This is a genomic window from Umezawaea sp., assembly GCF_057122925.1.
Window position 1 is genome coordinate 1 of the sequence record NZ_DBNGPQ010000158.1, and the last position, 57,314, is coordinate 57,314.

Genomic DNA, 57,314 nt, shown 5'->3' on the forward strand with positions numbered 1-57,314 from the left:
CGCAGCCGGTGGACGTCAGCCATCGGCCACCTCCAGGACGCCGTCCCGCACCGCCCGCTCGATGCTGTCGCGCAGCGCCAGGCAGGTCGCGATGAGCGCCGTGTCGCGCCCGGCGGCGGCGAACTCGGGGCAGCTCAGCGCGGCGTCCGACGTCCACTGCACGCTCGTGTGCCGGAGGCTGTGCTTCTTCACCAGCACTCGGTTGCCGCAGGCGAGGCACTCGACCGGGCGCAGACCGCCCTCCAGGAACTCGCGGCGCTCGGACACTAGGCGCCGTCCCCGCGGGCGATGTTGGCCGCGACTTCCCTCTCCCACACCTCGACGGCCCTGCTGGTGTCGACCTCGAACTCGAAGCGGCGCACCATGTCGTCGGTGACGTCCTCCACGTCGACGTAGAACTGGTCGTACCAGCGGCGCAGCTGGTAGACCGGCCCGTCCTCCTCGCACAGCAGGGGGTTGTCGATCCGCGACTTGTTCCGCCAGATCTCCACGTCCTGCAAGAAGCCCGCGCCGATGCCGCGCGCGAACTTGTGGGCGATCTTGTCGGCGTGCTCGTCGGTCAGGCCGGGCAGCTTCTTGACGATCGCCCCCCACTGGAGCAGGAACGAGTTCGCCGTCACCGGGTAGTGGCAGTTGATCAGGACCGTCTCGATGATCGTGCCCTGGTAGTCGTTCCACAGGTGGTCGATCATGTAGGACGGGCCGAAGTACGACGCCTCCGAGCGGACCACGGTGTCACCGGTGTAGTTCGTCCCGGCGCCCGTGACGTCAGGGCGCCCCCGCGTCGTCAGGTACTGCGTCGCCACGTGCCCTTCGAGCACGTTCTTGAAGTACGTGGGGAACGCGAAGTGGATGTAGAAGAAGTGCGCCATGTCCACGACGTTGTCGATGACCTCGCGGCAGTTGGCGCCCTCGATCAGCACCGAGTCCCAGGTCCAGTTGCTCCACTCGTCGCTGTAGGCGGCGTCGACGCGGGGGATCACGACGTCCTCCGGCGGCGGGTTGCCCTGCGGGTCGTTCCACACGAAGAGCTGCTTGTTCTGCTCCAGCGTGGTCCACGCCCTGGTCCGCGCGCGCAGCGGAACCCGCTTGGCGTAGGGGATGCCGACGCACCGGCCGCTGCCCGCCCAGCGCCAGTCGTGGAACGGGCAGGCGATGGCGTCGCCCTTCACGGTGCCCTGGCTGAGGTCGCCGCCCATGTGCCGGCAGTACGCGTCGAGCACGTTGAGCGCGCCGTCCTCGCCCTGGAACACCACGAGCTTGGTGCCGAACGCCTCCACGGCGTGCGGCTCGCCGTCGCGGAACCGCTCGGCGAGCCCCAGGCAGTGCCAGCCGCGCGCGAACCTCGTCGGCGGGGCCCCGGCGTCGATCGTCCGAACCGCGTCCTCTGTCATCGGGTCCCTCCACGGTGGTCGTCGGTGGTCGCCGCTGCGGCGATGTCCAGCGCTGCCAGGTAGCCGAAGGTCATCGCCGGACCGAGCGTGGCACCCGGCCCCGCGTAGGTGTGGCCCATCACCGAGGCGCTGGTGTTGCCCGCCGCGTACAGGCCGGGGATCGCCGTGCCGTCCTCGCGGAGCACCCGCGCGCGGGTGTCGGTGCGCAGGCCGCCCTTGGTGCCGAGGTCACCCGGCACGATCCGCACCGCGTGGAACGGCGGTCTCCGCAGCGGCGCCAAGCACGGGTTGGGGCGGTTGCGCGGGTCGCCGTAGTACCGGTCGTACGCGCTGTCGCCGCGGTGGAAGTCCTCGTCGCGCCCGGTGTCGGCCATCTCGTTGAACCGCAGCACGGTCTCCGCCAGCGCGTCGGCGGGCACGTCGATCAGCCGGGCCAGCTCCCGCACGGTGTCCGCGCGGTGCACCACGCCCGCCTCGTACCAGTGGCCGGGGAACGGCTGGCGCGGCGTGCGGCCCGCGAACGGGTAGCGGTCGCGGTAGCGCTGGTCCGCCACGAGCCACGTGGGCATGTTCCCCTCGTACATGGCGTTCACCGCGTCGACGTAGGGCGCCGCCTCGTTGACGAACCGCCGCCCGGCGCCGTTGACCAGCAGGCAGCCGGGCAGGGTGCGCTCGGACAGGCAGAAGTAGGGACCGCGGGGCAGCGGGACCGACGGTCCCCACCAGGCGTCGTCCATCAGCCCGACCGCGCCACCGGCCCGGACGCCCGCCTCGATGCCGTCGCCGGTGTTCTCCACGGCGCCCGAGGTCCACTCCGTGCCGATCGGCTCCCGCTGGTGCTCCTTGCGCATCCGCTCGTTGTGCTCGAACCCGCCCGCGGCCAGCAGCACCCCGTGCCGGGCGCGGACCAGTTCCCCGCCGCCGACCCTGACCCCCGTCACCCGGCCGTCCTCGGAGTGCAGGTCGACCAGCGGGGTGTTCAGCCGCACCGGCACGTCCGCGGTGAGCAGGCCGGCCCGCAGCCCGGCGGCGAGCGCCTGGCCCAGGGTGAGCAGCGTGCCGCGGCGGAACCGGCGGGTGAACACCCTGGCGGCGGTCAGCACCCCGCGCGGGTGGCGGGCGGCGAGCGTGAGCCACCGGTAGTCGGCGGCGGTCACCACGATCCCGGCGGGGGAGGGCAGGTAGGGGGCGTTGAGGTTGGCCCGTTCGGCGCCGAGCACGTCGGCGTCGAACGGCTTCGGCTCGATCGACCGGCCGAGCGGTCGCCCGCCCGGCGCCTCGGGGTAGTAGTCGGAGTAGCCGCGGACCCACTGGAACCTCAGCGGCGTGTGCTCGCGGACGAACGCCAGCATCTCCGGCCCGCGGTCGAGGTAGGTCCGCAGCAGGTCCTCCGGCACGTCGTCGCCGACGATGTGCCGGAGGTAGGCGGTCGCCCGCTCCGGGGTGTCGCTCGGGTCCGCCGCGCGCAGCACGGCGTTGTTCGGGATCCACAGGCCCCCGCCGGACCGCGCGGTCGACCCGCCGAAGCGCGGGGCCTTCTCCAGCACCACGGCGCGCAGGCCCCGGTGCGCGGCGCACAGCGCGGCCGTCATCCCCGCCGCGCCGCTGCCCACGACGACGACGTCGAACTCGGTGTCCTGGTCCACGGTGCCTCCACGGAGAGTCAGACTAGAACAGGTTATAGTTTCGCGGCGTCTTGGCGCTATGGTGGAACAGAGCGAACTGAGCCGCCGATCGAGAACGTGTTCCGGGGAGGGTGCGTGGACGTCAGCGCGGACGTGGTGGTCGTGGGCTTCGGCGCCGCGGGCGCCTGCGCCGCGATCGAGGCGGCCGGGGCGGGTGTGTCGGTCGTCGTGCTGGACCGGTTCGCCGGCGGCGGCGCGACGGCGTTGTCCGGCGGCGTGGTCTACGCCGGCGGCGGCACCCGGCAGCAGGTCGAGGCCGGGGTGCCCGACACCCCCGAGGGCATGTTCGACTACCTGCGCCACGAGGTGGGCGAAGCGGTGTCCGGCGAGACCCTCTGGCGGTTCTGCCGGGGCAGCGCGGACATGCTGACGTGGCTGGAGGCGCGGGGCGTGCCGTTCGACGCGAGCCTCTGCCCGTTCAAGACCTCCTACCCCACGAACGACTACTACCTCTACTACTCGGGCAGCGAGCAGGCGCGGCGCGACGTCGCCCCGCCAGCCCCGCGAGGCCACCGGACCAAGGGCAGGGGCACGTCCGGCGCGGTGTTCTTCGCCCGGCTGGCCGACTGCGCCCGCCGGTCCGGCGTGCGGGTGCTGCCGCAGACCGCCGCGCGGGAACTGGTCACCGACGGCGGCCGGGTCACCGGCGTCCGCTGCCGAGGGCTGTCCGGCGCGCCCCGGATCGCGCACCGGGTCCTGTCGCGGTTCGCCGTGAAGCCGGGCCTGTACTACCCGCCGCTCGGCCGCTCGCTGCACCGGCTGGCCGCCGCGCTGGAACGCCGCCACGGCCGGGATCTGCTGGTCCGCGCGCGCCGGGGCGTCGTCATCGCCGCGGGCGGGTTCGTGTTCGACCGCGAGTTGATGGACGAGCACGCCCCGGCGTACCGGAGAGGCCTGCCGCTGGGCACCCCCGGCGACGACGGCAGCGGCATCCGGCTCGGCACGTCCGTCGGCGGGACCACCGCCCGGATGGACCGGGTGACGGCGTGGCGGTTCATCACCCCGCCCAGCGCGCTGCGCAAGGGCGTCCTGGTCGGCCCGGACGGGCGGCGCGTGTGCGACGAGTCGCTCTACGGCGCGGCCGTCGGCGAGGCGATCATCACCGGCCACGGCGGCCGGGCGTGGCTGCTCGTCGACGACGGGGTCCTCGACGAGGCGCGCAGGCAGGTGCCGTGGCAGACGCTGTGGTTCCAGCGGTTGCAGGCCCGCTACCTGCTCTCGCGCGGACTCGTCACCGGGCTCACGCTCGACGAGGTCGCGGAGGCGGCCGGGATCGACGCGGCCGGGCTCCGGGCGACCGCCAAGGCCTACGGCGACGTGCCGGACGCCCTCGGCAAGGCCCCCGAACTGGTGCGCCCGCTGGTGCCGCCGTACTCGCTGATCGACGTCTCGATCCGGTCCCGCGTCGGGTACCCGTGCCCCGTGCTCACCCTCGGCGGGCTGGTGGTGGACGAGCGCACCGGCCGCGTGACCGGGGTGGAGGGCCTGTACGCGGCGGGCCGGTCGGCGGTCGGCGTGTGCTCCGAGTCCTACGTCAGCGGGCTCTCGCTCGCCGACTGCGTCTTCTCCGGCCGCCGGGCCGGGCTCCACGCGGCGGGGGAGGCCCCGTGCTGACGACCGACCAGAGGACCGCCGCGGCGGAACTGCTGCGGCAGGCCGAGCACGACCGCGTGCCGGTCAAGCCGCTGGCGCAGCTCTACCCCGACCTCGACGTGGTCGACGCCTACGAGATCCAGCTGGTCAACATCCGCCGCCGGGTCGACCGGGGCGCGGTGGTGGTCGGGCACAAGGTCGGCCTGTCGTCGCTCGCGATGCAGCGGATGATGGGCGTGGACGAGCCGGACTACGGCCACCTGCTCGACGACATGCGGCTGCACGAGGGCACGCCCGCGCGGGCGGCGGACTACTGCTACCCCCGCGTCGAGGTGGAGGTGGCGTTCCTGCTCGGCGCCGACCTGCCCGGCGAGGGCTGCACCGAGCAGGACGTGCTGGCCGCGACCGAGGCGGTCGCGCCGTCGATCGAGCTGATCGACAGCCGGATCGTCGACTGGCGCATCGGCCTGGTCGACACCATCGCCGACAACGCCTCGTCGGCGGGCTTCGTGCTCGGCGCCGACCGGGTCCCGCCGTCCGAGGTGGACCTCCGCACGATCGACGCCCGGCTGCGCAAGGGCGGAGAGGTGCTCGTCGAGGGCCGCAGCGACGCCGTGCTCGGCAACCCGGTGGTCGCCGTCGCCTGGCTCGCGGCCAAGGTCGCGGGCTTCGGCGTGCGGCTCAGGGCGGGCGACGTCGTGCTGCCCGGCTCCTGCACGCGCGCCGTCGACGTGCACGCGGGCGACTCCTTCCACGCCGAGTTCGACGGGCTCGGCACCGTCTCGCTGTCCTTCGGGTGAGCGTCCTGTCCGGTGAGGGGAACGACATGGGTTCGGCGAAGGCGACCGCGGCGATCGTCGGGTCGGGGAACATCGGCACCGACCTGCTGCACAAGCTCCTGCGCTCGCGGCGGATCGAGCCGCGCTGGATGGTGGGCGTCGACCCCGGGAGCGAGGGCCTGCGCCGCGCGGGGGAGCTGGGCCTGGAGGCCTCCGCGGAGGGCGTGGACTGGCTGCTGCGCCAGGACGAGCGTCCCGACGTCGTGTTCGAGGCGACGTCGGCCGCCGTGCACCGGGCGAACGCGCCGCGCTACGCCGAGGCGGGCATCCGGGCGGTCGACCTGACCCCCGCGGCGGTCGGGCCGCACGTCGTCCCGCAGGTCAACCTGCGCGCGCACCTGGACGCGCCGAACGTCAACCTGATCACCTGCGGCGGCCAGGCCACGATCCCGATCGTGCACGCGGTGTCCAGGGTCGTCCCCGTCGCCTACGCCGAGGTCGTCGCCAGCGTGGCCTCGGTGTCCGCCGGGCCCGGCACCAGGGCGAACATCGACGAGTTCACCCGCACCACCGGCCGGGGCATCGAGGAGGTCGGCGGGGCGACCAAGGGCAAGGCGATCATCGTGCTCAACCCCGCCGACCCGCCGATGATCATGCGCGACACGGTCTTCTGCGCCGTCCCGGCGGACGCCGACGAGGCCGCGGTCGCCGAGTCGATCACCCGGATGGTGGCGGACGTGGCGACCTACGTGCCCGGCTACCGGCTGCTGAACGAACCGCAGTTCGACCGGGTGCGGGCGGGGACCGGCGAGGTCCACCGCGTGTCGGTCTTCCTGGAGGTGGAGGGCGCGGGCGACTTCCTCCCGCCGTACTCGGGGAACCTCGACATCATGACCGCCGCCGCGACCAGGGTCGGCGAGGAACTCGTGCAGGCGCTCGCGACCGTCTCGGGAGGACAGTGATGCTGCGGTTGACCGACACGTCGTTGCGGGACGGCTCGCACCACAAGCGGCACCGGTTCACCACCGAGGAGGTCCGCTCGGTGGTGGCCGCGCTGGACGCGGCGGGCGTCCCGGTGATCGAGGTCGCGCACGGCGACGGCCTCGGCGGGTCCTCGTTCACCTACGGCTTCAGCCTCACCCCCGAGCAGGAGCTGATCGCCACGGCGGCGCGCACCGCGAAGCGGGCGAGGATCGCCGTGCTGATGCTGCCGGGCGTCGGCGTGAAGGACGACATCCTGGTCGCCAGGGACAACGGGGCCTCGATCTGCCGCATCGCCACCCACTGCACGGAGGCCGACATCTCGGTGCAGCACTTCGGCCTGGCCCGTGACCGGGGGCTGGAGACCGTGGGGTTCCTGATGATGGCGCACTCGCAGCCGCCGGAGGCGCTCGCCAAGCAGGCCAGGATCATGGCCGACGCCGGGTGCCAGTGCGTGTACGTGGTGGACTCCGCGGGCGCGCTGGTGCTCGAACAGGTCGCCGACCGGGTGTCGGCGCTGGTCGCGGAACTGGGCGACGACGCCCAGGTCGGCTTCCACGGCCACGAGAACCTCGGGCTGGGCGTCGCCAACTCGGTGATCGCGGCCCGCGCGGGCGCGGCGCAGATCGACGGCAGCGTCCGCCGGTTCGGGGCGGGGGCGGGCAACACGCCGCTGGAGGCGTTCGTCGGGGTGTGCGACAAGCTCGGGATCGCCACCGGTGTCGACTTCTTCGCGATCGTGGACGCGGCCGAGGACGTGGTGCGGCCCGCGATGCCCGAGGAGTGCCTGCTCGACCGCATGGCGCTGGTGATGGGGTACGCGGGCGTGTACTCCAGCTTCCTCAAGCACGCGTTCGTCCAGGCGGAGCGCTACCGGGTGTCCGGCGCGCAGATCCTCGTGCGCGCGGGCGAGCGCAAGCTCGTCGGCGGGCAGGAGGACCAGCTGATCGACATCGCGCTGGAGCTGCGGCGCGAGCAGGTGTGACGTTCGTCGACAGAAACGAGAACGTGTTCTAGTCTGGCTCGTGCCGGAGAACGGGAGTTGCGATGAGCGACCAGGTCGGCCACGAGGTCCTGGCCAAGGTGCGGGAGCTGCTGCCCGTCCTGCGCGACCGGGCGCAGGAGGCCGAAGACCTCCGCCGGGTGCCCGAGGAGTCCGTGAAGTCGTTGCAGGAGATCGGCTTCTTCAAGCTGCTGCAACCCGTTCGCCACGGCGGGGCCGAGGCGCACCCGCTCACCTTCTACACCGCCGTCAAGCTGATCGCGAGCGCCTGCGGCTCGACGGGCTGGGTCGCCTCGGTCCTCGGCGTGCACCCGTGGCACGTCGGCCTGTTCGCAGACCGGGCGCAGCAGGACGTCTGGGCCGACGACCGCGACACCCGCATCTCCTCGTCCTACGCGCCGGTGGGCCGGGCGACCCCGGTCGACGGCGGGTTCCGGTTCACCGGCCGGTGGAGCTTCTCCTCCGGCTGCGACCACGCGACGTGGGTGCTGCTCGGCGGGCTGGTGATGGGCGAGGACGGCAAACCGGTCGACTTCCGCACGTTCCTGCTGCCGATCGCCGACTACCGGATCGACGACGTCTGGGACACCGTGGGGCTGCGCGGCACCGGCAGCAACGACATCGTCGTCGAGGACGTGTTCGTGCCCGAGCACCGCACGCTGAGCATGGGCCACACCGCGAAGTGCGTGTGCCCCGGCCAGGAGGTGAACACCGGCCCGCTGTTCCGGATGCCGTACGGCACCGTGCACCCGTACGCGATCACCGCGCCGATGATCGGGATGGCGCTGGGCGCGTACGAGGCCCACGTCGGCGCCACCCGCGACCGCATCCGCGCCTCCTACCTCGGTGAGAAGTCCTCGGAGGACCCGTTCGCCCAGGTGCGGATCGCCAGCGCCGCCAACGACATCGACGCCGCGTGGCTCCAGCTTGAGCGCAACGTCACCGAGGAGATGGCGCTGGCCGAGACCCGCACCAGGATCCCGGTGGAACTGCGGCTGCGGGCGAGGCGGGACCAGGTGTGCGGCAGCGCGCGGGCCGTCGCCGCGATCGACCGGCTCTTCGAGAGCGCGGGAGGCAAGGCCATCGGCACCGGTCAGCGGATCCCGAGGTTCTGGCGCGACGCCCACGCCGCCAGGGTGCACGCGGCCAACGACCCGGAGCGCGCGCTCGTCCTGTACGGCAAGGGCGAACTCGGCATCCCCGTCCGCGACGGGCTCTTCTGAGGTGGGGGACGACGTGACAGCGCTCGGTTTCGAGGCCACCAGCCGCTACGCGGACGTGGGCGGCCTGCGGCTGCACTACCACGAGGCGGGCTCCGAGCACGGCACGACCGTGGTGCTGCTGCACGGCGGCGGACCCGGCGCGTCGGCGTGGAGCAACTTCCGCCGCACGATCCCGGTGTTCGCCAAGACCTTCCGGGTGCTCGCGGTCGACCAGCCGGGGTTCGGCCTCTCGGACAAGCCGACCGAGCACGACCAGTACTTCACCCACAGCGCGCGGGCGCTGCGCGGCCTGGTCGACGCGCTCGGCGTGGACAGGGCGCACCTGCTCGGCAACTCGCTCGGCGGGGGAGCGGCGGTGCGGTTCGCGCTGGACCACCCGGACCGGGCGGGGCGGCTGGTCCTCATGGGACCGGGTGGGCTGAGCGTGAACGTGTTCTCACCCGACCCGACCGAGGGGGTGCGCGAGCTCGGCCGGTTCGGCGCGAAGCCGGGGCCCAGCAGGGAGAAGCTGGAGGCGTTCCTGCGCACGATGGTCTACGACCGGTCGCTCATCACCGAGGAGCTGATCGAGGAGCGCTACGCGTCGGCGAGCACCCCGGAGTCGTTGCGCGCCATGGCCGCGATGGGCGCCTCGTTCAGCCGTCCCGACTCCTTCGAGCAGGGGATGCTGTGGCGGGAGGCCTACCGGCTGCGCCAGCGGGTGCTGCTGGTGTGGGGCCGGGAGGACAGGGTCAACCCGCTCGACGGGGCGCTGCTGGCGCTGAAGCTCATCCCGCGCGCCCAGCTGCACGTGTTCGGCCGGTGCGGCCACTGGGCCCAGATCGAGAAGTTCGACGAGTTCAACCGGCTCGCGATCGACTTCCTCACGGACGGGGAGTGACAGGCATGGGAATCCGTTCGCTCGGCTACCTCCGCATCGAGGCCACCGACATGGACCGGTGGCGCGAGTTCGGGCTCAAGGTGCTCGGCATGGTGGAGGGGAAGGGCGCCGACCCGGCCGCGCTGTACCTGAGGATGGACGACTTCCCGGCCCGGCTGGTGGTCTTCCCCGGCGAGCACGACCGGCTGGCCCAGTCCGGCTGGGAGGTCGCGAACGAGGCCGAGCTGGTCGAGGTCGGCGAGCGGCTGGCCGCCGCCGGGGTGACGGTGAAGGAGGGTGACGACGCCGACCTGGCCGACCGCCGCGTGACCGGCCTGATCCGGTTCGACGACCCGTCGGGCAACACCCTGGAGGTCTTCCACGGGGCTGCGCTCCAGCACCGCAGGGTCGTCAGCCCGTACGGCCACCGCTTCGTGACCGAGGAGCAGGGGCTCGGGCACGTCGTGCTCTCGACCCACGACGACGCGGCGGCGCTCGCGTTCTACCGCGACGTGCTCGGCTTCCGGCTGCGCGACTCGATGCGCCTGCCGCCGCGGTTCGTCGGCCGCCCGGCCGACGGGCCGCCCGCGTGGCTGCGGTTCTTCGGCTGCAACTCCCGCCACCACAGCCTCGCGTTCCTGCCGATGCCGACACCGAGCGGGATCGTGCACCTGATGGTCGAGGTGGCCGAGACCGACGACGTCGGTCTGGCGCTCGACCGCGCGCTGCGCAGGAAGGTGCCGCTGTCGGCGACGCTGGGCAGGCACGTGAACGACCTGATGCTGTCGTTCTACATGAAGTCGCCCGGCGGCTTCGACATCGAGTTCGGCACCGAGGGCAGGCAGGTGTCCGACGAGGACTGGATCGCGCGGGAGAGCACGGCGGTCAGCCTGTGGGGCCACGACTTCGGCGTCGGTGCGCGGGGGTGACCGTCCGCAGCGGGTTCGACGCGGCCCGGTTCCGCACCGTGCTGGGCCACTTCTGCACCGGCGTCACGGTCGTGACCGGTGTGGACGGTGAGCGCCCCGTGGGGTTCGCCTGCCAGGCGTTCGCCGCGCTGTCCCTAGACCCGCCGCTGGTCCTGTTCTGCCCGGCCAGGTCCTCGCGGAGCTGGCCGGTCATCGAACGGGCGGGCCACTTCTGCGTGAACGTGCTGGCCGAGGGCCAGCGGGCGGTGTCGACCGTGTTCGGCACCGCGGGAGCGGACAAGTTCGACGCCGTGGGCTGGACCCCGTCCTCGACCGGCGCCCCCGTGCTGGACGGGGCGCTGACCTGGGTCGACTGCACGGTGGAGGCCGTGCACGAGGCGGGTGACCACCACGTCGTCGTGGGCCGCGTCGTCGACCTCGGCGAGCACCGCGACGAACGCCCGCTGCTGTTCTTCCGGGGCCGCTACGCCGCCACCAGCACCAGCCCGCCGGACGACCGGGGCTGGACGGGCGAGGTGCTCGACGACCTCCTCACCTGGCCCCGCCAGTCGGACTGGATCTAGCGGCGCGAGAACACCCGCGGTGCCAGCCGGGCCACGTGCTCGGCCGGGTCGCCGAACAGCCGCGCGCTCCCGTGGGCCCGCTTGAAGTACAGGTGCGCGTCGTGCTCCCACGTGATCGCGATGCCGCCGTGCAGCTGGATCATCTCGGCCGCCACCCGGCACACCGCCTCGGAGCAGTGCACCTTGGCGACGGCCGCCGACACCGGGTCGTCGGCGGCGGCCTCCGCCGCCGACCGCGCGGTCTCCACGAGGACGTGCAGGTCGGCCATCCGGTGCTTGAGGGCCTGGAAGCTCCCGATCGGCCTGCCGAACTGGACGCGCGTGCGGGTGTGCTCCACCGTCAGCTCCAGTGCGCGCGCGGCGGTGCCGACCTGTTCCGCGCAGAGCGCCGCGCAGGCCACGTCGCGGACGCGCGGCAGCGCCGCCGGGCCGAGGCGGCGGCCGACGGCGCCGGTCAGCGCGACCGTGGCGAGGCGGCGGGTCGGGTCCACCGCGGGCACGGCGGTGCGCTCGACCCCGGCGCCCGCCGGGTCGACCTCCCACAGCGTGATCCCGTCGGACCCGCGCGCCGCCACGAGCAGCACGTCCGCCAGGTCGCCGTCGAGCACGTGGTGCGCCGTGCCGTCCAGCGTGTCCGACGCCGTCACGGCCACGGCGTCGGGGTCCCACCGGCCGTCGGCGCCCGTCCAGGCGAGCGCGGCGATCGTGGTCCCCGCCGCGATCCCCGGCAGCAGCCGCCCGCACGCCTCGTCGTCGCCGCACGCCAGCAACGCCCGCGCGGCCACCACCGCCGACCCGAGCAGCGGCGCGGGGGTCAGCGTGCGCCCCAGCTCCTCCAGCACGACGTGCGACTCCGCCTGCCCGGCGCCGAGCCCGCCGTAGACCTCGGGAACGGCCAGCCCCGCGACCCCGACCTCCCCGCACAGCCTCGCCCACAGGGCGGCGTCGTACCCGCGCGGCGACGCCATCGCCGCGCGCACGTCGGAGTGCTTGGCCAGCAGGCCGCGCACGGAGTCGCGCAGCGCGCGCAGCTCGGCGGTCACAGCGCCTCCAGGACGCGGTCGCGGTGCGTGGACGGGGTGCCCCAGGCTCCGACCAGCGCGCGGGTCTTCGCCAGCCACCGGGACAGGTCGTGCTCGGCGGTGTAGCCGATGGCGCCGTGCACCTGGAGGGCGGTGCGCGCGGCCCGGTAGGCGGCGTCGCCCGCGGCGACCTTGGCCGCCGACACGTCCCGGCCGGTGAGGGTGACCGCCGCGCCGTGCACCAGCGGCCGGGCCAGCTCCAGGCCGATCAGGACGTCCGCGAGCTGGTGCTTGACCGCCTGGAACCCGCCGATCGGCCTGCCGAACTGGGTGCGCTGCCGGGCGTGCGCGGTCGCCATCTCCAGCATCGCCCGCCCGAGCCCGAGGAGCTGGGCGGCGCACGCCAGCACGCCGAGGTCGAACGCCCGCGCCGCCCGCGCGGTCGTGCCGAGCACCGGTCCGCCGACGAGGTCGACCAGCCGCCGCGTCGGGTCCACCGAGGTCAGCTCCGCGACGGCCTCGGCCGACCGCAGCGCCTCGCCGTCGAGCAGGAAGTACAGCTCGGCCTCGTGCGCGTGCGGGACGTGCGGCGGGATCGCCACCGACGCGGTGAGCTTCCCGGTCGCCAGCTCCGGCAGCCAGCGGTCCTCGCCGACGTCGGCCAGCAGCGTCGGCACCACGACGACCGACTCCACCAGCGGGCCGGGCACGGCGTGGTGGCCGAGTTCCTCGAACGCGACCACGAGGTCCACCGCGTCGGCCGCCACCCCGCCGAGCCGCTCCGGCACGGCCAGCGCCGTGACGCCCAGCTCGGGCAGGTCGAGGCGGCCCGCCGCCAGCGATCCGTGCAGGGACGCGCCGAACTCGACCTGCTCGGTGGACAGCGCGAACCTCATCGGTCACCCCTCGGCAGGCCCAGCAGCCGTTCCGCCACCACGTCGCGCTGGATCTCGTTGGTCCCGGCGTAGATCGGGCCCGCCAGCGAGAACAGGTAGCCGTCCAGCCACTCGCCCCCCACCTCGCCGCGCGGGCCGAGCAGGTCCAGCGCCGTCTCGTGCAGCGCCACGTCCAGCTCCGACCAGAACACCTTGGTGACGCTGGACTCCGGGCCGAGCGCACCGCCCTCCGCGAGCCGGGTCACGGTGCCGAACGTGTGCAGCCGGTAGGCCTGCGCGCCGATCCAGGCGTCGACCACCCGGTCCCGCAGCGCCCGGTCGGGAGCGGTCCGCCACAGGCCGACGAGCCTGCGCGCCGCCGCCAGGAACCGGCCGGGGCTGCGCAGCGACAGGCCCCGCTCGCTGCTCGCGGTGCTCATGGCCACCCGCCACCCGTCGCCGACCTCGCCGAGCACGTCGCGGTCCGGCACGAACACGTCGTCGAGGAAGATCTCCGCGAACCCGGGCTCGCCGTCGAGCTGCGCGATCGGCCGCACGGTCACGCCGTCCGCCCGCAGGTCGAACAGCAGGTAGGTCAGCCCGCGGTGGCGCGGCGCGTCCCGGTCGGTCCGGAACAGCCCGAACCCCCTGTCGGCGAACGCCGCCCGTGAGCTCCAGGTCTTCTGCCCCCGCAGCAGCCAGCCGCCGTCGGTGCGCACGGCGCGGCTGCGGATCGCCGCGAGGTCGCTGCCCGCCTCCGGCTCCGACCACGCCTGCGCCCACACCTCGTCCGCCCGCGCCATCGGGGGCAGCAGCCGCGCGCACTGCTCGGGCGTCCCGTGGGTGAACAGCGTCGGCGCGAGCAGGAAGATCCCGTTCTGGCCGACCCGGCCGGGCGCCCCCGCGGCGTGGTACTCCTCCTCGAACACCACCCACCGCAGCAGCGACGCGCCCCGACCGCCGAACTCCTCCGGCCACGACACGACGGACAGCCGCGCGTCGGCCAGCTCGCGCTCCCACTCGCGGTGCTGCGCGAACCCGGCCTCGGTGTCCATCGAGGACAGCCGCCGCACGTGCTCCGCGAGCCACGCGCGCACCTCCTCGCGGAACTCCAGCGTCCCGTCGTCCAGGTCGAGGTCCACCGCTCAGCTCCCCGCCCTCTTCATGGCGCGGGCGTCCATGCCCGCCAACGAGTCCGCCCCGACCTCGGCGTTGTGGGCGTGGGCGAAGTGGTGGAGCCCGAACACCGAGTCCATGCCCGCGCGCATCCCCATCAGGTCCTCGGACTGGTTGACCGCGCGCTTGGCCAGCGCCAGCCCGAACCGCGGCATCGTGGCGATCCGCTCGGCCAGCCGGTGCGTCTCCGCCTCCAGGTCGGCGCGCGGCACCACCCGGCTGACCATGCCCCACTCCCGCGCGCGGTGGGCGTCGAACCGGTCGCCGGTGAACAGCACCTCCTTGGCCGCGCGCGGCCCGAGCACCCACGGGTGCGCGAAGTACTCGACGCCGGGGATCCCCATGCGCACCACGGGATCGGCGAAGAACGCGTCCTCGGACGCCACGACCAGGTCGCACACCCACGCCAGCATCAGCCCGCCCGCGACGCACGCGCCCTGCACCATCGCGATGGTGGGCTTCGGGATCTCCCGCCACCGGCGGCACATCCCGAGGTACACCTCCATCTCCCTGGCGTAGCGCAGGTCCCCGCCCCGCTTGCCCACGTGGTCCCACCACAGCACGGACTTCCGCTCGAACGAGGTGTCCACGTCCCGCCCCGGCGAGCCGATGTCGTGCCCCGCCGAGAAGTGCTCGCCCGCACCGGCCAGCACGACCACCGACACCTCGTCGTCGTCGACGGCGCGGGTGAACGCGGCGTCGAGCGCGTAGGTCATCGCGGAGTTCTGCGCGTTGCGGTACTCCGGCCGGTTCATGGTCACGACGGCGACGGCGCCGCGCCGCTCGTACTGGACGACGGTCATGCGTCCTCCTCGCGCAGCAGGTGCTTGACGACCTTGCCCCCGGCGTTGCGGGGCAGGCTCGGCGGGAACTCGACGAGCCTGGGGACCTTGTAGTTCGCCAGCCGCTCGCGGCAGAACCCGATGACGGCCTCGGCGGTCAGGGTGTGGTCCGGAGCGGTGACGACGTGCGCCACGCCGACCTCGCCGAGGCGGGCGTCGGGCACGCCGACGACGGCGGACTCCGCCACCCCCGGCAGCCGCGCCAGCACCTGCTCCACCTCGGCGGGGTAGACGTTGAACCCGCCGCAGATGTACATGTCCTTGAGCCGGTCGGTGATCGAGAGGTACCCGCGCTCGTCGATCCGGCCGACGTCCCCGGTGTGCAGCCACCCGTCGGGGTCCACGGCCGCGGCGGTCGACTCCGGGTCGTCGAGGTAGCCGAGCATGACGTTCGGCCCGCGCAGCAGGACCTCGTCCCGGTCGCCCAGACGGAGTTCGAAGCCCGCGGCGGGCGCGCCGCAGGTCCGCGCGACGGTCTCGGCGTCGTCGCTCGGCAGGCACATCGTCGCCACGACGGCCTCGGTCAGGCCGTAGGCCGTGAGCACCGACGAGAAGCTGAGCTCCCGCTGCATCCGCTCGACCAGCGCGACGGGCACCACCGCCGCGCCGGTCACGGCCAGGCGCAGGCTGGACAGGTCGCGCTCGGCGCGGCCGGGGTGGTCGAGGACGGCCTGGTAGATCGTCGGCGGTCCCGGTAGGACCGTGACGCGCTCCTGGTCGACGAGCCGCATCGACTCGTCGACGTCGAACACCCGCTGCGGCACGATGGCCGCGCCGCGCAGCAGGCACGCCAGGATCCCGGCCTTGTAGCCGAAGCTGTTGAAGAACGGGTTGACCACCAGGTAGCGGTCGGACCGGCTGAGGTCGCCGCGTTCGGCCCACGCGTCGGCGACGCCGATCGACTGCCGGTGGGCGCTCATGGCCCCCTTGCTCCGCCCGGTCGTGCCGGACGTGAACAGGATGTCGGCGACCTGGTCCGGGGTGACCGCGTTCGCGCGTTCCAGGACGACCTCCACCGGCACGTCCTCGGAGACCCGGTCGAGGTCGGCCCACTCCACCACGCCGTCCGCGCGGGGTTCGGCGGTGATCGGGATCCGCACGACGACCTCCGGCAGGTCCCGGTCGGCGGCGCGGAGCCGGGCGAGCCGGTCGACGTCGAGGAACGTTCCCACGACGACGAGGGCGCGGGCCTGGCTCCGGTGCAGCACGTCGAGCGTTTCCGCCGCGGTGAAACGGGTGTTGACCGGCACCAGCACCGCGCCCGCGTGCAGCGCCCCGAGCGCGGCGACGACCCAGTGGTGGGTGTTGGGGGAGCACAGCGCGACCCGGTCGCCCGCGTCGACGCCGAGTGCGACGAACGCCCGCGCGACCGTGCGGACCCGTTCGCGCAGTTCGGTCCACGAGAGCCGGACGTCCCCGTCCACCACCGCGTCCGCTCCGCCGAAGCGCAGCGCGGCCGCGTCCAGCGCGGCGGGGATCGTGTGCTTGCCGAGTTCGAGGTTCATCACGACCTCCAAAGCAAGTGCTTGGTAGGGTAGCCTACGCAGGAAGCCGACCACTTGGCCAGACGCCGGAGGTGCTCGTGCGGGACGAGGCCTTTCGCCGCGAGGTGCGGGACTGGTTGTCCGCCAACCTGTCCGGCGAGTTCGAGGGGCTGCGCGGCCTCGGTGGACCGGGGCGCGAGCACGAGGAGTTCGACCGGCGCATCGCGTGGGACCGGCACCTGGCCGCCGCGGGCTGGACGTGCCTCGGCTGGCCGGTCGAGCACGGCGGCAGGGCCCTTCCCCTGCACCGGCAGGTGGTGTTCCACGAGGAGTACGCCCGGTCGGGCGCGCCCGCTCGGGTGAGCCACATCGGCGAGGAGCTGCTCGGCCCCACGGTGATCGCCTTCGGCACCCCCGAGCAGCGGCGGCGGTTCCTGCCGCCGATCGCGCGGGTCGAGGAGCTCTGGTGCCAGGGCTACTCCGAGCCGGGAGCGGGCTCGGACCTCGCCTCCGTCAGCACGAGCGCGGTGCTCGACGGCGACGAGTGGGTGGTCACCGGCCAGAAGGTGTGGACGTCGCTGGCGCACGTGGCCGACTGGTGCTTCGCCCTGGTGCGCACGGAACCGGGGTCCGAGCGGCACCGGGGGCTGTCCTACCTGCTCGTGCCGATGCGCCAGGCGGGCGTGGAGGTGCGGCCGATCCGGCAGCTCACCGGCACGTCCGAGTTCAACGAGGTGTTCTTCGACGGGGCCCGCACGGCGAGGGAGAACGTCGTCGGGGAGGTCGGCGACGGGTGGCGGATCGCCGTGGCCACCCTGGGTTTCGAACGCGGCGTCGCGACGCTGGGCCAGCAGGTCGGCTTCCGCCGCCAGCTCGACGGGATCGCCGAGCTGGCCGGGCCCGACTGCGACCCGGTGCTGCGCGACCGGCTGACGAGGGCGTGGATCGGGCTGCACGTCATGCGCTCGCACGCCCTCCGCACGCTGGAGGGGCCGCCCGGTCCGGAGTCGTCGGTGGCGAAGCTGTTCTGGGCCGGGTGGCACCGCTCGCTCGGCGAACTGGCGATGGACGTGCTCGGCGCCCGCTCGATGGTCGCCCCCGGCGGCCTGGACGAGTGGCAGCGGCTGTTCCTGTTCAGCCGGGCGGACACGATCTACGGCGGGTCGGACGAGGTCCAGCGCGACGTCGTCGCCGAGCGGATCCTCGGCCTGCCCAGGGAGGCGCGCCCGTGACGCCCGTCCGCCCGCCCGGCCACGCCCTGCTCGCGGACAAGGTCGTCGTCGTGACGGCCGCGGCGGGCACCGGCATCGGCTCGGCCACCGCCGAGCGCTGCCTGGACGAGGGCGCGACCGTGGTGGTCAGCGACTGGCACGAGCGGCGCCTCGGCGAGACCCGCGACCGGCTGGCGGCCGAGCACGGCGACCGGGTCTGGTCCGCGGTCTGCGACGTCACCGACGAGGGCCAGGTCCGAGCGCTGGTCGCGGGCGCGGTGGAGCGGTACGGCCGGATCGACGTGATGGTCAACAACGCCGGGCTCGGCGGCGAGAAGTCCGTGCTGGACATGACCGACGACGAGTGGTCGCGGGTGCTGGACGTGACGCTCGGCGGCACGTTCCGCTGCACCAGGGCCGTGCTCAAGCAGATGGCCGCCCAGGGCGGCGGCGGGGCCGTGGTCAACAACGCGTCGGTGATCGGGTGGCGGGCGCAGGCCGGGCAGGCGCACTACGCCGCCGCGAAGGCGGGCGTCATGGCGTTCACCCGGTGCGCGGCGATCGACGTCGCACCGCTCGGGATCAGGGTGAACGCGGTCGCGCCGAGCCTCGCGATGCACCCGTTCCTGAGCAGGGTGACGAGCGAGGAGCTGCTGACCGAGCTGACCGGTCGCGAGGCGTTCGGGCGCGCCGCCGAGCCGTGGGAGGTGGCGAATGTGATCGTGTTCCTCGCCAGCGACTACTCCTCGTACCTCACGGGCGAGGTCGTGTCGGTGAGCAGCCAGCACCCGTGAGAGTCGTGGAGGTACCGGGATGAGTCGATCCGTGCGCAGGGCGGAGCTGCTCGCGTTGGCGGCCGACCTGTTCGCCCAACGGGGGTTCGTGCCGACGACGGTGCGGGACATCGCGGACGCGGCGGGCATCCTGTCCGGCAGCCTCTACCACCACTTCGACTCCAAGGAGTCGATGGTCGACGAGATCCTCCGGACGTTCCTCGACGAGCTGTTCGCGAGGTACCGGGAGATCGTGGACGCCGACCTCGGTCCGCGCGCGACGCTGGACGCCGTGGTCGTCGCGTCGTTCGAGGCCATCGACCACCGGCACGCCGAGGTCGCGATCTACCAGAACGAGTCCAAGCACCTGGTCCAGTTCGAGCGGTTCTCCTACCTGCGCGACCGCGGCGCGGAGTTCCGCAAGCTGTGGACCGTGCTCCTGGAGGACGGCGTCCGTGCGGGTGACTTCCGCTCGGACCTCGACGTCGACCTGGTGTACAGGTTCATCCGGGACACCGTGTGGGTGGCGGTGCGCTGGTACCGGCCCGGCGGCGGGCTGTCCGCGGGGGCCGTCGCCGAGCAGTACCTGGGCATCCTGCTGGACGGCATCTCGACTCGGCGCAGGAGGAACACCAAGAGGTAGAGGAGGAGTGCGTGTCCGAGGCGTACATCATCGAGGCCGTGCGCACCCCGGTCGGCCGACGCGGGGGAGCCCTGAGCCACCTGCACCCGGCGGACCTGGGCGCTCACGTGATCACCGCGCTGCTCGACCGCGTGGACGTCGACCCGACCGACGTGGACGACGTCGTCTTCGGCTGCGTCGACACCATCGGGCCGCAGGCGGGCGACATCGCCAGGACGGCGTGGCTGGCCGCCGGGTTCCCGGAGCAGGTGCCGGGGGTGACCGTCGACCGGCAGTGCGGGGCCAGCCAGCAGGCGCTGCACTTCGCCGCGCAGGCGGTGATGAGCGGCACCGCGGACCTCGTCGTCGCGGGCGGCGTGCAGAGCATGAGCCGCATCCCGATCGGCGCGTCGATGACCACGGGCGTCCAGTACGGCTTCGAGGACCCGTACAGCGGCTGCCGGGGGTGGGAGCACCGCTACGGCGACGAGGAGATCTCCCAGTTCCGCGCGGCCGACCTGATCGCCACGCGCTGGGACCTGTCCCGCGAGGTGATGGAGGAGTTCGCCTGCACCAGCCACCTGCGCGCCGTGACCGCGATCAAGGAGGGCCGGTTCGACCGCGAGATCGCGCCGGTCGACGGTGTCGCGCACGACGAGTGCCCGAGGACGGACACCAGCGTGGAGAAGATGGCGACGCTGAAGCCGTTGCGCGAGGGCGGCCGGACCACCGCCGCGCTGGCCAGCCAGATCTCCGACGGCGCGAGCGCGGTGCTCGTCGCCTCCGAGCGCGCCGTCCGCGAACACCGCCTGACCCCGAGGGCGCGGGTGCACCACCTGTCGGCCCGCGGCTCCGACCCGGTCTACATGCTGACCGGACCCATCAGGGCGACGCGGTACGCCCTGGACCGCGCGGGCATGGACATCACCGACATCGACCTGTTCGAGGTGAACGAGGCGTTCGCGAGCGTGGTCCTCGCGTGGGCCGGGGAGACCGGCGCCGACCTCGACCGGGTCAACGTCAACGGCGGGGCCATCGCCCTCGGCCACCCGATCGGAGCGACCGGCACGAAGCTCTGCACCACCCTCGTCCACGAACTCGAACGCACCGGAGGCCGGTTCGGGCTCCAGACGATGTGCGAGGGCGGAGGCCAGGCCAACGTGACGATCGTGGAGCGCCTCGGCTGACACCGGCTGGTCGTCACCAGGACTTCTCACCGCCGACCACCGCTCGTCACTTCGGCTCAACCCCGCGCGGTCAGCCTCGTCCGGCGCCGCCCGCGCCCACGGACGAGGAGACACGATGAAGCGCCGTTCCCTGCTGAAGGCCGCCGCCGCGGGATCAGGACTGGCCCTGCTGCCGGTGAACCTGCGCCGCGCGCTCGCGGTGGAGGCACCCGAGGGCGGGCTGGACGCCGTCGAGCACGTCGTGGTGTTCATGCAGGAGAACCGGTCGTTCGACCACTACTTCGGCACGCTGCGCGGTGTGCGCGGCTTCAACGACCCGGCCGCCATCAGGCTGCCCGGCGGCGGCTCGGTGTTCCGCCAGCCCCACGGCAGCGGGTACCTGCTGCCCTACCGCGTGGGCGACGAGTTCATGTCCGGCACGCCCCACGGCTGGGCCGACGGCCACCGCGCGTGGAACGACGGCCGCTTCGACCAGTGGGTCGCGCAGAAGGGCGTGCGCACCATGACCCACCTGGACCGCGCGGGCCTGCCGTTCTACCACGCCCTCGCCGACGCGTTCACGATCTGCGACGCCTACCACTGCTCCGAGGCCGGACCCACCAACCCCAACCGCTTCTACCTGTTCTCCGGGACCATCGGCTACGAGCCCGGCACCGCGAAGCGGGCCATCGGCAACGACGGCTGGCAGAACCCCGGCCACACCGGCTACACGTGGACCAGCTACGCCGAGCGCCTCCAGCAGGCCGGTCGGAGCTGGCGGGTCTACCAGGAGTGGGACAACTACGGCGACAACTCCCTCGACTACTTCGCCTCGTTCCTCGCCGTCGGGCGCAAGGCGCTGGCCGCCACCAGGGATTCCGCGGGCAAGCCCTACGGGAAGCTGGAGTACTTCTACTACGACGTCGCGTCGGCGTCGGCCGCCCGGCGCGAGGAGCTGCTGGCGCAGCTCGACAGGGGCGTCGCGGCGCTGTCGGCGGCCGACCGGTCGCTGTACGACCGCGGCCTGGCGCGGGAGCGCACGGGACGGCTGGCGTCGGCGTTCCGCGCCGACGTCGCGGGCGGGCGGCTGCCCGCCGTGTCGTGGGTCGTGGCCCCGGAGTCGCGGAGCGAACACCCCGACTGGGGGCCCAACACCGGGGCCGACCTGGTGAAGCAGGTGCTCGACGCGCTCGCCGCCGACCCGGAGGTGTGGCGCAAGACGGTGTTCCTGCTCAACTACGACGAGAACGACGGCTTCTTCGACCACGTCCCGCAGCCCGCGCCGCCGGTGTCCCCGTCGCAGGGCCTCTCGACCGCGCCGGTCGCCGACGAGGTCTACGACGGCTGGCCCATCGGCCTCGGCCAGCGCGTGCCGCTGCTGGTCGTGTCGCCGTGGAGCCGGGGCGGGAAGGTCTGCTCGGAGGTGTTCGACCACACCTCCGTCCTCCGGCTGCTGGAACGCTGGACCGGCGTGGCCGAACCGAACATCTCCCCGTGGCGGCGCGCGGTGTGCGGCGACCTCACCTCCGCGCTGGACCTGTCCGGCACCGGCGGCTACCCGGCGCTGCCCGCGCCCGTGCCCACCTCGGGCCCGAGGCCCACCTCACCCACCCCGCCCGAGACCCAGGTCATGCCCGTGCAGGAGCCCGGCGTGCGCCCGGCCCGACCGCTGCCCTACGTGCTGTCGGCGTCGGGACGGGTCACCGCGGAGAAGTTCTGGATCGACTTCGCCTCGGCAGGCACGGCGGGCGCGCACTTCTACGTCCACGCGGGCGCCTTCCGCACCGACGGCCCGTGGCGCTACACCGTCGGGGCGGGCCGCACGCTGACCGACTACTGGCAGGCGGGCACCCCGACCGGCGCCTACGACCTGACCGCCTCGGGCCCCAACGGTTTCCTCCGCCGCTTCGCGGGCAACCGGGTCACCGCCACGTCGGGCGGCCCGAACCCCGAGGTGACCCTCCGCTACGCCCCCGCCGACGCCCGCGTGTGGCTCACCATGACCAACACCGGCGGCGCCCCGTGCACCCTCACCGTCCGACCGGGCAACCGGGCGGGCGGCCCGTGGACCTACACCCTCGCACCCGGCGCCCGCACCGAGGACTGGTTCTCCGTCGGCGGGACGTCGGGCTGGTACGACCTGACCGCCACCGGTCCGGACGGATTCGCCCGCCGCTTCGCGGGCCACGTGGAGACCGGCGCGGAGAGCACGTCCGACCCGGTGATGGGGTCCGGGGTGCTCGCCGGGACCTCGCGGGTGGACGCCGCTGAGGTGCGCGTGGACCTCGGTGCGGCGCGGACCGTGACGGCGGTGGCCTGCGAGCCGCGGCAGGCCGGGCCGTACGAGGTGCACGTGAGCGCCGACGGCACGTCGTGGGGGAGTCCGGTGGCGACCGGCGCGTTCACCGGCGCGGTGGGCACGACGGTGCGCCTGTGGCCGGTGGGCACGCGGTACGTGCGGGTGCGGGCGGCGCTGACCGGAGCGACCGCGCTGGGCTGGTGATCACGCCGAAAGTTCCCCTGGCTCCTGGGGAAACCACTGCACCGAGTGGTCTGCCGGTCGGAATCGTCGTACCCCCGCAATAGGGTCTGCGGCACCGACCGGGCCGGGGCGTGCGCGGGGATCGGCGTTGTCCGTCCTCTGTGGATGCTCGATCGACGCGGCTCGGATCGGGGTGGTTCTCGGAGAAGTGTTCACCGATGTGGCATAGGAGCGATGTTGAGTACGTCTGCGTTCAGCCTTCCCGCCGAGTGGCAGCCGCACGTGCACGTGCGGCGTGGCGGCGGGGTGCCTGCCGGTGCCGTGGTCGAGGCCGGTGCGGTGGAGGAGGTTCGGGCGGCGCTGGCCGAGAAGCTGCCGGTGGTCGAGGAGGTGCTGGCCGAGGCGACGAGCGATCAGGAGCTGGTCGTCGCCGCCCGTGCCCACCTGGCCGGTGAGGTGTCGCCGCTGGGCGCCGCCGTGGTGGCGGTGCTGCTGGGGTCCGGGCCTCGGCTGGCGGACGCGCTGGTGGTGGAGCACGGGTTGTCGTTCGCCGCGCGGGCCGTCGTCGAGATGCGCTGCGTCGAGGTGTACCGGCCCGGCTACCCGAACACGGCGACCCACCTGCGGCGGGTGCCGATGAACAGCGACGTCGGCGTCGGGACGGCGCGGCGGTTGCGGGCGCTGCTCGCGTCGGCGTCCGAGGAGGAGCACGACGCCGCGATGCGGGCGGCCGGGTCGCACCGCACCGACCCGCGGTCGATGGTGGCCGCCGCGTACCTCTTCCCGACCAGGCGGGACTGGGTCGACGAGGCGTTCGAGGAGGCCGAACGGGTGGACCTCACCTCGTACCCGCGCTTGCTGGTGCACGCGTCGCTGATCTACTCGGCGAGCACGGTCGCCCAGGTGGAACGGGCGCTGACCCTTCGGGCCGTGGGGCGGTACCTGAGGAGCAAGGACGGGTTGTACACCCTGGTCGACGGCGTCGGCCCCGACGCGATGCCCGCTCTCGCGGTGCTGCTGGACCCGAGCCCGGAGCTGGACAGCGGCATCAGGGACCTGGTCCTGGAGACGCTGGCCGTGTTCCCGACCGCGGGCACGGTCGACGCGCTGCTGGCCCGCCTCGACGTGAAACGGGTGCTGCCCGCCGTGCTCGACCTGGCCCGCCGTCACCCCGTGGTGGCGCTGGAGCGGTTCGCCGCGTCCGAGGACGCGCGGGTCCGGCCGCTGCTGGAGCGCCACCTCAAGGGCCACCCCGACCTGGCCGACCGCGTCGACCTCCCCGAGGCCGCTCGGGCGGTCCTGGAGACCATGGTGGTCCTGGACGTGGCGCCCGCGGACGCGCTGCCCACCGTGCTCGTGGATCCGCCGTGGGTGGTGGAGGCCGTGCCCGTGGAACCGCTGGTGGTCACGGGGCTCAAGGCGGTGGACCACCAGGCGGTGGAGTGGGAGCCCGATGAGCGGGACCGGTACGCGGGCACGGGCAACAGCCACTACGACACCGTCGACTGGGCTCCGACTATCGAGGAGTTCCGGGCTGGCGGTCTCTACAGCGTCCGCCAGGTCAACCTGTTCATGCACGGACCGGTGGAGGAGCTCCGCCCGCTGCTGCCCGGCTGGGACGTCGGGGCGCTGTCCCTCGGCGCCTACCACGGCAAGTGGCTCCTGGCCCGCTTCGGGGCCGACGCGATCCCGAGCGCGCTGACCATCGCGACGCTGGCGCGGGAGGACAAGGGCGAGGTGGTGGCGCCGGTGGTGTCGCTGAAGACGGCCCGGCTGGTCGCGAAGTGGCTGGTGAAGCTCAAGTCCGCCAAGGAGTTCGCCCCGACGTGGCTCCGACGGCACGCCGAGCGCGCGGCCCGGTTCCTGGTGCCCGACGCGGTGGGCAAGCCGGGTGCGGCCCGCCAGGCGGCGGAGGCGGCGCTGCGCGTCATCCCGGAGCAGGCCAGGGCCGCGGCGCGCGAGTACGGGCCCGAGGCCGAGAAGGCCGTCGAGGCCGTGCTCGCGACCGTGCCGCCGGTGGTGGCGCCGAAGTTCGGCGAGTGGCTCGTCCCGGTCGTGCTGCCCCCGGTCCTGCTGCGCGGGACGGAGCTGGCGCTGTCCGCGGAAGCCGTCGGCAACCTGCTCGTCCTGCTGGCGTTGAGCACGCCGGACGACGGGCACGCCGAGGTGAAGGCCGTGCGCGAGGCGTTCGACGAGGCATCGCTGGCGCGGTTCTCGTGGGAGCTGTTCGAGCTGTGGCGGACGAACGGGATGCCCGCCAAGGAGGGGTGGGTGCTGACGTCGCTCGGGCTGCTGGGCGACGACGGGACGGCACGGGCGTTGGAGCCGCTCATCCGCGCGTGGCCGGGGGAGGCGCAGCACGCGCGGGCGGTGGTCGGGCTGGACGTGCTGGCCGAGATCGGCACCGACACGGCGTTGGGCGTGCTCAACAGCATCGCGCAGCGGGTGAGGTTCGACGGGATCAAGTACCGGGCGCGGGAGAAGATCGAGGAGGTCGCCGCCGGGATGGGGCTGACCGCCGAGGAGCTGAGCGACCGGCTGGTGCCGGACTTCGACCTGGACGACGCGTCGACGACGACGGTCGACTACGGCACGCGGCGGTTCACGATCGGGTTCGACGAGCAGCTCAAGCCGTTCGTGCTGGACGAGACGGGCAGGCGGCTCAAGGCCCTGCCGAAGCCGGGCGCGAAGGACGACCCCGAGGTGGCGCCCGCGGAGCACAAGCGGTTCGGGCAGCTGAAGAAGGACGTGCGGACGATCGCGGGCGACCAGGTCGTCAGGCTGGAGCGGTCGATGGTGGCGGAACGCCGGTGGCCCGCGGCCGAGTTCCGGTCGCTGCTGGTCGCGCACCCGTTGCTGCGGCACCTGGTCCGGCGGCTGGTGTGGGTGACGGACGCCGGGAGTTCGTTCCGGGTGGCCGAGGACGGGTCGTTCGCGGACGTGCGCGACGACACCTTCGCCCTGCCGGACGACGCCCTCGTCGGGGTGGCGCACCCGGTGCACCTGGGCGACGCCGTGGCGGCGTGGGCGGAGGTGTTCGCCGACTACGAGATCCTGCAACCGTTCGCCCAGCTCGGGCGCCCGGTGCACCGGTTCACCGAGGCCGAGCTGTCGTCGCGTGAACTGGACAGGGTCAAGGGCCTCCAGGTGGAGGCGGGCAGGCTGTTGCGGCTGACCAAGGGCGAGTGGGAGCGCGGCACGCCGATGGACGCCGGGATCGAGAACGAGATCACCCGTCCGCTGCCCGGCCGCGGCTCGATCGAGGTCCTCCTGGATCCGGGGCTGGTGATCGGTGAGCCGCACGAGTCCGGACCGCAGCTCCTGCGCGAGGTCCGCCTGATCGGGAGCGCGCGCACCTTCGCCGAACTCGACCCGGTCACCGCGTCGGAGGTGCTGGCCGAACTGGCCACCCTGACGGACTGACCCGTGCCACCGGGACGCGGTGCGCCCACCCGCGGGCGCACCGCGTCCCGGTGGCGTCGAGCGAACCCGCGACCCGGTCGAGCCCTCGGATGAGCGCGGTCGAGCACGGTGATCCCGGTGCGGTGTCGGTCGTCCGTCGCGGGAACGGCGTGAGGTGGCGGGAGCTGGTACCACTCCGCCGAGGAGCACGGCCGAGCCCCCGGCCGGTTGGGCCGGTGACCCGCTGGGCGGCCGGGGACGACCCGGCCGCCCAGCGCCGTCACGAGCAGGCGCGGGTGAACGTCGTGATCGTCCCGGCGGAGTCGTCGTGCACCGCGACCACCCCGTCGTCGGTGATCACGGGCCTGCCGAAGGTGCCGTCCTGGTTGGCCACGAGGGTGTCCGCGAGCACGCCGCCGTCCCAGACGCCCAGCGCGTACCCCTTGTCGGCGGTCCGGTACGTGCCCACCGTGAGGGTGCCGGAGTCGACCACCGTCTCCGTGGCGCGCACCCCGAGCCTGCGGACCACCTGCCCGTCGAGGTCCCACTCCACGGTCGTGTACGCGCGGTTCTCGTACAGCTCACCGGAGACGCGGCCGTTGCGGAAGGCGTCGACGTAGGTGGTCCGCACCGCGAGCCTCGTCAGAGCGCCGTCGGGGTGGCGCACGAAGTGGGCGGTCTCGGCGCCCTCCGCGAACAGCAGGATCCGGCCCTGCTCGTCGACGTCGATCGGACTCACGTAGGAGTAGAGGGCCGGGTCGGGGTTGACCACCACCGGCGTGCCGGGAGTGGCGGCGGGCCACAGGACGAGGTCGAAGGTGTCCCCGATCCCGCTCGCCATGCCGACCACGTCACCCGCGTCGTTGATGGCCTTGCCCCAGGACGTCCGGTAGCCCGACGGCGTCGGCAGCCGCTCGAACCGGCCGCCGCGGTGGACGAAGGCGCCGTCGCGGAAGGTCTCCACGTACGTGTACCCGACCGCCACCCCCGAGGAGTTCACGTCCGTCAGCTGCGTCTGCCTGCCGAGGGCCTGACCGAGGTTCTCGACCTGGCCACCGTGCCAGCGGACCGCGTCGGTCGTGGACCCGCTGCCGACGAACCAGCCGCCGTTCGCCGCCCCCGTCACGTAGCCGCGGGTGCTCCCGGCGGGCAGCGGCAGCGCGCCCCGCGTCCACGTGCACCCCGCCGCGGCCGCGGTCCCCGTGACGGCCGTCGTCAGACCCGCGACCGCCAGTGCGACGGCCAGCACCGCTTTCCCCCTGCGCTTCATCGTCTCCCCCTCGAACGGTGCTTCGCCCCACGACCGGGGCGGAGCCAGGGTCGACGCTACCGCTCCACGCTCGTCCACCAGCGGGAATCGGAATTGTCGGACCCCCGCGACGAGGTCCGCGCGGACCGACCCCGTCACACCGTCCGGTTGAGCCCGTGGACGATCGCCGTGGCCTGCTCGACCACACCGGTGATCAGCTCCTCGCACGTCGGCAGGTCGTCGAGCAGCCCGACGACCTGCCCGGACGCGAGCACGCCCGCGTCGGTGCGCCCGTCGACCAACCCTGACCGCAGCAGCATCGGCGTGTTCGCGGCCATCACGACCTGCGACCAGCGCAGGTCCCGGCCGTGCCTCATCGCCAGGCCCTCGCGGACCATCGCGGGCCAGGACAGCCCGGTGTGCGCGCGGAACCTGGCCGCGTTGGCGAGCGCCCGCAGCAGCCCGCCGACGCGGCCGGAGCGCTCCAGCCGGTCGACGAGGTCCGTGCGCAGCACCCGGTGCGGCAGGCCGTCGACCCGCGTCGTCACGACCGTTCCGTCCAGGCCGCGCTCCAGGTACGCCCGCTTCACCGCGTCCGGGACCGTGCTCTCCCTGGTCAGCAGGAACCGCGTGCCCATGGCGACGCCCGCCGCGCCGTAGGCGAGCGCCGCGGCCAGACCCCGGCCGTCGAAGAACCCGCCCGCCGCGACCACCGGGATGTCCACGGCGTCGACCACGGACGGCAGCAGCAACGTCGTGGCCACGCCGCCGGTGTGCCCGCCGCCCTCACCGCCCTGCACGATCACGGCGTGGGCGCCCCAGGCGGCGACCTTCTCGGCGTGCCTGGCCGCCCCGACGGACGGGATGACGACCACCCCCGCGTCGGCCAGCCTGGCGATCAGCTCCGGCTCGGGGGCGAGCGCGAACGAGGCGACCCGGACCCCGTGGCGGATCAGCAGGTCGACCCGGTCCGCCGCGTCGACCGCGTCCGCGCGCAGGTTCACGCCGAACGGGTGCGCGGTGCGCCCCCTGGTCTCCGCGATGGCGGCGTCGAGTTCCCGCAGCCCCATCGTGGCCGACGCGAGGATGCCCAGCCCGCCCGCCTCGGCCGTCGCGGCGACCAGGCGGGGCCCGGCCACCCAGCCCATCCCGGTCTGCACCACCGGGTGCCGCACGCCGACCAGCTCGGTGAACGCGGTCCTCACGACGGCACCTCCCGCTCCCGCGCGCCGCCGGGGTCGAGCACGGTGCGCAGCAGCTCCAGCTCCACGTCCGTCGGCCGCCTGGTCTCCTCCACCTCGTCGTGCTCCAGCGGGAACGAGGTCAGGCGCAGCACGTCGGCCACCTCCACGCCGGGGTGCACGGACACCAGCCGCATCGAGCGGTCCGGGGTGTCGAAGTCGAGGACGGCGAGGTTCGTGACGACCTGGTGCACGTCGTGGAACGGGCCCACGGCGTGGTCGTGGCCGACGCCCGACACCACGTCCACGGCGTCGACGAACACGCGGGGGCCGTGCCGGGGGACCCAGTAGCTCGTGCGGTGGTTGGCGGTGTTGCCGGGCGCGCCGCGGAACCCGAGGAGCTGGCGGGTGGGCTTGGCGTGGTCGCCGATGCAGGAGATGTTCTGGTTGCCGTGGCGGTCGATCTGGTTCGCGCCCATCACGACGTGCCTGCGGCCGTGCGCCACGACGTCGAACACGCGCCGGTACGGCAGCCAGCCCTCCACCGCGGACTCCGGGTCGAGCAGGAACGCCTCGCCGTCGGACAGCAGCAGGTCGGGCTCGGACGTCAGCCTGGCCAGCCGGGCGCCGAGCGACGGCAGCAGGCCCATGGGGCTGGCCAGGACCTCGCCCGCACCGAGGAACAGGTCCGCGCACGCCACCGCGCAGACCTCCGCCCTGGTGGCCGTCACAGCGCCGCCCCCAGGTAGTCGGCCTCGGTGCCGGACAGGTACCGGTCGACGAAGCCCGGCCAGCGCTCCGGATCGGCGGCCGACTCGGCGTAGAGCCGCTGGAACGCCTCGTCGCGGCCGTAGTCCGGCACGCAGCTGGTGAAGTGGGCGCCGTTCGGCGTCTCCACGACCCCGTCGACCATCATCCGGTTCAGCAGCAGCGACTGCACCGGTCCGGAGGCGGTCAGGTCGCGGGTCTCGACGATCCGCTCGCACGACACGTACCGGCGGCGCGCGGCCAGGCAGAACAGGTCGTCGAAGTACGGGTCGGGGCCGAGGTACTGGGCGTTGCCGTGCCGGTCGGCGCGGTTGAGGTGGACGAGCGCGGCGTCCAGGCGCAGCGCGGGCATCGCGACCAGCTCCTCACCGTCGTAGGGGGAGCGGACCGTGCGGAGTTCGGGAGCCAGCCGCAGCACGTCCGAACCGAGCCCGGCCCTGATGGGCAGGAACGGCAGCCGGTGGCCCGCCGCCCGCAGGCCGCACTGGAACATCCCCTCGTCGAGTTCCAGCACGTCGATCCCGCCCGTCTCGCGGACCCGGCGGAACCACGGGTCGTAGGCGATCGTGTCGAGCGAGACGAACCCGTAGACGAGCTTGCGGACCTTGCCCGCCGCGCAGAGCAGGCCCACGTCGGGGCCGCCGTAGGAGACGACCGTCAGGTCCCGCAGCGGTGACCGCAGGAGGGCGCGGACCAGGGCCATCGGTTTGCGCCGCGACCCCCAGCCCCCGATGCCGACGGTCATGCCGTCGGCCAGTTCGGCGACGACCTCGTCGGCCGTCATCCGCTTGTCCCGCATGGGTTCCTCCCGCTGTCAGCGAGCCTTGCCGTCCAGGAACGCCCGTCGCGCCTCGTCCGCCGCGCCGGTGAGGTCGAGTTCGTAGGTGAAGCCCTGCTCGAACCGGTAGTCGCGGCGCACGGGCTGCGCGTCGATGCCGTTGATCGCCTCCTTGGCGCGGCGGATGACCCTGGTGTCCTTCCTCGCGATCTCCCGCGCCAGCGCGAGCGCCGCCGCGTCCAGCTCCTCGCGGGGGACGACCTGGTACACGCCGCCGTGGTGGTGCAGCTCGGCCGCGCCGATCGAGCGGGCCGTGTAGTAGAGCGCGCGCATCAGGTGCTGCGGCACCAGCCTGGACAGGTGGGTCGCCGCGCCCAGCGCCCCGCGGTCCACCTCCGGCAGGCCGAACGTGGCGTCGTCCGACGCGACCACCACGTCGGCGTTGCCGACCAGCCCGATGCCGCCGCCCAGGCAGAAGCCGTGCACGGCGGCGATGACCGGCACCGCGCAGTCGTAGACCGCGCCGAACGCCGCGGCGCACCCCCGGTTGACGGCCAGGACCGCCTGGCGGTCCTCGGACCGCTGGATCTCCTTGATGTCCACGCCCGCGCAGAACCCCCGACCCTGCGCCCTCAGCACGACCACGTGCGTGGCGGGGTCGTCGCCCGCGTCGCGCACGGCGTCGGCCAGCGCGAACCAGCCCCCGGACGGCACGGCGTTGACCGGGGGGAAGTCGAGGGTGACGACGGTGACGCCGCCTTCGGTGTGGCTGCTGGAGATTCCCATCGCGCCGCCTTCCGAACCAAGCGATTGCTTGGTAACTTACCAGTGCTCGGGCGGCCGGGATAGGGTCGGAGGTGCGCGTGGGGTTCGACCTCGACGGAGCGGTGGTCCTGGTCACCGGTGGGGTTCGCGGTGTCGGCGCCGGGATCAGCCGGGCGTTCCTGAAGGCCGGGGCCGTGGTCGTCGCGTGCGCCCGGCGGGCTCCGGACGCGGCCGTGCCCGGCGTCGAGTTCCTGCCCTGCGACGTGCGCGACCCCGAGTTGGTGCGGCGGCTGGTGGCGGAGGTCGTGGAGCGGCACGCGCGGTTGGACGTGGTGGTGAACAACGCGGGCGGGGCGCCGTTCGCGCTGGCGGCCGACGCCTCACCCGCGTTCCACCGGAAGGTCGTCGAGCTGAACCTGGTCGCTCCGCTGCTGGTGTCGCAGGTCGCCAACGAGGTGATGCAGAGGCAGGAGAGCGGTGGCAGCATCGTGATGGTGGGCAGCGTCAGCGGTCGGCGGCCGTCGCCCGGCACCGCCGCGTACGGGGCGGCCAAGGCCGGGCTGGACGGCCTCGCGGCCAGTCTCGCGGTCGAGTGGGCACCGAAGGTCAGGGTGAACTCCCTGGCCGTCGGGATGGTGCGCACCGAGTCGTCGCACCTGCACTACGGCGACGCCGCCGGGGTCGCCGCCGTGGGGCGGACCGTGCCGCTGGGCAGGCTCGCCGAGCCGGACGAGGTGGGCGGGTGCGCGGTGTTCCTGGCCTCGCCGTCGGCGTCCTACGTGACCGGGGCCAGCCTCCTGGTGCACGGCGGGGGAGAGGTGCCCGCGTACCTCGGGGCGGCGGCGACATGAGCCTGTGCGCCGATCGGGTCGTGGTCGTCACCGGGGCCGGGCGGGGGATCGGCCGCGCCCACGCGCTCGCGTTCGCCGCGGCCGGGGCGCGGGTGGTGGTCAACGACGTGTCCGCCGAGGCCGCGCACGCCGTGGCGGCGGAGATCGGGTCCCGCGCGGTCGTCAACACCGACGACGTCGCGGACTGGGACGGCGCGGGCAGGCTCGTGCGCACGGCCCTGGAGTCGTTCGGCGGGCTCGACGTGCTGGTCAACAACGCCGGGTTCCTGCGCGACCGGATGCTGGTCACGATGTCCGAGCAGGAGTGGGACGACGTGGTGCGCGTGCACCTCAAGGGGCACTTCGCACCGCTGCGCCACGCCGCCGCGTACTGGCGCGCCGTGGCCAAGGCGGGCGGCGCGGTGGACGGGCGCGTGGTGAACACCAGTTCCGGGGCCGGGCTGCTGGGCAGCGTGGGGCAGGGGAACTACTCGGCGGCCAAGGCGGGCATCGCGGGCCTGACCCTGGTGGCCGCCGCCGAACTGGGGCGGTACGGCGTGACCGTGAACGCCATCGCCCCGGCCGCCCGCACCCGGATGACGGAGTCGACGTTCGCCTCGACCATGGCCGCGCCCGAGAGCGGGTTCGACGCGATGGCGCCGGAGAACGTGGCACCGCTGGTGGTGTGGCTGGGGAGCGCGGAGTCCGCGGACGTGACCGGGCGGGTGTTCGAGGTCGACGGCGGCCGGATAGCGGTGGCCCAGGGGTGGCGGCACGGGCCCGAGGTCGACAAGGGAGCCCGCTGGGAGCCCGCCGAACTGGGACCGGTGGTCCGGCGGCTGCTGAGCGGGCAGACGGCCGAGCCGGTCTACGGCGCCTGACCCGCGACGCCCAGGGGACCGACCGGCGTGAACCCGTGGCCGGGGCGTCGGCGGTGCTTGGCCCGAGACGCCTGCGGAGTCGGCCGGCGTGAACCTGTGGCCGGGGCGTCGGCGGTGCTTGGCTCGCGGTGCCTGCGGAGTCGGCCGGCGTGAACCCGTGGCCGGGGCGGCCTGCGGCGCCTGGCCTGCGACACCCGACGAGCCGACCGGGCAGGGGTCAGAGGCGTTCGATGATCGTGCCGGTGGAGAGGGCCCCTCCCGCGCACATCGTGATCAGCGCCGTGGTCGCGTCCCTGCGCTCCAGCTCGTGCAGCGCCGTGGTGATCAGCCGGGTCCCGGTGCTGCCCACCGGGTGCCCCAGCGCTATCGCGCCGCCGTTCACGTTCACCCGGTCGAGGTCCGGCTTGTGCACGGCCGTCCAGGACAGCACGACCGACGCGAACGCCTCGTTGACCTCGAAGAGGTCCAGGTCACCGATCTTCATGCCGCTGCGCTCCAGCACGCGGGAGGTGGCGGCGATCGGTCCGTCCAGGTGGTAGTACGGCTCCGCGCCCACCAGGCACTGGGCGACGATCCGCGCCCTCGGGCGCAGCCCGTGCGCCCTGGCCCAGTCCTCGTCGACCAGCAGCACGGCCGACGCGCCGTCGGAGATCTGCGAGGACGTGCCCGCCGTGTGCACGCCGTCCTCCAGGACGGGCTTGAGCGAGGCCAGCGACTCCAGCCGGGTCTCCCGCAGTCCCTGGTCGCGGTCGACCGTGCCGCCGTCCACCTCCACGGGCACCACCTCGCGGGTGAACCGGCCCTCCTCCCACGCCCGCGCCGCCCTCACCTGCGAGCGCACGCCGAACCGGTCGACCTCCTCGCGGCCGAGCCCCCGCCGGACGGCGATCCGCTCCGCCGCCACGAACTGGTTCGGCAGGTCGATCGACCAGCTGTCCGGCCGCGGCTTCCCGGCGTCGCCGCCGGTGTTGCTGCGCAGCGGGACCCGGCTCATCGCCTCCACGCCGCAGGCCACGCCGACGTCGATGGCGCCCGCGGCGATGAGGCCCGCGACCAGGTGGGTCGACTGCTGCGCGGAGCCGCACTGGCAGTCGACGGTCGTGCACCCCGTCCCCCGCGGCAGGCCCGCGTGCAGCCAGGCCGTCCTGGTGATGTTGTTGGACTGTTCACCCGCCTGGGTGACGGTGCCGCCGATGACCTGCTCGACCACGTCCGCGTCCACCCCCGCACGGGTGACGACGGCGCGCTGGGCCGCGCCCAGGAGTTCGGCGGCGTGCAGACCGGCGAGCCATCCGCCACGCTTGCCGATGGGGGTGCGAACCGCCTCCACGATCACCGGATGACCCACGTCGAACTCCTCTCGCCGCGCCACGCTGAAGTTAGAACACGTTCTTGATCTGGGCAAGGATGCCCCGTTGAGGGCTTCAATATCGCAGGTGGCTGTGCTTGAATCGAATAGAACGTGTTACATATCTGGGTGTAGGAGGTAGCTGTGACCGGACCCCGCATACCCGCAGGCTTCGACTTCACCGACCCCGATATGTACGCGACCCGGATCCCGGTGGAGGAGTTCGCCGAGCTGAGGCGGACCGCGCCGGTGTGGTGGAACCCCCAGCCCACCGACCGGGGCGGCTTCGACGACGACGGCTACTGGGTCGTGTCGCGGCACGCGGAGGTCAAGGAGGTGTCGCGCAACAGCGACCTCTACTCCAGCTGGGAGAACACCGCGATCATCCGGTTCGAGGACGGCATGACGCGCGACCGGATCGAGATGCAGCGGCTGGTGCTGCTGAACATGGACCCGCCCGTGCACACGAAGCTGCGCGGCATCGTGTCGCGCGGGTTCACCCCCAGGGCGATCGGCAACCTGCGCGACGCGCTCAACGCCAGGGCGGGCCGGATCGTCGAGACCGCGCTGGCCAAGGGCAGCGGCGACTTCGTCACGGACGTCGCCTGCGAGCTGCCGCTCCAGGCCATCGCGGAGCTGATCGGCATCCCGCAGACCGACCGGCGCAAGATCTTCGACTGGTCGAACGAGATGATCTCCTACGACGACCCCGAGTACGACCGCGACCCGATGGCCGCCGCCACCGAGCTGCTCGGCTACGCCTGGACGATGGCGGAGGACCGCAGGGGCTGCCCGATGGACGACATCGTGACCAAGCTCGTCCAGGCCGACGTGGACGGGGTCGGGCTCGCCTCCGACGAGTTCGGCTTCTTCGTGCTGCTGCTGGCCGTCGCGGGCAACGAGACCACGCGCAACGCCATCACGCACGGCATGAAGGCGTTCCTGGACCACCCCGACCAGTGGGAGCTGTTCAAGGCCGAGCGCCCCAAGACCGCCGCCGACGAGGTCGTGCGCTTCGCGACGCCGGTGATGTCGTTCCAGCGCACGGCTTTGGCCGACACCGAACTCGGCGGCGTGCCGATCCGGAAGGGTCAGCGGGTGGGCCTGTTCTACAGCTCCGCCAACTTCGACGAGACCGTGTTCGACCACCCCGAGCGCTTCGACATCACCCGCGACCCGAACCCGCACCTGGGGTTCGGCGGCAGCGGCGCGCACTTCTGCCTCGGCGCCAACCTCGCCCGGCTGGAGATCGACCTCATCTTCAACGCGATCGCGGACCACATGCCGGACATCCGCCAGGCCGCCGAGCCGCGCAGGCTGCGGTCCGGGTGGCTCAACGGGATCAAGGAGTTCCAGGTCCACTACTCGTGACGCGCGGAGGAACGGCCCGGTGCCCGCTCGGGGCGCCGGGCCGTTCCCGCGTCCGGGGTCAGACCTGCCGGATCGTGGCCATCGCGCGGTCGACCTCCCAGAACGCGCGCATCGACCGGATCAGGCCGTCGGGACCCACCCGGTAGACGAACACCCCGTCGGTGTCGATCCGGCTGCCACCGGGCAGGAACGCGCTGATCGTGCCGACGTTCGCGACCTCGTGGCCGGTGGCGAACGAGTCGTGGACGGCGAACTCGAACCGCTCGGCCAGCGCGATGGCGAGGTCCCAGAACGCCGAGAGGCCCTCCCGGCCGTGGTGGCCCTTGCCCTCCGGGTCGAACATCGACGGGCCCACCGGGTCCTCCACCACGGCGTCGTCGGCGAACAGCGCCAGCCACTCGTCCTTGGCCCCCTTGACCACCGCTTCCATCGACCGCCACGACGCGGTGCGCGCCGGGTGCTCGACCTCCGATGCGGTCCAGGTGATCGCGTCCACCAACATGCCGCCCACTCCTCACATCCGGCTGATGACCTCGTCGGCGAACCGCCGCAGGCCGTCCTTCTTCGCCGCCAGCGCGCCGTCGAACCCCACGCCGTAGAACAGCCAGGGGACGACGATCGCGTCCGTCACGCCGATCTCGGCCTGCTGCCGGTAGCCGTCGAGGCCGAACCGGTCGATGCAGACGGCCTGGATCTCGTACGGCTCGTCGGCGCGCCCGTACTCGGTCCGCAGCACGGCCAGCTTGTCGATCACGGACCGGAGGTCGTCGAACTTGATCATCGCCGACGTCCAGCCGTCGCCGACCCGCGCCGCCCGGCGCAGCGCCACGGGGGTGTGGCCGCCGACGTAGAACGGCACCGGGTCCGCGGGCGCCGGGCTCATCCGCAGCCGGTCGAAGTCGAAGAACTCCCCGTGGTGCTCGACCATGCCGCCGCCGAGCACGAGCTTCAGCACCTCGATCATCTCGTCGGCCCGCCTGCCGCGGCCCTCGTAGGGCGCGCCGCACCACTCGAACTCCTCCGGCGCCCACCCGATCCCGACGCCGAGCCCGAAGCGGCCACCGGTCAGGTTCGCCACCGAGCCGACCTGGCGGGCCAGCAGCAGCGGGTTGCGCGACCCGAGCTTGAGCACCTGGGTGTAGAAGCGGATCCGCTCGGTGACCGCGCCCATCGCCGCGGCGGCCACCATCGGGTCGACCCAGGGCGTCTCCTCGTTCCACATCCGCGAGCCGTCCGGCGTGTACGGGTACTCGGCGGACACCTTCTCCGAGAAGAACAGGGAGTCCGGCAGCGCCACCGAGTCGTAGCCGCACTCCTCGGCCGTCCTGGCCAGCTCGGTCAACTGGTCCAGCGGACTCATCGCGATGCCCACGCTGAACTTCATCGCACACCTGCCCTCTCCGAGCCGACGACCCACATCGCGAAGAACTGGGAACCGCCGCCGTAGGCGTGCCCCAGCGCCGTGCGCGCCCCGTCGACCTGGTGGTCGCCCGCGCGGCCCATCACCTGCCTCGCCGCCTCGGCGAACCGGAGCATCCCGGACGCGCCGATCGGGTTCGACGACAGCACGCCACCGCTCGGGTTCACCGGGAGCCGTCCGCCGATCTCGGTCTCGCCCGCCTCGGTGAGCTTCCAGCCCTGGCCCTCGTCGGTGAACCCGAGGTTCTCCAGCCACATCGGCTCGAACCAGGAGAACGGCACGTAGATCTCGGCGACGTCCACCTGCGCCAGCGGGTTGGTGATCCCGGCCTGCTTCCACAGCGCCGCGGCGGCGTCCCGGCCCGCCCGTGGGTTGACCTGGTCGCGCCCGGCGAACGTCGTCGGCTCGGTGCGCAGGGCCGTGGCGTGGATCCACGCCGCCGCACCGCTGGTCGGCTCGTCGGACAGGACGATCGCGCACGCGCCGTCCGACGACGGGCACGTCTCGTCGTAGCGGATCGGGTCCCACAGCATCTTCGACGCCCGCACCGACTCCAGCGTGATGTCCGGCTGGCGCAGGTGCGCGTGCGGGTTGCGGGAGCCGTTGCGCCGGTCCTTCACCGCGACCATCGCGCCGACGTGCTCCGGCGCGCCGGAGCGGCGGATGTAGGAGCGCACGTGCGGCGCGAAGTAGCCGCCCGCTCCCGCGTGCACCGGCATGGTGAACGGGATCGGCACGGACAGCGCCCACATCGCGTTGGACTCCGACTGCTTCTCGAACGCCACGGCCAGCACCCGCCGGTGCACCCCGGCCTGCACGAGGCTCGCCGCCACGTTCGCCGTGGTGCCGCCGACGGAGCCCGCGGTGTGCACGCGCAGCAGCGGTTTCCCGCCCGCGCCCAGCGCGTCCGCCAGGAACAGCTCGGGCATCATCACGCCCTCGAACAGGTCCGGCGCCTTGCCGACCACGACGGCGTCGATGTCGCCCCAGTCCACGCCCGCGTCGGCCATCGCGCGGTCGACGGCCTCGCGGCACAGCCCGGCCATGGACACGTCCAGTCGCTTCGCGGCGTGGTGGGTCTGGCCGGTGCCGACCACGGCCGCCTGCTGCCCGGCCATCAGTCCCGTCCCTCCATCACGCAGACCAGGTTCTGCTGGAGCAGCGGTCCGCTGGTGGCGTGCCCCAGCACGCGTTCGGCCTCCCCGTCCAGCACCCGCCGCGCGGCCTCGCCGATCCGCGCCAGTCCGGCGGCGAACATCGGGTTGCCGACGAGCGTGCCGCCCGAGGGGTTGACCCTGACCTCGTCGCCGAGCCCGAGCGCTTGGCGCAGCAGGATCTCCTGGTGGCTGAACGGCGCGTGCAGCTCCGCCACCGCGACCCCGTCGGCGCCCGCGGCCTTCCCCGCCGCCACGGTGGACGGCGAGGTGGTGAGGTCGCGCCCGCCCAGGCTCGGCGAGTCGACCCGGTGGTCGATGCCGGTGATCCACGCCGGTCGCTCGCACAGCTCGCGGGCCCGGTCGCCGGACGCCAGCACGATCGTCGCCGCCCCGTCGGTGATCGGGGCGCAGTCGTGCGCCCGCAGCGGGTCCGCCAGGTAGGGCGCGGCGAGCAGGTCGTCGACGTCGACCTCGCCGGAGAACTGGGCCAGGGGGTTCGCCCGCGCGTCCGACCGGCTGCGGGCGGCGACCTCGGCCATGGCGCGCTCGCTCCACAGCCCGCCCTCGATGCCCAGCCTGGCCTGGATGCCCGCCAACCCGATCGAGTCGGGCCACAGCGGCGTCACCAGGTAGGGGTCGAGCTGGAGGGCCAGCACCCGGCGCAGGTGTCCGGCGGAGGACTTGCCGAAGCCGTAGACCAGCGCGGTGTCGACCTCGCCGGTGAGGATCTTCACCCACGCCTCGTAGAGCGCCCAGGCGGCGTCCATCTCCACGTGCGACTCGACGATCGGCGGGAACGCGCCGATCGCGTCCACCGCGGACACGAACGAGAACGCCCGCCCCGCCAGGTAGTCCGACGACCCCGAGCACCAGAACCCGATGTCCGGTGTGGACAGTCCGAGCCCGCCCAGCACCTCCTGGAAGATCGGCACCAGCATCTCGACACCGTTGGTGGTTCCGGTCGTCCTGCGCACGCAGGGCGTCTGGGCGAAGCCGACGACCGCGACGTCCGGCATGGGCCGACCTCCTCTCGTCACAGGTGCTGCGAATAGGTGTCGTACGGCGCGTCCGGCTCGCCGGTGGGGCGGAAGTGGTCGATGTTCTGCAACGTCGGCCCCCACTCCTCCCTCGGTTTCCACACGGCCTCGACGCGCATCCCCATCCGCACCTCGTCGGCGGCGCAGCCGAGCACGAGGTGCAGGAACGCGATGTCCGCGCCGTCCAGCAGCACGTAGGCCGCCACGTACGGCGGCGTGATCCGCTGCCCGAGGAACGGCACGTTGACGATGCAGAAGGTCGTCACCGTCCCGCGGTCGGTCAGCTCCACCTCGTCGGTGGTCGGCACGCCGTCGGTCGGGCACGCGGGCCTGGGCGGCAGGTAGACCTTGCCGCAGGCCGGGCAGCGCTGGCCGAGCAGCCTGCCCTCGGCCAGGCCGCGCAGGAAGGAGCTCTCCTCCGCCGACGCGGTGTGCCGGTAGTGCAGCCGCACCGGGCTGGTGATCATGGTGACCGGCTCGCCGTCGTCGGCCAGCGGCTCCGGCGCCGGTTCGTCGGACGGTTCGAAGCACGCGATGTCCGTGACGGCCCCGACCCGCTCCTCCGCCCACCGCACCCGGACGCGCATCCCCGTCCGCATCCGGTCGGGCGACCCGGCGTCCACGGCGTGCAGCAGCGCGGTGTCCGCCCCGTCGAGCTGGACCAGCGCCCAGGCGAACGGCCGGTCGAGCGGCTGGCCCTCCAGCGGTTCGGCCGCCCACGACCAGCTCCGCACGACACCGGTCGACGCCACGTCGACCACCTCGGTCAGGGGTTCGGCGGTCACCGGGTCGTACTCGGCGGGCGGTACGTGCACGCGCCCGTCCGAGCCGCGCACACCGGTCACCCGCCGCTGCCGGAGCGCCGTCATGAACCGGCCCAGCGTGGGGCCGAGCGAGCGCGTGTAGTCGAAGCCAACCTCTAGTGGAGCGCTGAGCGGCTTGGTCACGAATCAAAGTGAAACAGGTTCTCGATTTCGTGGCAAGATGCCAGGTGACCGAGGAGGTTCGGCATGAGGGTGGGGCTACAGCTCGGGTACTGGGGCGCGCAGCCCCCCGGTGACGCGGCGGCGTTGGTGAAGGCGGCCGAGGAGGCCGGTTTCGACGCGGTGTTCGCCGCGGAGGCCTGGGGGTCGGACGCGTTCACGCCGCTCGCCTGGTGGGGGTCGTCCACCTCGCGGGTGCGGCTGGGCACGTCCGTGGTGCAGATGTCGGCGCGCACGCCCGCGGCCTGCGCGATGCACGCGCTGACCCTGGACCACCTGTCCGGCGGCCGGTTCGTGCTCGGTCTCGGCGTGTCCGGGCCGCAGGTCGTCGAGGGCTGGTACGGGGCGCCGTTCGGCAAGCCCCTGGCCAGGACCAGGGAGTACGTGTCGATCATCCGGCAGGTGCTCGCGCGCGAGCGGCCGGTGAGCAACGCGGGCCCGCACTACCCGTTGCCCTACCAGGGGCCCGGCGCACTCGGGCTCGGCAAGCCGCTGCGGCCCATCACCCACCCGCTGCGCGCCGACCTGCCGATCTGGCTCGGCGCCGAGGGTCCGCGCAACGTCGCGCTCGCCGCCGAGATCGCCGACGGCTGGCTCGCGATCTACTACGCGCCCAGGCTCGCCCCGATGTACGACGAGTGGCTCGCGGAGGGGTTCGCGAAGCCCGGCGCGCGGCGGACCAGGCGGGACTTCGAGATCGCCGCCACGTGCCAGGTCGTGGTGACCGACGACCCGGTCGGCGTCCGGGCGCGGATCAAGCCCGTGATGGCGCTCTACCTGGGCGGGATGGGCGCGCCGGGGATGAACTTCCACGCGGAGCTGTTCTCCCGCATGGGGTACCGCGAGGTGGTCGACGACGTCGGGCGGCTGTTCGCGGCAGGCCGCAAGGAGGAGGCGGCGCTGGCGGTGCCGGACGAGCTGATCGCCGAGATCTCGATCGTCGGCACGGCCGAGCAGGTGCGAGCCGACCTCGCCGGGTGGAGCGCGGCCGGGGTGTCGACGGTGATCGTGGGCTGCCGCGACGTGGCGTCGATCCAGGCCGTCGCGGACGCTTGCCAACTAGTGAAACACGTTCTAATTTGAGGTGAGGTAGCCGCGAGGACGGGAGTGCTCACGTGACCTCCGAGGGACTGTGGAACATCGCCGCGGCGGACCCCGACCGGTGCGCGCTGGTCGACCCCGCGGGCCGCGGGACCACCTACCGCGACCTGGCGGCGACCGCCGACCGGTACGGGCGCGGGTTGCAGGCCATGGGGCTGCGACCGGGCGACAGCGTCGTGCTGATGCTCCCCAACAGCGCCGAGCTGGTCGCGGTCTACTTCGCCGCGGTGCAGACCGGCCTGTACGTCGTCATGGTCAACTGGCACCTCGTCGGCCCCGAGGTCGCCTACCTCGTGCGGGACAGCGGCGCCAAGGCGTTCGTCGCGCACGAGCGGTTCGCCGACGTCGCGGCCGACGCCGCCGCGCGGGCCGAACTCGCGCCGGACGCGTGCTTCGCCGTCGGCGACGTCCCCGGCTTCCGGCCGTTGAGCGAGCTGGGGGAGGGCGAACCGGCGATCCGCCCCGACGTCCGCACCACGGGGTCGCCGATGCTCTACACCTCGGGCACCACCGGCCGCCCCAAGGGCGTGCGCAGGCCGCTGACCGGAGCCGACCCCGACGTGGTCCCGCCGTCGGCCGCCTGGTTCTTCGGCATCTTCGGCCTCAAGCCGTTCGACTCGCACGTGCACCTGTGCGGGTCGCCGATGTACCACACGGCGGTGCTGAACTTCGTCGTCATCTCGATCCAGCTCGGGCACACCGCGGTCCTGATGGACCACTGGGACCCCGAGGAGATGCTGCGGCTGATCGAGCGCCACCGCGTGACCCACAGCCACATGGTGCCGACCCAGTTCCACCGCCTGCTGGCCCTGCCCGACGACGTCCGGTCCCGCTACGACCTCTCGTCGCTGCGCGTGATGATCCACGGCGCGGCCCCGTGCCCGATCGAGGTCAAGCGCCGGATGCTCGACTGGTGGGGGCCGGTCGTGACCGAGTACTACGCGGCCACCGAGGGCGGCGGCACCGCGATCAGCGCCGAGGAGTGGCTGCGCAAACCGGGGTCGGTCGGCCTGCCGTGGCCGTCGTCGGTGGTCCAGATCTTCGACGAGGACGGCAACGAGCTGCCCGCCGGTGAGCGCGGCCTGGTCTACATGCGGATGGGCACGGCCACCTTCGAGTACCACCGGGACGAGGAGAAGACCCGCTCCTCGCGGCTGGGCGACCTGTTCACGCTGGGGGACGTCGGGTACCTCGATGAGGACGGCTACCTGTTCCTCTGCGACCGCAAGAGCGACCTGATCATCTCCGGTGGGGTCAACATCTACCCGGCCGAGATCGAGGGCGAGCTGGCGTGCCACCCCGAGGTCGCCGACGTCGCGGTGTTCGGCGTGCCGCACCCGGACTGGGGCGAGGAGATCAAGGCCGTCGTCCAGCCCGTGCGGCCCGGTGCCGAGTTCACCGAGGACCTGCTCGCGTTCGCGGCGCGGCGGCTGGCGAAGTTCAAGCTGCCGCGCACCGTCGACTACGTCGAGGAGCTGCCGCGCGACCCCAACGGCAAGCTGTACAAGCGCAGGCTGCGCGACCCGTACTGGACGAAGACCCGTGGCCGCGACCGGGTCAGGATGACGCGGGCCGAGGTCGACGGGTTCCTCCTGGAGCAGCGCACGCTGGTCGTCGCGAGCCTGGGCAGGTCCGGGGTGCCGCACCTCGCGCCCATGTGGTTCGCGGTGCTGGACGGCGACATCGTGTTCTGCACCGACCGCTCCTCGCAGAAGGTCGTGAACCTGCGCCGCGACCCCAGGATGAGCGCGCTGGTCGAGGCCGGCGAGGCGTACGAGGAGCTGCGCGGAGTGTTCCTGGAGGGCACGGCCGAGGTCTCCGACGACCCGGCCGACGTGGCCCGCGTCGTGGACGCCGTCGTGGCCCGCACCATCGGCCCGGTCGACGACGCGAGCGGCGAGGGGGTGCGCCGCGCGATGGCCAAGCGCGTGGCGGTGACCTTCCGGCCGACCCGCGTCGCGAGCTGGGACCACCGCAAGGCCTTCCCCGCCACCACGTCACCGGAGCGCTGACCCGTGCCCCCACCCGAAGGACCGCCCACCCGCCGCCAGGTCCTCGCCGGGGCGGGCCTCACGCTGGCCGCCTGCCTGGTCGGCGGCGTCCCCGCCGACGCGAGCGCCGAGGTCGACGCGAGCGCCCCGCCGCTGGGGGAGTACGACGTGGTCGTCGTCGGTTCCGGCGCGGCCGGGATGACCGCCGCGCTGACGGCCGCGAAGCGCGGGCTGAGCTGCGTGGTGGTCGAGAAGGCCGCGACCTTCGGCGGTTCGGCCGCGAGGTCCGGCGCGGGCATCTGGGTCCCCAACAACGAGGTGCTGCTGGCGGCGGGCGTTCCGGACACCCCGCAGAAGGCGAGCGCCTACCTCGCCGCCGTGGTCGGCGCGGGCGTGCCCGCCGCGCGCAGGCAGGCCTTCCTGGCCCACGGTCCGGCCATGATCTCGTTCGTCGTCCGCAACAGCCCGCTGCGGTTCCGGTGGATGGAGGGCTACAGCGACTACTACCCGGAACTGCCGGGAGGCCTGCCGAACGGCCGGTCGATCGAACCGGACCAGTTGGACGGCAACGTCCTCGGCTCGGAGCTGGCGAACCTGAACCCGCCGTACCTGGCGACGCCCGCGGGCATGGTGGTGTTCGGCGCCGACTACAAGTGGCTGGCCCTGTCCCTGGTGAACGCCAAGGGGCTCGCGGTCGCGACGGCGGCGCTGGCCAGGGGGACCAGGGCGGCGCTGCTGGGCCAGAAACCCCTCACGATGGGGCAGGCGCTGGCGGGCGGCCTGCGCGCGGGCCTGATGGCCGCGAACGTCCCGGTCTGGCTCAACACCCCGTTGGTGGACCTGAACGTCGAGGGCGGCGCGGTCACCGGTGTGGTGGTGCGCAAGGACGGCGCCCAGGGCCTGATCAGGGCCAGGCGGGGCGTCATCGTGGGCTCCGGCGGGTTCGAGCACAACGCGGCCATGCGCGCCCAGTACCAGCGGCAGCCGATCGGAACCCAGTGGTCGGTGGGCGCCAGGGAGAACACCGGCGACGGCCACCGCGCGGGCGAGCGCGCGGGCGCGGCCCTGGACCTGATGGACGACGCGTGGTGGGGCCCGGCGATCCCCACCCCCGACTCGCCCTACTTCTGCCTCGCCGAACGCACCCTGCCCGGCGGCCTGATCATCGACCAGGCGGGGCAGCGCTACGTCAACGAGGCCGCCCCGTACGGCGACGTCGTGCACGTCATGTACGACCGGAACCCCGCCACCCCGTGCATCCCGTCGTGGCTGGTCGTCGACCAGAACTACCGCAACCGCTACCTGTTCGCCGACATCGCGCCCACCCTGCCGCTGCCGGACTCCTGGTACCGGTCGGGTGCGGTGGTGAAGAACTGGAGCCTGGAGGGTCTGGCCACGGCGATCGGCGTCCCGCCTGCCGCGATGAAGGCCACGGTGAGCAGGTTCAACGGGTTCGCGAGAACGGGCCAGGACACCGACTTCCGCCGCGGCGACAGCGCCTACGACCACTACTACACCGACCCCGCCGTGATCCCCAACTCCTGCCTGGCACCGCTGTGGGCGCCGCCGTACTACGCGTTCAAGATCGTCCCCGGCGACCTGGGCACGAAGGGCGGGATGCGCACGGACGCCCGCGCACGGGTGCTGCGGCCGGACGACACGGTGATCCCCGGCCTGTACGCGGCGGGCAACGCCAGCGCCGCCGTCATGGGCCGCAGCTACGCGGGCGCGGGCTCGACCATCGGTCCGGCCATGACCTTCGGGTACGTCGCGGCGAACGACATCGCGGATCGTTCTGCGGGGTGAGTGTTCGGCGTGTGGTTCTGGTGCGGTCGAGAGGGAGTTCCAGCGTGGTCGGCCGCGACCGCGAGTTCCGGCGTGGGTGGCCGATGTGACCTGGGGCCCCTCTTTTTGGCGCTAGTCGGGCCGAAACGGCAGGTGGAAAGCTTGCCGCCCGACCAATTCCAGCGCCAAGAACCCCAAGTCGCATCGGCCGCGGTCCAGGGCCGTGGCCGCCGGTTCCCTCGTGGTCGGGTGCTGTGCTTCCGGTTCCGTCGTGGGTCCGGTGGTGTGGCTTCCGGTTCTGTCGCGGTCCAGGGCCGTGGTCGCCGGTTCCGTCGTGGTCGGGTGCTGTGGCTTCCGGCCTGTGGTGGTCGGGTGCTGTGCCTGCCGGTTCCGTCGTGGCCACGCCCCTGTCGGGCATTCCTCGCGTGACCCCAGCCTCACGGGTCTCAGATTCCGCGGAAGTCCGGTCGGCGCTTGGCCGCGAATGCCACCGGCCCCTCCTTGGCGTCCTGGCTGCGGAACACCTCCACCCCCAACCGGGCGTCCACCTTGAAGGCCTCCTCCTCGGGCATCCCCTCGGTCTCCCGCATCGTCCGCAGGATCGCCGCGACGGCCAGCGGCCCGTTCGCGGCGATCAGCGACGCCAGCTCCATCGCCTTGTCCAGCGCCGTCCCGTCGGGCACGACGTGCCCGATCAACCCGATCCGCAGCGCCTCGGGCGCCAGGATGTGCCGTCCGGTCAACAACAACTCCGCCGCGACGGTGTACGGGATCTGCCGGGGCAGCCGCACCGCGGACCCGCCCAGCGGGAACAGCCCCCACCTGGCCTCCGACACGCCGAACCGGGCGCTCTCCCCGGCGACCCGGATGTCGGTCGCCTGGAGGATCTCCGTCCCGCCCGCCACGGCGGGCCCCTCCACCGCCGCGATCAGCGGCTTCGTCAGCCGCCGCCCCTTCAGCAGGGGTTCGATCACCGACAGGTCGGCGTCGCCGAAGCTGTCACCGGGGTGCTTGCGGTTCATGGCCTTCAGGTCGGCCCCGGCGCAGAACGCGCCACCCGCACCGGTCAGCACGCACGCCCGGATGGCCGGATCGGAGTCCACCCGGTCCCACGCCGAGAGCATGAGCTCCATCATCGGCCCGGACAGCGCGTTGCGCGCCTCCGGCCGGTTCATCGTGACGACCAGGACGGGGCCCACCCGCTCGACGAGGCAATGCGGTTCCTCAGCTACCTGCGACGTCATCTCCGAGGGCCTCCTGGATCGAGTCTGACCGCCTGGGGGATTGTCCACAACGATAACACGTTCTACTTTCGCGACATGGCCCTCAACGTCGCAGATCTCGTCGAGCACGCCGTTGACATCGTTCCGGATCGCGTCGCACTCCTCTGCGGCGAGCGGAAGGCAACCTACGCGCAGCTCGAAGAGCGCGCGAACCGTTTGGCCCACCACCTGGCTTTGAACGGTGTGGGCCCCGGCTCGCACGTCGGCCTGTACGCGCGCAACTCCATCGAACTGGTGGAGGCCATGATCGCCGTGTACAAGCTGAGGGCCGTGGCGATCAACGTGAACTACCGCTACACCAAGAACGAGTTGCAGTACTTGTTTGACCAGTCGGACCTCGTCGCGCTGGTGCACGAGCGCCGCTACTCCGACCTCGTGGCGCAGGTGCTGCCGACGGTGCCCCGGCTGCGGCACGCCGTGGTGATCGACGACGAGTCGGACGCCGACGCCTCCGGCCACGGCGGTGTGGACTACGAGACGGCGCTGGCGGGGGCCTCGCCCGAGCGGGACTTCGAGCAGCGCAGCGGGGACGACCTCTACATCCTCTACACCGGCGGCACCACCGGGATGCCCAAGGGCGTGATGTGGCGGCACGAGGACGTCTGGCGGGTGCTCGGCGGCGGCATCGACTTCGTCACCGGCGAGCACGTCACCGACGAGTGGCACCAGGCCCGGCAGGGAAAGGACTACGGGCTGGTCCGGCTCTGCCTGCCCCCGATGATCCACGGCGCCGCGCAGTGGGCCGTGCTCGGCGCGCTGTTCTCCGGGAGCACCGTCGTGCTCGTGCCCAAGTTCGACCCGGCCGAGGTGTGGCGGGCGGTCGAGCGGCACGGCGTCCAGGTGGCCGTGATCGTCGGCGACGCCATGGCCAGGCCCATGATCGAGGAGTTCCGCTCCGGCCGGTACGACGCCTCCTCCCTCGGCATCATCAACAGCAGCGCCGCGCTGTTCTCGCACACCGTCAAGGAGCAGTACCTGGAGGCGCTGCCGCACGTGACGCTGCTGGAGTCGATCGGCGCGTCCGAGACCGGCTCCACCGGCATCGGGGCGGTGTCCAAGCAGGTCCGGAAGACCGACGGCACGAGGGTGAAGCTCAACGACGACACCATCGTCATCGACGACGACGGGCGTCGGCTCGCGCCGGAGACCGGGGTCGTCGGCAGGCTCGCCCGCGGCGGCAACGTCCCGCTGGGCTACTACAAGGACCCCGAGAAGACCGCCGCGATGTTCCAGGAGGTCGACGGCAAGCGGTACACCGTGCCGGGCGACTACGCGCGGTTCGAGGCCGACGGCACGATCACGTTGCTGGGCAGGGGGAACACGTGCGTCAACACCGGAGGGGAGAAGGTCTTCCCCGAGGAGGTGGAGGCCGCGCTGAAGTCCCACCCCGACGTCTTCGACGCGCTGGTCATCGGCGTGCCCGACGAGCGGCTCGGGCAGCGGGTCGGCGCGCTGGTGCAGCCGCGGCCGGGCCGCGCGCCCGACCTGTCCGAACTGGACACCCACGTGCGGCGGGAGATCGCGGGCTACAAGGTGCCCCGGAGCGTGTGGCTGGTGGACGAGATCGCGAGGCTCCCCAGCGGCAAACCCGACTACCAGTGGGCCAAGCGCCACGCCGACGACCACGCGACGGCATCGCTGCCGGGCTGAGGAGGATCCATGCGCACGCCCCTGTGCGACACGCTGGGCATCGAACACCCCGTCCTCGGCTTCACGCCGTCCGAGCACGTGGCGGCGGCCATCAGCCGCGCGGGCGGGCTCGGCGTGCTCGGGTGCGTGCGCTTCAACGACGCCGCCGACCTCGACCGCGCGCTGACGTGGATGGACGAGAACACCGACGGCAGGCCCTACGGCGTGGACATCGTGATGCCCGCGACCGTGCCGACCGAGGGCACGTCCTTCGACCTCGACGAGCTCATCCCGCAGGGGCACCGCGACTTCGTGCGGCGGACGCTCCAGAAGCTCGGCGTGCCCCCGCTGCCCGCCGACGAGGAGTCCGGCGCGGGCGTGCTCGGCTGGCTGCACTCCGTGGCGCGGTCCCACGTGGACGTGGCGCTGGAGCACCCCGTCCGGCTCGTCGCGAACGCGCTCGGCTCGCCGCCGGACGACGTGGTCGAGCGGGTGCACGAGCACGGGATCCCCGTGGCCGCGCTCGCGGGCAGGAGCGAGCACGCGAGCAGGCACGTGGACAACGGCGTCGACATCGTGGTGGCGCAGGGCTACGAGGCGGGCGGTCACACCGGCGAGGTCGCCTCGATGGTCCTCGTCCCGGAGATCGTCGACGCCGTCGGCGACCGGGTGCCGGTGCTCGCCGCGGGCGGCATCGGCTCCGGCCGCCAGATGGCCGCCGCGCTCGCGCTGGGCGCCTCCGGGGTGTGGATGGGCTCGTACTGGCTCACCACCGCCGAGTACGCGCTGACGGGGCAGGGCTCCGCCACCCAGCGCGCGCTGCTGGCCGCCGGGTCGAGCGACACCGTGCGCACCCGGATCTACACCGGGAAACCGGCCCGCCTGCTCAAGACCAGGTGGACGCAGGCGTGGGCGGAGGCGGACGCCCCCGCGCCGCTGCCGATGCCCTTGCAGAACCTGCTGGTCAGCGAGGCGCACCAGCGCATCGCGAGGTCCGACGACCCCGAGGTGGTCTCCATGCCGGTCGGCCAGGTCGTCGGGCGGATGAACGAGGTGCGCCCGGTCGCCGAGGTCATGGCGACGCTGCTGCGCGAGGCCGACGAGGCGGTCGACCGGCTGGGCAAGCTGCGCTGAGGCGTGACGCGGGGGCCCTGGTCACGCCGGGTGCGCGGCCAGGGCCGCCCCGATCCCGCGCAGGTGCGCGGTCGCGCCGCCCAGGTCGAACTCCACGCGCTTGGCGGCGGTGAAGTACCGGTGCAGGCCGTGCTCGACGTCGATGCCCTGTCCTCCGTGGACGTGCACGGCCGTGTGCGCCACCCGGTGCCCCGCGTCGGCCGCCCAGAACTTGGCCGTGGCGACCTCCGTGTCGCACGGCAGGTCCGAGGCGAGCCGCCAGGCCGCCTGCCACAGCGTCAGCCGGATCGCGGCCACGTCGACGAACGCGTCGGCCAGCCGCTGCGACACCGCCTGGAAGCTGCCGATCGGCCGGTCGAACTGCACGCGGGTGCGGGCGTGCTCGGCGGTCAGCTCCAGCGCCCGCTCGGTGATCCCGAGCTGGAGCGCGCACAGCCCGACCGTGGCGCGCGCGACCAGCCACCGCGCTGTCCCGTCGCCCGGTGAGCCGAGCAGCCGGTCCTCGCCCAGCCGCACGCCCGCCAGTTCGAGCCACGCGGTGTCGTCGCCGTCCACGACCCGCTGCCCGGCCACCGTCACGCGCTCGTCGTGCGGGTCGACCAGGAACACCGCCGTGCCCCGCGAGGTCGTCGCGGGGACGAGGAACAGGTCCGCCACCGCACCCCACGGCACGGTGGTCTTCGCACCGGTCAGCGTCCACCCGTCCGGCCCGTGCTCGGCGGTGGTGGCGGGGGTGCCCGTGCCGTCGTCCAGCTCCTCCACGAGCGCCGCGGTCGGCAGCAGCTCCCCGGCGGCGGTCGGCTTCGCCCACGCCTCCCGCTGCTCGGCGGTGCCGAACGCGGCCAGCGCGGACGCGGCCACCGCGATCGACGGCAGGTACGGCACGGGCGCGACCGCGCGGCCCAGTTCGACCAGGACGCCGCACTGCTCCAGCAGCCCGAACCCGCCGCCGCCCACGTCCTCGGGCAGCGCGGCGGACAGCACCCCGGCCTCGGCGAGGTCCGCCCAGAGCGCGCGGTCGACGTGGCCGGGGGAGGCCTCGACCTGGCGCAGCCGGGCCGCGGTCACGTGGTCGGCCAGGATGTCGCGGGCCAGGCCCGCCAGTTCGAGCGTCGCCTCGGTCGGTGTGAAGTCCATGCGGTCCTCCCGGTCAGCGCGGGGCGGCGGGCAGGCCGAGGCCGACCCTCGCGATGATGTCCCGCTGGATCTCGTTGGTGCCGCCGCCGAAGGTGAGGATCAGCGACGACCGGTGCATCCGCTCGACCCGGCCGCGCAGCAGCGCCCCCGGCGACCCGGCGCGCACGACGCCGTGCGCGCCCAGCACCTCCATCAGCAGCCGGTACGCCTCGGTCGCGAACTCGGTGCCGAACACCTTCGTCGCCGACGCCTCCGCCGGGTTCGGCGCCCGCTCGGCGTCGGTCGCGATCTTCCAGTTCAGCAGCTTCAGGTACTCGGTCTTCGCGTGCACGCGGGCCAGGTGCAGCCGCACCCACTCCTGGTCGACCACGCGGTCGCCGGTGCCGGGCAGCGTGGTCGACCGCGCCCACTCCCGCACCTCCTGGAGCGCGGTTTGCAGGGGCGCGGCCGAGCTGAGCGCCACGCGCTCGTGGTTGAGCTGGTTGGTGATGAGCTTCCAGCCCTCGTTCTCCGCGCCGACCCGGTTCGCCACGGGCACGCGCACGTCCTGGTAGTAGGTGGCGCTGGTGGTCGGCCCGGCCATCGTGCGCACGGGCGTCCAGGAGAAGCCGGGGGAGTCGGTCGGCACGACCACCATGCTCAACCCCTTGTGCCGCGGCGCCTCCGGGTCCGTGCGGCAGGCCAGCCACACGTGGTCGGCGTACTGCACGAGGCTGGTCCACATCTTCTGCCCGGTGATCACGTACTCGTCGCCGTCGCGGACGGCGCGGGTGCGCAGCGCGGCCAGGTCGGTGCCCGCCTCGGGCTCGGAGTAGCCGATGGCGAAGTGGGTCTCGCCGCGCGCGATCCCCGGCAGGTAGCGGGCCTTCTGCTCGGGCGTGCCGAAGGCCATGATCGTCGGCCCGATCGAGTTGATCGTCAGGAACGGCACCGGCGCGCCCGCGACGGCCGCCTCGTCCACGAAGATCAGCTGCTCGATCGTGGGACGGCCGCGCCCGCCGTGCTCCTCGGGCCACCCGAGGGTGAGCCAGCCGTCGTGCCCCATCCGGCGGACGGTGTCCTTGTACGTCGCGGAATCGCCGTAGTCGCCGTCGCCCGAGGTGAGGGCCTCCCGGCGCTCCGGGGTCATCAGCGCGGCGAAGTAGCTCCGCAGTTCCCGGCGCAGGTCCTCCTGCTCGGGCGTGTACCCGATGTGCATGCGTCCTCCGCTGGCTCGGGATGCGAAGCGACCACTACTCTAGAACGAGTTCTAGTTCAGTGTGAAGGGCTCAGGGGAGGTAGTCGTGAAGGTCAGCGTCGACCCGGTGCTGTGCGAGGCGAACGGCGTCTGCGTCGGGGTCCTCCCGGACGTCTTCGACCTCGACGACGACGAGGTGTTGCAGGTGCGACCCGGTGATCTGGCCGAGGGGGAGGTGGAACCGGCCAGGAGGGCGGTCGCGGCGTGCCCGCGCAACGCCCTGCGGCTCGCCGAGTAGGGCGCACACGGATGGACCTTGTGATGAATGAGAACAGATTCTAGTGTGCCCTGTATCCAGCTCAGCCGTGAACTCGACGAGGAGTGATACCGGTGAAGGCAGCCGTGCTGAACCAGATCGGCGACGACAAGCTCGAACTCCGCGACGACGTGACCACCACGGCACCGGGCCCCGACGAGGTCCGCATCAGGGTCAGGGCGTGCGGGATCTGCCACAGCGACCTCTCCGCGATGAACGGCACCCTGCCCGCGCTCGCCCCCGGCGTCGTCGGCCACGAGGGCGCGGGCGAGATCGTCGAGGTCGGCAGCGCGGTGACCTCGCTCGCCGTCGGCGACCACGTCGTGGTGACGTTCGTGCCGCCCTGCGGGACCTGCCGCAACTGCGTCAGCGGCGAGACGCACCTGTGCATCGTGCACGCCATGGCGGCGTTCACCTCCCCGCGCTTCCTGGTCGGCGGCAACCCGGCCTTCGGCTACGCCGGGCTCGGCACGTTCGCGGAGGAACTGGTCGTGCCCGCCGCCGGAGCGATCAGGATCGACGACGACGTGCCGTTCGAGATCGCCGCGCTGATCGCCTGCGGCGTGATCACCGGCGTGGGCGCGGTCCTCAACACCGCCAAGGTCGAGGCGGGGTCCGACGTCGTGGTCATCGGCTGCGGCGGTGTCGGCGTCTCGGTCATCCAGGGCGCGCGGCTCGCGGGCGCGGCCCGGATCATCGCGGTGGACCCGGTGGTGGAGAAGCACGAGGTGGCCAAGCACTTCGGCGCGACGCACGCCACCACCCCCGAGGGCCTCGCCGAGCTGAACCAGTCGCTGGTGGGCGGCATGGGCTTCGACTACGGCTTCGACGTCGTCGGCCTGCCCGCCACCATCCGGTCGGCGTGGGACGTCACCCGGCGCGGCGGCCACGTCGTGATCGTGGGCGCGGGCCGGGCCGACGCGATGGTCGAGTTCAGCGCGCAGGAGCTGTTCCTGCACGACAAGACCCTGCACGGGTCGTTCTACGGCACGGCGAACGTCCGCCGGGACGTGCCGCGCCTGGTGGCGCTGTGGCGCGCGGGACGGCTCGACGTGGAGTCCATGATCAGCAAGCGGATCCGCCTGGAGGACGTCAACGAGGGGCTCCAGGTGCTGCGCGGCGGTGGCGCCTCCGTCCGCCAGGTCATCATCTTCGACTAGGAGGGCGTCCACCGTGGACCTCGCGGGCAAGGTGGCGGTCGTGACCGGCGCGGGCGCCGGGCTCGGCCGGGCGGAGGCGCTGGCGCTGGCCCGTGCGGGCGCGGACGTCGTCCTCAACGACCTCCCCGGCGCGGCGGACACCGTCGTGGAGGAGGTCGAGCGGCTCGGCGCCAAGGCCGTCGTGGTCGAGGGCGACGTCGGCGACCGGGCCACCGCGGACGGTCTGCTCGCGGCGGCCGTCGAGCACTTCGGCGGCCTGCACGTCGTGGTGAACAACGCGGGCGTGCTGCGGGACCGGATGCTGTTCAGCACCTCCGACGACGACTGGGACCTGGTGCTGCGGGTGCACCTGCGCGGCCACTTCCTCGTGTCCCGCGCGGCGGCGACCTACTGGCGGGCCCGCGCCAAGGAGACGGGCGGACCGGTGTACGGGCGGGTCGTGAACACCTCGTCGGAGGCGTTCCTGCTCGGCCCGGCCGGTCAGCCGAACTACGCGGCGGCCAAGGCGGGGATCGTCGCGCTGACCCTGTCGACCGCGCAGGGTCTGGCCCGCTACGGCGTCCGCGCCAACGCGATCTGCCCGCGCGCCCGCACCGCCATGACCGAGCACGTCTTCGGCGAGGGGCCCCGCGACGGCGTCGACCCCCTCGCGCCGGAGCACGTCGGGGCGTTCGTCGCGCACCTCGCCTCCCCGGCCGCCGACGCGATCAGCGGCCAGGTCTTCGTCGTGCACGGGGGCGTGATCGCGCTGATGGCCCCGCCCACCGTGGAGCGGCGGTTCGACTCGACCGAGGACCTCGCCGCCCACTTCGCGGCCAGGGACCCCCGGCGGACGTTCGCCTGCACCGAGACGCTTTCCCTGTCCTGATCCCGCGTTCGAGGAGGAGCAGTGGTGTTCACCGTAGGACCGCACCGGGAGACGCTCGGGTTGAAGGACGGTCAGCTCCTGGTCGGCGGCGAGTTCCGCTCGGCGGCCGACGGCCGGACGTGGACGCACCACCACCCCGCCACCGCCGAGGTGGTCGGGCGGTTCGCCGTCGCCTCCGAGCAGGACGTGGACGACGCCGTGCGCGCCGCCCGCCGCGCGTTCGACGACGGCCCGTGGCCGAGGTGCGGCGCGGGGCAGCGGGTCAAGGTGCTGCACCGGTACGGCGAGCTGCTGCGGGAGCACGCCGACGAGCTGCGCGGCCTCCAGGCGCTCGACAACGGCGTGCCGCTGTCGTTCGGGCAGGTCTACGGCACGTCGGTGGCCATCGCCGCGGACATCTTCGACCACCACGCGGGCTGGATCGACAAGGTCGGCGGCGAGACCCTGCCGCCGTACCAGGGCGGCGACCACCTGGCGATGACGTTCCGGGAGCCGGTCGGCGTCGTCGCGGCCGTGCTGCCGTGGAACGCGCCGTTCGTGCTCTTCGCGCAGAAGCTCGCGCCCGCGCTCGCCGCGGGCTGCACGGTCGTCGTCAAACCCTCGGAGTACGCGTCGTTCTGCGTGATCCGCATGGTCGAGCTGCTGATCGAGGCGGGCCTGCCGGACGGCGTCGTCAACCTCGTCACCGGGCCGGGGGAGCCGACCGGGGCGGCGCTGGTCGGCCACCCGCTCGTCGACAAGATCAGCTTCACCGGCAGCCGGTCGGTCGGCGGGCTCGTCGTCGAGGCGTCCGCCGGGACGACCAAGCGCGTGTCGCTCGAACTGGGCGGCAAGAGCCCGGCGCTGGTGTTCCCCGACGCCCAGAACGTCGGCCTGGCCGCGATGACGTGCATGGGCATGGTGACGATGGGCCTGTCCGGTCAGGCGTGCGTGGCGCACACCAGGGCGCTGGTGCACCGGAGCGTGCTCGACGAGTTCCTGGCCTCCGCCGAGGTGCTCGCGGGCGTGGTCACCTTCGGCGACCCGTTCGACCCCGCCGTGATGGCCAGCCCGCTGATCAACCGGCGGCAGCTCGACCGCGTGCTCGGCTACATCGAGAAGGGCCAGGAGGAGGGCGCTCGCCTGGTCACCGGCGGCAAGCGCCTGGACGGCGACTACGCGGACGGCAACTTCGTCGCCCCGACGATCTTCGCCGACGTGCGCAACGACATGACCGTGGCCCGCGAGGAGATCTTCGGCCCGGTGCTCGCGGTCGTGCCGTTCGACGACGAGGACGAGGCGGTCCGGATCGCCAACGACACCGAGTACGGCCTGGGCGCGGGCATCTACACCAACGACGTCCGCCGCGCGTTCCGCGTCGCCAGGCGGCTGCGCGCCGGGATGATCGGCGTCAACGGCTTCCAGCTCGAACCGCACGTGCCCTTCGGCGGCTACAAGCAGTCCGGGCTCGGGCGGGAGGGCGGCCGGAGCGCCTACGAGGCCTACACCGAGCTGAAGACCGTGATGATGCCGTTGACCGACGAGCTGATGTGACCGTGGGCAGGTTGGACGGCAAGGTCGCGATCATCACCGGCGCCGCGCGCGGCCAGGGCGCCGCCGCGGCCCGGCGGTTCACCGCCGAGGGCGCGCGGGTGGCGATCACCGACGTCCGCGACGAGGAGGGCGAGCGGCTCGCCGAAGAACTCGGCGGGTCCGCCCTCTACCGCCACCTGGACGTGTCCTCCGAGGACGACTGGTCGCGGGTCGTGGCGGAGACGACGGACGCCTGCGGCGAGATCACCGTGCTGGTGAACAACGCGGGCGTCCTGCACTTCTCCGCCGTCGACGAGACCTCGCTCGCCGACTACCAGCGGGTGGTCGCGATCAACCAGACCGGCACGTTCCTCGGGATGCGCGCGGTGGTCCCGTCGATGACGCGGGCGGGCGGCGGGTCGATCGTCAACGTGTCCTCCGTGGAGGGACTGGCCGGGATGCCCTACCTGGTCGCCTACACCGCCACCAAGTTCGCCATCCGCGGCATGACCAAGGTGGCCGCCGTGGAACTGGGGGAGCGCGGCATCCGGGTCAACTCCGTGCACCCCGGCGCGGTCGACACCCTCATGGTGAGCGACGCGCTCGGCGGACTGGTGGTCGACGTGGGGCGGATCGGCCGCAAGGTCGCGCTGCGCCGCGTCGGGCAGCCGGAGGACGTCGCGAACGTCGTGCTGTTCCTCGCCTCCGACGAGAGCTCCTACTGCACCGGGTCGGAGTTCGCCGTGGACGGCGGTGCCACCGCGACGCACGGGCTGGGCTGACGTCAGACCCGCACCGCCTCGGCGACGTGCCTGGCCATCAGGGCGTAGGTCGTGCGGGTCTCCTCGGTGTCGTCGATGTCGTACCCGTGGTCGGCCCCCGCGACGTCGTGGTGCTCGACCAGCGCGCCGACGGCCCGCAGCCGCCGCGCGTACCGCGCGCCCTCCTCCCGGAGCCGGTCGAGTTCGGCCGTGACGACGAGCGCGGGAGCGATCCCGGTCAGGTCGGCGGTGTCCGCCGGGTTGGCGGGCGACACCAGCGGGTCGGTGCGCGCGGACCGGTCCGGCACGTACGCGGTGTCGAAGACCTCGCCCATCCACGGGCGCAGCAGCGGCTTCGCGAGCGGCGACGGCTTGTCCGCGGGGCTGACGGCGAGGTCGAGCGGCGGGTAGTGCAGGACCTGGAGCGCGATCGGCGGCCCGCCCAGCTCCAGCGCCTGGCGCGCCACGGCCGCCGCGAGCCCGCCGCCCGCGCTCTGCCCGCCCACCGTCAGCCTCGCGCCGTCCCACCCGTGCTCGCCGCCGTGGTCCGCGACCCACCGGACGACGTCGAACGCCTGCCGCGCGGGCACCGGGAACCGGTGCCGCGGCGCCACGGCGTAGTCGACGTTGACGACGACCACCCCGGCCTCGGAGGCCAGGTACCGGCACAGCGGGTCGTCGAGCGTGATCCCGCGCATGACGTACCCGCCGCCGTGGAAGTTGACGTGCACCGCCGGGGCCGGGTCCCGGCCCGAGGGCAGGTAGACGACGGCGCGCGCCGGTCCGACGGCCGTCGGGACCGCGATCTCCCGCGTCCGCACCCGGTACTCGGGCAGCAGGCTCGCGGCGCGCCGGGCGATCGTGCCCGCGGCGAGCCGGTTCGCGCCCTGCATGAGCCTGGCCACGACGTCGGCCACCAGGGGCGTGCCGAGGATCGACATGGTTCCTCCATCGTGCGGTCTCATCCGACGGACGACGCCAATGTACGGGTGATCCCGCGCGCGGCGGTCTGGACCAGGGGTGCCAGCGCCGCCGGGTCCGCGCCGTCCGCCCGCACCACCAGCGACACCGCGGCCACGACCTCGTCGTCGGCGTCGCGGATCGGTGCCGCCACGGACAGCGCGTCCGTGGTGACCTGGCCGTCGCTGACGGCGTAGCCGTTGCGCCGCACGTCCGCCAGCACCTCCCGCAGCCGCACCGGGTCGGTCGTGGTCTTCGCGCTGTACCCGCGCAGCGGCGCCGACAGCATCTCCTCCTGCACCTCGGCGGGCGCGTGGGCGAGCAGCACCAGACCGACCCCGGTGGCGTGCAGCGCGAACCGGCCCCCGACGCGGGTCTTGACCGGCACGGCGTCGCGGCCCGCGATCCTCTCGACGAACACCAGCTCCAGCCCGGCCCGCACGGCGAGCTGGACGTTCTCGTGGGTGACCTCGTACAGGTCCTCCATGAACGGCATGGCCGCCTCGCGCAGACCGAGCCCGCGCGGGGCGAGGGACGCGACCTCCCACAGCCGCAGGCCGATGCGGAACCTGCTGTCCGGACCGCGTTCCAGCGCGCCCCACGCCACCAGCTCCATGGCGCGGCGGTGCGCCGTCGGCAGGGACACGTCCGCCCGCCGCGCCAGCTCC

The 57,314-nt window shown here is 73.2% G+C and carries 51 protein-coding genes (1 of these 51 running past the window's edge); 27 read left to right on the plus strand and 24 right to left on the minus strand.

The features are described from left to right. Positions 1–15: 15 nt before the first annotated feature. From AC156L_RS35795 to kstD (AC156L_RS35805), 3 genes are read right to left on the minus strand one after another with little or no spacing between them, the layout of a single operon-like run. Positions 16–267: a hypothetical protein gene (locus AC156L_RS35795; protein WP_330881942.1), complete on the minus strand. Its 252-nt coding sequence runs from the start codon at positions 265–267 to the stop codon at positions 16–18. Further along, a complete protein-coding gene (locus AC156L_RS35800) occupies positions 267–1,394 on the minus strand; it encodes a 3-ketosteroid-9-alpha-monooxygenase, oxygenase component (protein WP_330881944.1) in 1,128 nt (375 codons plus the stop codon). Before AC156L_RS35800 ends, AC156L_RS35795 begins: the two co-directional genes overlap by 1 nt. After that, positions 1,391–3,040, minus strand: a complete 1,650-nt coding sequence (gene kstD, locus AC156L_RS35805) for a 3-oxosteroid 1-dehydrogenase (protein ID WP_330881946.1) — start codon at positions 3,038–3,040, stop codon at positions 1,391–1,393. The genes AC156L_RS35800 and kstD (AC156L_RS35805) overlap by 4 nt, the downstream gene beginning before the upstream one ends. 114 nt (positions 3,041–3,154) lie before the next feature. On the opposite strand from kstD (AC156L_RS35805), the gene AC156L_RS35810 reads away from it, so the two are divergent. The 8 genes from AC156L_RS35810 (at position 3,155) to hsaB (ending at position 11,009) form a co-directional block, all read left to right on the plus strand. Beyond that, on the plus strand, positions 3,155–4,693 hold the full coding sequence (locus tag AC156L_RS35810) for an FAD-binding protein (protein ID WP_330881948.1): 1,539 nt from the start codon (positions 3,155–3,157) through the stop codon (positions 4,691–4,693). After that, positions 4,687–5,472 (plus strand): 2-keto-4-pentenoate hydratase, encoded by a 786-nt coding sequence (locus AC156L_RS35815; protein ID WP_330881950.1) that lies wholly within the window; start codon positions 4,687–4,689, stop codon positions 5,470–5,472. The genes AC156L_RS35810 and AC156L_RS35815 overlap by 7 nt, the downstream gene beginning before the upstream one ends. Before the next feature lie 26 nt (positions 5,473–5,498). Beyond that, a complete protein-coding gene (locus tag AC156L_RS35820; RefSeq protein ID WP_330881952.1) occupies positions 5,499–6,413 on the plus strand; it encodes an acetaldehyde dehydrogenase (acetylating) in 915 nt (304 codons plus the stop codon). After that, a complete protein-coding gene (gene dmpG / locus AC156L_RS35825) occupies positions 6,413–7,417 on the plus strand; it encodes a 4-hydroxy-2-oxovalerate aldolase (protein ID WP_330881954.1) in 1,005 nt (334 codons plus the stop codon). The genes AC156L_RS35820 and dmpG overlap by 1 nt, the downstream gene beginning before the upstream one ends. A gap of 62 nt (positions 7,418–7,479) precedes the next feature. Then, complete coding sequence (gene hsaA / locus AC156L_RS35830; protein WP_330881956.1) at positions 7,480–8,658, plus strand: 3-hydroxy-9,10-secoandrosta-1,3,5(10)-triene-9,17-dione monooxygenase oxygenase subunit; 1,179 nt, start codon at positions 7,480–7,482, stop codon at positions 8,656–8,658. A gap of 13 nt (positions 8,659–8,671) precedes the next feature. Next, on the plus strand, positions 8,672–9,538 hold the full coding sequence (gene hsaD / locus AC156L_RS35835; protein WP_330881958.1) for a 4,5:9,10-diseco-3-hydroxy-5,9,17-trioxoandrosta-1(10),2-diene-4-oate hydrolase: 867 nt from the start codon (positions 8,672–8,674) through the stop codon (positions 9,536–9,538). Positions 9,539–9,543: 5 nt separating this feature from the next. Continuing rightward, a complete protein-coding gene (gene hsaC / locus AC156L_RS35840; protein WP_330881960.1) occupies positions 9,544–10,446 on the plus strand; it encodes an iron-dependent extradiol dioxygenase HsaC in 903 nt (300 codons plus the stop codon). After that, positions 10,443–11,009: a 3-hydroxy-9,10-secoandrosta-1,3,5(10)-triene-9,17-dione monooxygenase reductase subunit gene (gene hsaB / locus AC156L_RS35845; RefSeq protein ID WP_330881962.1), complete on the plus strand. Its 567-nt coding sequence runs from the start codon at positions 10,443–10,445 to the stop codon at positions 11,007–11,009. The genes hsaC and hsaB overlap by 4 nt, the downstream gene beginning before the upstream one ends. Here hsaB and AC156L_RS35850 read toward each other — a convergent pair. The 5 genes from AC156L_RS35850 to AC156L_RS35870 are packed head-to-tail and all read right to left on the minus strand — an operon-like array spanning position 11,006 to position 16,429. After that, the gene (locus AC156L_RS35850) at positions 11,006–12,052 is read right to left on the minus strand and encodes an acyl-CoA dehydrogenase family protein (RefSeq protein ID WP_330881964.1); all 1,047 of its coding nucleotides are present in this window, start codon (positions 12,050–12,052) and stop codon (positions 11,006–11,008) included. The two genes, hsaB and AC156L_RS35850, sit on opposite strands and share 4 nt — an antisense overlap. After that, positions 12,049–12,927: an acyl-CoA dehydrogenase family protein gene (locus AC156L_RS35855; protein WP_330881966.1), complete on the minus strand. Its 879-nt coding sequence runs from the start codon at positions 12,925–12,927 to the stop codon at positions 12,049–12,051. Before AC156L_RS35855 ends, AC156L_RS35850 begins: the two co-directional genes overlap by 4 nt. Then, the gene (locus tag AC156L_RS35860) at positions 12,924–14,048 is read right to left on the minus strand and encodes an acyl-CoA dehydrogenase family protein (protein WP_330881968.1); all 1,125 of its coding nucleotides are present in this window, start codon (positions 14,046–14,048) and stop codon (positions 12,924–12,926) included. Before AC156L_RS35860 ends, AC156L_RS35855 begins: the two co-directional genes overlap by 4 nt. Before the next feature lie 3 nt (positions 14,049–14,051). After that, the gene (locus tag AC156L_RS35865) at positions 14,052–14,885 is read right to left on the minus strand and encodes an enoyl-CoA hydratase (protein ID WP_330881971.1); all 834 of its coding nucleotides are present in this window, start codon (positions 14,883–14,885) and stop codon (positions 14,052–14,054) included. Further along, positions 14,882–16,429 carry a FadD3 family acyl-CoA ligase gene (locus AC156L_RS35870; RefSeq protein ID WP_330881973.1) on the minus strand — a complete coding sequence of 516 codons (1,548 nt, stop codon included), beginning with the start codon at positions 16,427–16,429 and terminating at the stop codon, positions 14,882–14,884. The genes AC156L_RS35865 and AC156L_RS35870 overlap by 4 nt, the downstream gene beginning before the upstream one ends. A 77-nt stretch (positions 16,430–16,506) precedes the next feature. Between AC156L_RS35870 and AC156L_RS35875 the strand changes: the two genes are divergently transcribed. The 6 genes from AC156L_RS35875 (at position 16,507) to AC156L_RS35900 (ending at position 26,085) form a co-directional block, all read left to right on the plus strand. After that, entirely contained in the window at positions 16,507–17,640 is a 1,134-nt protein-coding gene (locus AC156L_RS35875) for an acyl-CoA dehydrogenase family protein (RefSeq protein WP_484407665.1), read from the plus strand. After that, complete coding sequence (locus tag AC156L_RS35880; RefSeq protein WP_330877633.1) at positions 17,637–18,413, plus strand: SDR family oxidoreductase; 777 nt, start codon at positions 17,637–17,639, stop codon at positions 18,411–18,413. Before AC156L_RS35875 ends, AC156L_RS35880 begins: the two co-directional genes overlap by 4 nt. A 19-nt stretch (positions 18,414–18,432) precedes the next feature. Then, positions 18,433–19,035, plus strand: coding sequence for a TetR/AcrR family transcriptional regulator (locus AC156L_RS35885; RefSeq protein WP_330877634.1), 603 nt, complete (start codon positions 18,433–18,435; stop codon positions 19,033–19,035). A gap of 11 nt (positions 19,036–19,046) precedes the next feature. Next, positions 19,047–20,201, plus strand: coding sequence for an acetyl-CoA C-acetyltransferase (locus AC156L_RS35890; RefSeq protein ID WP_330877635.1), 1,155 nt, complete (start codon positions 19,047–19,049; stop codon positions 20,199–20,201). Positions 20,202–20,316: 115 nt separating this feature from the next. Beyond that, positions 20,317–22,683, plus strand: a complete 2,367-nt coding sequence (locus AC156L_RS35895; protein ID WP_330877636.1) for a phosphocholine-specific phospholipase C — start codon at positions 20,317–20,319, stop codon at positions 22,681–22,683. A 213-nt stretch (positions 22,684–22,896) separates the two neighbouring features. Beyond that, positions 22,897–26,085, plus strand: a complete 3,189-nt coding sequence (locus AC156L_RS35900; protein WP_330877637.1) for a DUF4132 domain-containing protein — start codon at positions 22,897–22,899, stop codon at positions 26,083–26,085. A gap of 259 nt (positions 26,086–26,344) precedes the next feature. Here AC156L_RS35900 and AC156L_RS35905 read toward each other — a convergent pair whose 3' ends face one another. The 5 genes from AC156L_RS35905 to AC156L_RS35925 form a co-directional block, all read right to left on the minus strand. Beyond that, complete coding sequence (locus AC156L_RS35905) at positions 26,345–27,334, minus strand: hypothetical protein (RefSeq protein ID WP_330877638.1); 990 nt, start codon at positions 27,332–27,334, stop codon at positions 26,345–26,347. Positions 27,335–27,468: 134 nt separating this feature from the next. After that, a complete protein-coding gene (locus tag AC156L_RS35910) occupies positions 27,469–28,518 on the minus strand; it encodes an NAD(P)H-dependent flavin oxidoreductase (protein ID WP_330877639.1) in 1,050 nt (349 codons plus the stop codon). After that, positions 28,515–29,225, minus strand: a complete 711-nt coding sequence (locus AC156L_RS35915; RefSeq protein ID WP_330877640.1) for a CoA-transferase subunit beta — start codon at positions 29,223–29,225, stop codon at positions 28,515–28,517. The genes AC156L_RS35910 and AC156L_RS35915 overlap by 4 nt, the downstream gene beginning before the upstream one ends. Then, on the minus strand, positions 29,222–30,061 hold the full coding sequence (locus AC156L_RS35920) for a CoA transferase subunit A (protein WP_330877641.1): 840 nt from the start codon (positions 30,059–30,061) through the stop codon (positions 29,222–29,224). The genes AC156L_RS35915 and AC156L_RS35920 overlap by 4 nt, the downstream gene beginning before the upstream one ends. 15 nt (positions 30,062–30,076) lie before the next feature. Further along, a complete protein-coding gene (locus AC156L_RS35925; RefSeq protein WP_330877642.1) occupies positions 30,077–30,826 on the minus strand; it encodes an enoyl-CoA hydratase family protein in 750 nt (249 codons plus the stop codon). A 77-nt stretch (positions 30,827–30,903) separates the two neighbouring features. On the opposite strand from AC156L_RS35925, the gene AC156L_RS35930 reads away from it, so the two are divergent. Together AC156L_RS35930 and AC156L_RS35935 are read left to right on the plus strand one after the other, a co-directional pair. Continuing rightward, positions 30,904–31,656 carry an SDR family oxidoreductase gene (locus tag AC156L_RS35930; protein ID WP_414719964.1) on the plus strand — a complete coding sequence of 251 codons (753 nt, stop codon included), beginning with the start codon at positions 30,904–30,906 and terminating at the stop codon, positions 31,654–31,656. Continuing rightward, positions 31,653–32,516 (plus strand): SDR family oxidoreductase, encoded by an 864-nt coding sequence (locus AC156L_RS35935; protein ID WP_330877644.1) that lies wholly within the window; start codon positions 31,653–31,655, stop codon positions 32,514–32,516. Before AC156L_RS35930 ends, AC156L_RS35935 begins: the two co-directional genes overlap by 4 nt. Before the next feature lie 217 nt (positions 32,517–32,733). Here the strand turns inward: AC156L_RS35935 and AC156L_RS35940 are convergent, their stop codons facing one another. Further along, a complete protein-coding gene (locus tag AC156L_RS35940) occupies positions 32,734–33,864 on the minus strand; it encodes a steroid 3-ketoacyl-CoA thiolase (RefSeq protein WP_330877645.1) in 1,131 nt (376 codons plus the stop codon). A 144-nt stretch (positions 33,865–34,008) separates the two neighbouring features. Between AC156L_RS35940 and AC156L_RS35945 the strand changes: the two genes are divergently transcribed. Further along, positions 34,009–35,235, plus strand: coding sequence for a cytochrome P450 (locus AC156L_RS35945; protein ID WP_330877646.1), 1,227 nt, complete (start codon positions 34,009–34,011; stop codon positions 35,233–35,235). Between the two features lie 58 nt (positions 35,236–35,293). Here AC156L_RS35945 and AC156L_RS35950 read toward each other — a convergent pair whose 3' ends face one another. Genes AC156L_RS35950 through AC156L_RS35970 form a run of 5 tightly spaced genes read right to left on the minus strand, consistent with a single transcriptional unit; the run spans position 35,294 to position 39,796 of the window. Further along, positions 35,294–35,737, minus strand: a complete 444-nt coding sequence (locus AC156L_RS35950) for a nuclear transport factor 2 family protein (protein WP_330877647.1) — start codon at positions 35,735–35,737, stop codon at positions 35,294–35,296. Between the two features lie 12 nt (positions 35,738–35,749). Beyond that, a complete protein-coding gene (locus AC156L_RS35955; RefSeq protein WP_330877648.1) occupies positions 35,750–36,619 on the minus strand; it encodes a TIGR03619 family F420-dependent LLM class oxidoreductase in 870 nt (289 codons plus the stop codon). After that, on the minus strand, positions 36,616–37,773 hold the full coding sequence (locus AC156L_RS35960; protein WP_330877649.1) for a thiolase domain-containing protein: 1,158 nt from the start codon (positions 37,771–37,773) through the stop codon (positions 36,616–36,618). Before AC156L_RS35960 ends, AC156L_RS35955 begins: the two co-directional genes overlap by 4 nt. Continuing rightward, on the minus strand, positions 37,773–38,828 hold the full coding sequence (locus tag AC156L_RS35965; RefSeq protein ID WP_330877650.1) for a thiolase domain-containing protein: 1,056 nt from the start codon (positions 38,826–38,828) through the stop codon (positions 37,773–37,775). Before AC156L_RS35965 ends, AC156L_RS35960 begins: the two co-directional genes overlap by 1 nt. Positions 38,829–38,845: 17 nt before the next feature. Beyond that, positions 38,846–39,796 (minus strand): Zn-ribbon domain-containing OB-fold protein, encoded by a 951-nt coding sequence (locus AC156L_RS35970; protein ID WP_330877651.1) that lies wholly within the window; start codon positions 39,794–39,796, stop codon positions 38,846–38,848. A 63-nt stretch (positions 39,797–39,859) separates the two neighbouring features. Here AC156L_RS35970 and AC156L_RS35975 point away from each other — a divergent pair, with 63 nt between their 5' ends. The 3 genes from AC156L_RS35975 (at position 39,860) to kstD (AC156L_RS35985) (ending at position 44,730) form a co-directional block, all read left to right on the plus strand. Further along, on the plus strand, positions 39,860–40,915 hold the full coding sequence (locus tag AC156L_RS35975) for an LLM class F420-dependent oxidoreductase (RefSeq protein ID WP_330877652.1): 1,056 nt from the start codon (positions 39,860–39,862) through the stop codon (positions 40,913–40,915). 32 nt (positions 40,916–40,947) lie between these two features. Beyond that, positions 40,948–42,945, plus strand: a complete 1,998-nt coding sequence (locus AC156L_RS35980; RefSeq protein ID WP_330877653.1) for an AMP-binding protein — start codon at positions 40,948–40,950, stop codon at positions 42,943–42,945. A gap of 75 nt (positions 42,946–43,020) precedes the next feature. After that, a complete protein-coding gene (gene kstD / locus AC156L_RS35985) occupies positions 43,021–44,730 on the plus strand; it encodes a 3-oxosteroid 1-dehydrogenase (RefSeq protein WP_330877684.1) in 1,710 nt (569 codons plus the stop codon). A 425-nt stretch (positions 44,731–45,155) separates the two neighbouring features. Here kstD (AC156L_RS35985) and AC156L_RS35990 read toward each other — a convergent pair whose 3' ends face one another. After that, complete coding sequence (locus tag AC156L_RS35990; protein ID WP_330877654.1) at positions 45,156–45,953, minus strand: crotonase/enoyl-CoA hydratase family protein; 798 nt, start codon at positions 45,951–45,953, stop codon at positions 45,156–45,158. A gap of 75 nt (positions 45,954–46,028) precedes the next feature. Here AC156L_RS35990 and AC156L_RS35995 point away from each other — a divergent pair, with 75 nt between their 5' ends. Then, positions 46,029–47,642, plus strand: a complete 1,614-nt coding sequence (locus AC156L_RS35995) for an acyl-CoA synthetase (protein ID WP_330877655.1) — start codon at positions 46,029–46,031, stop codon at positions 47,640–47,642. Between the two features lie 9 nt (positions 47,643–47,651). Beyond that, positions 47,652–48,755 (plus strand): NAD(P)H-dependent flavin oxidoreductase, encoded by a 1,104-nt coding sequence (locus AC156L_RS36000; protein ID WP_330877656.1) that lies wholly within the window; start codon positions 47,652–47,654, stop codon positions 48,753–48,755. A 21-nt stretch (positions 48,756–48,776) separates the two neighbouring features. Here the strand turns inward: AC156L_RS36000 and AC156L_RS36005 are convergent, their stop codons facing one another. Together AC156L_RS36005 and AC156L_RS36010 are read right to left on the minus strand one after the other, a co-directional pair. Continuing rightward, the gene (locus tag AC156L_RS36005) at positions 48,777–49,892 is read right to left on the minus strand and encodes an acyl-CoA dehydrogenase family protein (protein ID WP_330877657.1); all 1,116 of its coding nucleotides are present in this window, start codon (positions 49,890–49,892) and stop codon (positions 48,777–48,779) included. Positions 49,893–49,905: 13 nt separating this feature from the next. Beyond that, positions 49,906–51,090, minus strand: coding sequence for an acyl-CoA dehydrogenase family protein (locus tag AC156L_RS36010; RefSeq protein WP_330877658.1), 1,185 nt, complete (start codon positions 51,088–51,090; stop codon positions 49,906–49,908). Positions 51,091–51,175: 85 nt separating this feature from the next. On the opposite strand from AC156L_RS36010, the gene AC156L_RS36015 reads away from it, so the two are divergent. From AC156L_RS36015 to AC156L_RS36035, 5 genes are all read left to right on the plus strand, one after another. Next, positions 51,176–51,367, plus strand: a complete 192-nt coding sequence (locus AC156L_RS36015; RefSeq protein ID WP_330877659.1) for a ferredoxin — start codon at positions 51,176–51,178, stop codon at positions 51,365–51,367. 92 nt (positions 51,368–51,459) lie between these two features. After that, positions 51,460–52,545 carry a Zn-dependent alcohol dehydrogenase gene (locus AC156L_RS36020; protein WP_330877660.1) on the plus strand — a complete coding sequence of 362 codons (1,086 nt, stop codon included), beginning with the start codon at positions 51,460–51,462 and terminating at the stop codon, positions 52,543–52,545. A gap of 13 nt (positions 52,546–52,558) precedes the next feature. Continuing rightward, positions 52,559–53,413 (plus strand): 3-oxoacyl-ACP reductase, encoded by an 855-nt coding sequence (locus AC156L_RS36025; protein WP_330877661.1) that lies wholly within the window; start codon positions 52,559–52,561, stop codon positions 53,411–53,413. Between the two features lie 21 nt (positions 53,414–53,434). Beyond that, positions 53,435–54,946: an aldehyde dehydrogenase family protein gene (locus tag AC156L_RS36030; RefSeq protein ID WP_330877662.1), complete on the plus strand. Its 1,512-nt coding sequence runs from the start codon at positions 53,435–53,437 to the stop codon at positions 54,944–54,946. Positions 54,947–54,948: 2 nt separating this feature from the next. Next, the gene (locus AC156L_RS36035; RefSeq protein WP_330877663.1) at positions 54,949–55,707 is read left to right on the plus strand and encodes a glucose 1-dehydrogenase; all 759 of its coding nucleotides are present in this window, start codon (positions 54,949–54,951) and stop codon (positions 55,705–55,707) included. 2 nt (positions 55,708–55,709) lie between these two features. Here AC156L_RS36035 and AC156L_RS36040 read toward each other — a convergent pair whose 3' ends face one another. Next, positions 55,710–56,627 carry an alpha/beta hydrolase fold domain-containing protein gene (locus AC156L_RS36040; protein WP_330877664.1) on the minus strand — a complete coding sequence of 306 codons (918 nt, stop codon included), beginning with the start codon at positions 56,625–56,627 and terminating at the stop codon, positions 55,710–55,712. Between the two features lie 20 nt (positions 56,628–56,647). Then, positions 56,648–57,314, minus strand: partial view of an IclR family transcriptional regulator gene (locus tag AC156L_RS36045; RefSeq protein ID WP_330877665.1) — the 3' portion only. Its footprint extends 80 nt past the window's final position; only the last 667 of its 747 coding nucleotides appear in the window; its start codon lies beyond the right edge, outside the window; the stop codon is at positions 56,648–56,650.

Bases quoted from the DNA above. Each gene is read 5' to 3' on its own strand.
- AC156L_RS35800 (WP_330881944.1), bottom strand. From the start codon at position 1,394: ATGACAGAGGACGCGGTTCGGACGATCGACGCCGGGGCCCCGCCGACG.
- AC156L_RS35820 (WP_330881952.1), top strand. From the start codon at position 5,499: ATGGGTTCGGCGAAGGCGACCGCGGCGATCGTCGGGTCGGGGAACATC.
- dmpG (WP_330881954.1), top strand. From the start codon at position 6,413: ATGCTGCGGTTGACCGACACGTCGTTGCGGGACGGCTCGCACCACAAG.
- hsaA (WP_330881956.1), top strand. From the start codon at position 7,480: ATGAGCGACCAGGTCGGCCACGAGGTCCTGGCCAAGGTGCGGGAGCTG.
- hsaC (WP_330881960.1), top strand. From the start codon at position 9,544: ATGGGAATCCGTTCGCTCGGCTACCTCCGCATCGAGGCCACCGACATG.
- AC156L_RS35855 (WP_330881966.1), bottom strand. From the start codon at position 12,927: ATGAGGTTCGCGCTGTCCACCGAGCAGGTCGAGTTCGGCGCGTCCCTG.
- AC156L_RS35865 (WP_330881971.1), bottom strand. From the start codon at position 14,885: ATGACCGTCGTCCAGTACGAGCGGCGCGGCGCCGTCGCCGTCGTGACC.
- AC156L_RS35870 (WP_330881973.1), bottom strand. From the start codon at position 16,429: ATGAACCTCGAACTCGGCAAGCACACGATCCCCGCCGCGCTGGACGCG.
- AC156L_RS35885 (WP_330877634.1), top strand. From the start codon at position 18,433: ATGAGTCGATCCGTGCGCAGGGCGGAGCTGCTCGCGTTGGCGGCCGAC.
- AC156L_RS35895 (WP_330877636.1), top strand. From the start codon at position 20,317: ATGAAGCGCCGTTCCCTGCTGAAGGCCGCCGCCGCGGGATCAGGACTG.
- AC156L_RS35900 (WP_330877637.1), top strand. From the start codon at position 22,897: ATGTTGAGTACGTCTGCGTTCAGCCTTCCCGCCGAGTGGCAGCCGCAC.
- AC156L_RS35905 (WP_330877638.1), bottom strand. From the start codon at position 27,334: ATGAAGCGCAGGGGGAAAGCGGTGCTGGCCGTCGCACTGGCGGTCGCG.
- AC156L_RS35920 (WP_330877641.1), bottom strand. From the start codon at position 30,061: ATGCGGGACAAGCGGATGACGGCCGACGAGGTCGTCGCCGAACTGGCC.
- AC156L_RS35925 (WP_330877642.1), bottom strand. From the start codon at position 30,826: ATGGGAATCTCCAGCAGCCACACCGAAGGCGGCGTCACCGTCGTCACC.
- AC156L_RS35935 (WP_330877644.1), top strand. From the start codon at position 31,653: ATGAGCCTGTGCGCCGATCGGGTCGTGGTCGTCACCGGGGCCGGGCGG.
- AC156L_RS35950 (WP_330877647.1), bottom strand. From the start codon at position 35,737: ATGTTGGTGGACGCGATCACCTGGACCGCATCGGAGGTCGAGCACCCG.
- AC156L_RS35955 (WP_330877648.1), bottom strand. From the start codon at position 36,619: ATGAAGTTCAGCGTGGGCATCGCGATGAGTCCGCTGGACCAGTTGACC.
- AC156L_RS35960 (WP_330877649.1), bottom strand. From the start codon at position 37,773: ATGGCCGGGCAGCAGGCGGCCGTGGTCGGCACCGGCCAGACCCACCAC.
- AC156L_RS35965 (WP_330877650.1), bottom strand. From the start codon at position 38,828: ATGCCGGACGTCGCGGTCGTCGGCTTCGCCCAGACGCCCTGCGTGCGC.
- AC156L_RS35975 (WP_330877652.1), top strand. From the start codon at position 39,860: ATGAGGGTGGGGCTACAGCTCGGGTACTGGGGCGCGCAGCCCCCCGGT.
- AC156L_RS35990 (WP_330877654.1), bottom strand. From the start codon at position 45,953: ATGACGTCGCAGGTAGCTGAGGAACCGCATTGCCTCGTCGAGCGGGTG.
- AC156L_RS35995 (WP_330877655.1), top strand. From the start codon at position 46,029: ATGGCCCTCAACGTCGCAGATCTCGTCGAGCACGCCGTTGACATCGTT.
- AC156L_RS36000 (WP_330877656.1), top strand. From the start codon at position 47,652: ATGCGCACGCCCCTGTGCGACACGCTGGGCATCGAACACCCCGTCCTC.
- AC156L_RS36005 (WP_330877657.1), bottom strand. From the start codon at position 49,892: ATGGACTTCACACCGACCGAGGCGACGCTCGAACTGGCGGGCCTGGCC.
- AC156L_RS36010 (WP_330877658.1), bottom strand. From the start codon at position 51,090: ATGCACATCGGGTACACGCCCGAGCAGGAGGACCTGCGCCGGGAACTG.
- AC156L_RS36040 (WP_330877664.1), bottom strand. From the start codon at position 56,627: ATGTCGATCCTCGGCACGCCCCTGGTGGCCGACGTCGTGGCCAGGCTC.